The organism is Porphyromonas cangingivalis (genome assembly GCF_900638305.1).
In the GTDB taxonomy this organism is placed as follows: domain Bacteria; phylum Bacteroidota; class Bacteroidia; order Bacteroidales; family Porphyromonadaceae; genus Porphyromonas_A; species Porphyromonas_A cangingivalis.
In genome coordinates this window covers 115,343-173,013 of the sequence record NZ_LR134506.1, presented here as the reverse complement: position 1 = coordinate 173,013, position 57,671 = coordinate 115,343, and the positions used below count along the sequence as shown (strand labels likewise).

General features: G+C 48.3%; 47 protein-coding genes and 1 riboswitch (1 of these 48 cut by a window edge). Of the genes, 20 read left to right on the top strand and 27 right to left on the bottom strand.

The window, feature by feature from the left end; genetic code table 11:
- The 5 genes from EL262_RS00725 to EL262_RS00705 all read left to right on the top strand — a co-directional run.
- On the top strand, positions 1 to 730 hold the 3' portion of the coding sequence (locus EL262_RS00725; RefSeq protein WP_025838938.1) for an NAD(P)-dependent oxidoreductase. It extends 245 nt beyond the left edge of the window; only the last 730 of its 975 coding nucleotides appear in the window; its start codon lies beyond the left edge, outside the window; the stop codon is at positions 728 to 730.
- A gap of 63 nt (positions 731 to 793) precedes the next feature.
- Positions 794 to 1,660: a YitT family protein gene (locus EL262_RS00720; RefSeq protein ID WP_025838939.1), complete on the top strand. Its 867-nt coding sequence runs from the start codon at positions 794 to 796 to the stop codon at positions 1,658 to 1,660.
- Positions 1,661 to 1,887: 227 nt separating this feature from the next.
- Positions 1,888 to 3,162, top strand: coding sequence for an oligosaccharide flippase family protein (locus EL262_RS00715; RefSeq protein ID WP_078735769.1), 1,275 nt, complete (start codon positions 1,888 to 1,890; stop codon positions 3,160 to 3,162).
- On the top strand, positions 3,159 to 3,881 hold the full coding sequence (locus EL262_RS00710) for a LicD family protein (RefSeq protein WP_078735770.1): 723 nt from the start codon (positions 3,159 to 3,161) through the stop codon (positions 3,879 to 3,881). Before EL262_RS00715 ends, EL262_RS00710 begins: the two co-directional genes overlap by 4 nt.
- Positions 3,882 to 3,887: 6 nt before the next feature.
- Positions 3,888 to 4,877 carry a glycosyltransferase family 2 protein gene (locus EL262_RS00705; protein ID WP_078735771.1) on the top strand — a complete coding sequence of 330 codons (990 nt, stop codon included), beginning with the start codon at positions 3,888 to 3,890 and terminating at the stop codon, positions 4,875 to 4,877.
- A 10-nt stretch (positions 4,878 to 4,887) separates the two neighbouring features.
- On the opposite strand, the gene EL262_RS00700 is transcribed toward EL262_RS00705, so the two are convergent.
- From EL262_RS00700 to EL262_RS00690, 3 genes are all read right to left on the bottom strand, one after another.
- A complete protein-coding gene (locus EL262_RS00700) occupies positions 4,888 to 6,546 on the bottom strand; it encodes a diphosphate--fructose-6-phosphate 1-phosphotransferase (RefSeq protein WP_036853877.1) in 1,659 nt (552 codons plus the stop codon).
- Positions 6,547 to 6,580: 34 nt separating this feature from the next.
- Positions 6,581 to 6,784 carry a hypothetical protein gene (locus EL262_RS00695; RefSeq protein WP_126464324.1) on the bottom strand — a complete coding sequence of 68 codons (204 nt, stop codon included), beginning with the start codon at positions 6,782 to 6,784 and terminating at the stop codon, positions 6,581 to 6,583.
- Positions 6,785 to 6,907: 123 nt separating this feature from the next.
- Positions 6,908 to 7,459, bottom strand: coding sequence for a pyruvoyl-dependent arginine decarboxylase (locus EL262_RS00690; protein WP_036848683.1), 552 nt, complete (start codon positions 7,457 to 7,459; stop codon positions 6,908 to 6,910).
- Positions 7,460 to 7,806: 347 nt separating this feature from the next.
- On the opposite strand from EL262_RS00690, the gene EL262_RS00685 reads away from it, so the two are divergent.
- The 7 genes from EL262_RS00685 (at position 7,807) to EL262_RS00655 (ending at position 14,408) form a co-directional block, all read left to right on the top strand.
- Entirely contained in the window at positions 7,807 to 8,457 is a 651-nt protein-coding gene (locus tag EL262_RS00685; protein WP_078735772.1) for a rhomboid family intramembrane serine protease, read from the top strand.
- On the top strand, positions 8,454 to 9,155 hold the full coding sequence (locus EL262_RS00680) for a rhomboid family intramembrane serine protease (RefSeq protein WP_025838955.1): 702 nt from the start codon (positions 8,454 to 8,456) through the stop codon (positions 9,153 to 9,155). Before EL262_RS00685 ends, EL262_RS00680 begins: the two co-directional genes overlap by 4 nt.
- Before the next feature lie 18 nt (positions 9,156 to 9,173).
- Positions 9,174 to 10,292, top strand: coding sequence for an endonuclease/exonuclease/phosphatase family protein (locus tag EL262_RS00675; protein WP_025838958.1), 1,119 nt, complete (start codon positions 9,174 to 9,176; stop codon positions 10,290 to 10,292).
- Positions 10,293 to 10,327: 35 nt separating this feature from the next.
- Positions 10,328 to 11,206 carry a phosphatidate cytidylyltransferase gene (locus EL262_RS00670; RefSeq protein WP_025838960.1) on the top strand — a complete coding sequence of 293 codons (879 nt, stop codon included), beginning with the start codon at positions 10,328 to 10,330 and terminating at the stop codon, positions 11,204 to 11,206.
- Between the two features lie 126 nt (positions 11,207 to 11,332).
- Positions 11,333 to 12,358 carry a tRNA (adenosine(37)-N6)-threonylcarbamoyltransferase complex transferase subunit TsaD gene (tsaD, locus tag EL262_RS00665; RefSeq protein WP_025838962.1) on the top strand — a complete coding sequence of 342 codons (1,026 nt, stop codon included), beginning with the start codon at positions 11,333 to 11,335 and terminating at the stop codon, positions 12,356 to 12,358.
- Positions 12,316 to 12,879 carry a CinA family protein gene (locus EL262_RS00660; protein WP_078735774.1) on the top strand — a complete coding sequence of 188 codons (564 nt, stop codon included), beginning with the start codon at positions 12,316 to 12,318 and terminating at the stop codon, positions 12,877 to 12,879. Before tsaD ends, EL262_RS00660 begins: the two co-directional genes overlap by 43 nt.
- Positions 12,876 to 14,408 (top strand): RecQ family ATP-dependent DNA helicase, encoded by a 1,533-nt coding sequence (locus tag EL262_RS00655; RefSeq protein WP_234983425.1) that lies wholly within the window; start codon positions 12,876 to 12,878, stop codon positions 14,406 to 14,408. Before EL262_RS00660 ends, EL262_RS00655 begins: the two co-directional genes overlap by 4 nt.
- A gap of 140 nt (positions 14,409 to 14,548) precedes the next feature.
- Here EL262_RS00655 and EL262_RS00650 read toward each other — a convergent pair whose 3' ends face one another.
- The 13 genes from EL262_RS00650 to EL262_RS00590 all read right to left on the bottom strand — a co-directional run bounded on the left by EL262_RS00650 (position 14,549) and on the right by EL262_RS00590 (position 34,355).
- Positions 14,549 to 16,675: a TonB-dependent receptor domain-containing protein gene (locus tag EL262_RS00650; RefSeq protein ID WP_078735775.1), complete on the bottom strand. Its 2,127-nt coding sequence runs from the start codon at positions 16,673 to 16,675 to the stop codon at positions 14,549 to 14,551.
- Between the two features lie 40 nt (positions 16,676 to 16,715).
- Positions 16,716 to 17,876 carry an adenosylcobinamide amidohydrolase gene (locus EL262_RS00645; RefSeq protein ID WP_025838688.1) on the bottom strand — a complete coding sequence of 387 codons (1,161 nt, stop codon included), beginning with the start codon at positions 17,874 to 17,876 and terminating at the stop codon, positions 16,716 to 16,718.
- Positions 17,877 to 17,883: 7 nt separating this feature from the next.
- Complete coding sequence (locus EL262_RS00640; RefSeq protein WP_036853785.1) at positions 17,884 to 19,719, bottom strand: VWA domain-containing protein; 1,836 nt, start codon at positions 19,717 to 19,719, stop codon at positions 17,884 to 17,886.
- Between the two features lie 36 nt (positions 19,720 to 19,755).
- Complete coding sequence (locus EL262_RS00635) at positions 19,756 to 20,709, bottom strand: magnesium chelatase ATPase subunit I (RefSeq protein WP_051522771.1); 954 nt, start codon at positions 20,707 to 20,709, stop codon at positions 19,756 to 19,758.
- Positions 20,710 to 20,912: 203 nt separating this feature from the next.
- Positions 20,913 to 24,656, bottom strand: a complete 3,744-nt coding sequence (locus EL262_RS00630; RefSeq protein WP_078735776.1) for a cobaltochelatase subunit CobN — start codon at positions 24,654 to 24,656, stop codon at positions 20,913 to 20,915.
- Positions 24,657 to 24,681: 25 nt separating this feature from the next.
- Positions 24,682 to 25,689, bottom strand: coding sequence for an ABC transporter ATP-binding protein (locus EL262_RS00625; protein ID WP_126464323.1), 1,008 nt, complete (start codon positions 25,687 to 25,689; stop codon positions 24,682 to 24,684).
- A gap of 12 nt (positions 25,690 to 25,701) precedes the next feature.
- Positions 25,702 to 26,733, bottom strand: coding sequence for a FecCD family ABC transporter permease (locus tag EL262_RS00620; protein ID WP_025838682.1), 1,032 nt, complete (start codon positions 26,731 to 26,733; stop codon positions 25,702 to 25,704).
- 46 nt (positions 26,734 to 26,779) lie between these two features.
- Entirely contained in the window at positions 26,780 to 27,958 is a 1,179-nt protein-coding gene (locus EL262_RS00615; RefSeq protein WP_234394751.1) for an ABC transporter substrate-binding protein, read from the bottom strand.
- Positions 27,959 to 28,123: 165 nt separating this feature from the next.
- A riboswitch (cobalamin riboswitch) is annotated at positions 28,124 to 28,313 on the bottom strand.
- 280 nt (positions 28,314 to 28,593) lie between these two features.
- Positions 28,594 to 29,838: a DUF438 domain-containing protein gene (locus tag EL262_RS00610; RefSeq protein ID WP_025838676.1), complete on the bottom strand. Its 1,245-nt coding sequence runs from the start codon at positions 29,836 to 29,838 to the stop codon at positions 28,594 to 28,596.
- 42 nt (positions 29,839 to 29,880) lie between these two features.
- Positions 29,881 to 31,530 (bottom strand): hydroxylamine reductase, encoded by a 1,650-nt coding sequence (gene hcp / locus EL262_RS00605; protein WP_036850040.1) that lies wholly within the window; start codon positions 31,528 to 31,530, stop codon positions 29,881 to 29,883.
- A 309-nt stretch (positions 31,531 to 31,839) separates the two neighbouring features.
- Positions 31,840 to 33,045 (bottom strand): class I SAM-dependent rRNA methyltransferase, encoded by a 1,206-nt coding sequence (locus EL262_RS00600; RefSeq protein WP_078735778.1) that lies wholly within the window; start codon positions 33,043 to 33,045, stop codon positions 31,840 to 31,842.
- A 4-nt stretch (positions 33,046 to 33,049) separates the two neighbouring features.
- Complete coding sequence (locus EL262_RS00595) at positions 33,050 to 33,763, bottom strand: 3'-5' exonuclease (protein WP_025838675.1); 714 nt, start codon at positions 33,761 to 33,763, stop codon at positions 33,050 to 33,052.
- Between the two features lie 10 nt (positions 33,764 to 33,773).
- On the bottom strand, positions 33,774 to 34,355 hold the full coding sequence (locus tag EL262_RS00590) for a DUF5063 domain-containing protein (protein WP_025838674.1): 582 nt from the start codon (positions 34,353 to 34,355) through the stop codon (positions 33,774 to 33,776).
- Positions 34,356 to 34,569: 214 nt separating this feature from the next.
- On the opposite strand from EL262_RS00590, the gene EL262_RS00585 reads away from it, so the two are divergent.
- From EL262_RS00585 to EL262_RS00550, 8 genes are all read left to right on the top strand, one after another.
- Entirely contained in the window at positions 34,570 to 36,039 is a 1,470-nt protein-coding gene (locus tag EL262_RS00585; RefSeq protein ID WP_078735780.1) for a PepSY domain-containing protein, read from the top strand.
- 556 nt (positions 36,040 to 36,595) lie between these two features.
- The gene (locus EL262_RS00580) at positions 36,596 to 36,931 is read left to right on the top strand and encodes a rhodanese-like domain-containing protein (protein WP_025838673.1); all 336 of its coding nucleotides are present in this window, start codon (positions 36,596 to 36,598) and stop codon (positions 36,929 to 36,931) included.
- Positions 36,932 to 37,115: 184 nt separating this feature from the next.
- On the top strand, positions 37,116 to 37,532 hold the full coding sequence (gene mce / locus EL262_RS00575) for a methylmalonyl-CoA epimerase (RefSeq protein ID WP_036848745.1): 417 nt from the start codon (positions 37,116 to 37,118) through the stop codon (positions 37,530 to 37,532).
- Between the two features lie 57 nt (positions 37,533 to 37,589).
- Positions 37,590 to 39,143 (top strand): acyl-CoA carboxylase subunit beta, encoded by a 1,554-nt coding sequence (locus EL262_RS00570; RefSeq protein WP_025838671.1) that lies wholly within the window; start codon positions 37,590 to 37,592, stop codon positions 39,141 to 39,143.
- A 12-nt stretch (positions 39,144 to 39,155) separates the two neighbouring features.
- Positions 39,156 to 40,079, top strand: a complete 924-nt coding sequence (locus tag EL262_RS00565; protein WP_051522765.1) for an OadG family transporter subunit — start codon at positions 39,156 to 39,158, stop codon at positions 40,077 to 40,079.
- 12 nt (positions 40,080 to 40,091) lie between these two features.
- The gene (locus EL262_RS00560; RefSeq protein WP_025838667.1) at positions 40,092 to 40,307 is read left to right on the top strand and encodes a hypothetical protein; all 216 of its coding nucleotides are present in this window, start codon (positions 40,092 to 40,094) and stop codon (positions 40,305 to 40,307) included.
- Between the two features lie 44 nt (positions 40,308 to 40,351).
- Positions 40,352 to 40,804, top strand: a complete 453-nt coding sequence (locus EL262_RS00555) for an acyl-CoA carboxylase biotin carboxyl carrier protein subunit (RefSeq protein WP_025838665.1) — start codon at positions 40,352 to 40,354, stop codon at positions 40,802 to 40,804.
- Between the two features lie 7 nt (positions 40,805 to 40,811).
- Positions 40,812 to 41,972 (top strand): sodium ion-translocating decarboxylase subunit beta, encoded by a 1,161-nt coding sequence (locus EL262_RS00550; protein WP_025838663.1) that lies wholly within the window; start codon positions 40,812 to 40,814, stop codon positions 41,970 to 41,972.
- Positions 41,973 to 42,093: 121 nt separating this feature from the next.
- Here EL262_RS00550 and EL262_RS00545 read toward each other — a convergent pair whose 3' ends face one another.
- From EL262_RS00545 to EL262_RS00495, 11 genes are all read right to left on the bottom strand, one after another.
- Positions 42,094 to 42,687, bottom strand: a complete 594-nt coding sequence (locus EL262_RS00545; RefSeq protein ID WP_025838660.1) for a 5-formyltetrahydrofolate cyclo-ligase — start codon at positions 42,685 to 42,687, stop codon at positions 42,094 to 42,096.
- A 9-nt stretch (positions 42,688 to 42,696) separates the two neighbouring features.
- A complete protein-coding gene (locus EL262_RS00540) occupies positions 42,697 to 44,394 on the bottom strand; it encodes a S41 family peptidase (RefSeq protein WP_078735781.1) in 1,698 nt (565 codons plus the stop codon).
- 48 nt (positions 44,395 to 44,442) lie between these two features.
- Complete coding sequence (locus tag EL262_RS00535; protein ID WP_025838658.1) at positions 44,443 to 44,901, bottom strand: deoxycytidylate deaminase; 459 nt, start codon at positions 44,899 to 44,901, stop codon at positions 44,443 to 44,445.
- 32 nt (positions 44,902 to 44,933) lie between these two features.
- Entirely contained in the window at positions 44,934 to 46,745 is a 1,812-nt protein-coding gene (gene argS, locus EL262_RS00530) for an arginine--tRNA ligase (protein ID WP_036853782.1), read from the bottom strand.
- 10 nt (positions 46,746 to 46,755) lie between these two features.
- Positions 46,756 to 47,106 carry an aspartate 1-decarboxylase gene (gene panD, locus EL262_RS00525; RefSeq protein WP_025838653.1) on the bottom strand — a complete coding sequence of 117 codons (351 nt, stop codon included), beginning with the start codon at positions 47,104 to 47,106 and terminating at the stop codon, positions 46,756 to 46,758.
- A 58-nt stretch (positions 47,107 to 47,164) separates the two neighbouring features.
- Positions 47,165 to 48,661: a cysteine--tRNA ligase gene (cysS, locus tag EL262_RS00520; RefSeq protein ID WP_025838652.1), complete on the bottom strand. Its 1,497-nt coding sequence runs from the start codon at positions 48,659 to 48,661 to the stop codon at positions 47,165 to 47,167.
- Positions 48,662 to 48,804: 143 nt separating this feature from the next.
- Complete coding sequence (locus EL262_RS00515) at positions 48,805 to 50,190, bottom strand: tyrosine phenol-lyase (protein ID WP_036849780.1); 1,386 nt, start codon at positions 50,188 to 50,190, stop codon at positions 48,805 to 48,807.
- A gap of 201 nt (positions 50,191 to 50,391) precedes the next feature.
- Positions 50,392 to 51,981 carry a DUF6850 family outer membrane beta-barrel protein gene (locus EL262_RS00510; protein ID WP_036853779.1) on the bottom strand — a complete coding sequence of 530 codons (1,590 nt, stop codon included), beginning with the start codon at positions 51,979 to 51,981 and terminating at the stop codon, positions 50,392 to 50,394.
- Between the two features lie 87 nt (positions 51,982 to 52,068).
- Positions 52,069 to 53,517: a DUF4876 domain-containing protein gene (locus EL262_RS00505; protein WP_078735782.1), complete on the bottom strand. Its 1,449-nt coding sequence runs from the start codon at positions 53,515 to 53,517 to the stop codon at positions 52,069 to 52,071.
- A gap of 43 nt (positions 53,518 to 53,560) precedes the next feature.
- The gene (locus EL262_RS00500; RefSeq protein WP_025838645.1) at positions 53,561 to 56,308 is read right to left on the bottom strand and encodes a carboxypeptidase-like regulatory domain-containing protein; all 2,748 of its coding nucleotides are present in this window, start codon (positions 56,306 to 56,308) and stop codon (positions 53,561 to 53,563) included.
- Between the two features lie 214 nt (positions 56,309 to 56,522).
- Entirely contained in the window at positions 56,523 to 57,206 is a 684-nt protein-coding gene (locus EL262_RS00495) for a hypothetical protein (RefSeq protein WP_126464322.1), read from the bottom strand.
- Positions 57,207 to 57,671: the final 465 nt, after the last annotated feature.

The window sequence follows — 57,671 nt, the reverse complement described above, 5'->3', positions numbered from 1 at the left end:
CAACAACATAGACATTGCATATGCACACAGCAAAGGTATTGCAGTATCTAATACCCCCAAGAGCGTGGTGATGCCTACAGCCGAACTCACCCTCGCCCTACTCCTCAGTTGTACTCGTAGGGTAGCTGAGTGGGACAGGACGATGCGTCGTCACCGCAGCAGTGCCAAGTCCGGTCTCGATGCAGGCATGGGCGTAGATCTGTGTGGCAAGACCGTCGGAATCATCGGTTATGGCAATATCGGCAAGGCAGCAGGACGTCTCTATCAAGCCTTCGGGATGAAAGTACTCTACTACAAGCGACACAGACTAAGTGCCGAAGAAGAGCAACAACTCGGTGTCACTTACGCTTCGCTCGATGAGATATACAGTGAAAGCGATGTCATCTCACTACACACACCATACAACCCCGACTCCCACCACCTCATCAATGCCGAATCTATAAGTAAGATGAAGCCAAATGCCATCATCATCAATGTGGCCAGAGGTGCAGTGGTCGATGAGGCAGCACTTGTCGAAGCTCTACGTACCAAAAGGATAGCAGGAGCCGGTCTCGATGTATTCGAGCACAACGACAATCCTCTCCCTGAACTATATGACCTCGAAAATGTCTCCATGACTCCACACGTAGGCACTCAGACCTATGATTCGAGAGTGAAGATGGCACGTGAGCTATCGGACAACATCATAGGCTTCCTCGAAGGGGGACGCTCCGTGAGTCTTGTATCCTAAAGCAAGAGGAGCATCAGTGATAAAGAAGATAATCCCATCATTCGTTTTACCACACCACTTTTTATGAAGTCATCCAAACTAACCGTTGATATCACTTATATCGTCATCGGTGCATTCTTGCAGGCCTTTGCGTACTCAGTCTTCATCGCCCCGGCCAACATCGTACCGGGCGGTATTTATGGTACGACGATCGTCCTCAACCACATCACCAAAGGTTTGTTTTCATTCGCCCCCGATGGGTTGCCGATAGGTATCACGGCCTTGTTCTTCAATGTCCCCCTACTCTTTCTGGCTATTCGGAAGTTAGGACTCTCCTCCGGGCCCAAGACTGTCCTCACCTTCGTGCTCATCTCTGTCTTCACCGACCTTATAAGGTTTCTCTTCGGCGAAGCACCACCCGTAGCCGACGACAAGTTTTTGCTCGCTTTCTACGGAGGAGGGATCCTTGGCTTGGGGGTGATGTGTGTCTTCAAAGCCGGCAGCACCAGTGCCGGGACAGACGTATTGGCGAGAGTACTTGCCAAAGGTACGAACATCAAAGTCAGCACCATGATCATGACCATTGACTCCATCGTCGTCCTCTTCGGTCTGTTGGCATTTAAGGACTGGAGTGTCCCCTTGTACTCTTGGTTGACAATCTTCATATACAGTAAGGTGGTAGACATCCTTCAACCCGAAAACCCCAACAAGGCAGTGTTCATCGTCTCCCCTCAAAAAGAAAGTATCAGAGAACTCATCATCAACAAACTCGATATGGGGGGAACCTTCCTGCATGGTCAAGGGATGTACAACGGCGAAAAGCGTGACATCATCTTCACCATCACGGACAGGCGGAAGATCAATATGTTGAAAAAAGGGGTAAGAGAAATTGACCCCAACGCATTCATCTCCTCCATGGATGCCTCCAAAGACGTAACCCCTACACCATAAGCCCATCAAGAAAGAGCGACCTCATCCAAGGTCGCTCTTTCTTTTCATATTACAGAACACTCACAAGGAGTTAGCAAAAACAACAAGAGAAATCGAAACTCTTGGCACTACGAAATATTGTAATTCAGAGGAAAGAGACCGAATATATCCCTCTAAATCTTTTGTATATAGATTATTCCGAGTAATTTTGAGGTGTATTTTGCATCGAAAGATTTGAGAAGGCATAGATGAGTAGCGGTTCAAATAAAACACCTCGTTGGAGACAACTTATTCAGGACAATAAGTTGTTTCTGTCGAACTTGTCTTACATCGGTGTCTTTCAAATCTTGGTGCTTGTCCTGCCACTCATCTCCTACCCTTACCTCATCAGGGTCATCGGAGCAGATCTATACGGACGAGTCGCTTATGCTCAGGCCGCTGTGGCTTTTGCAATCATCCTGATCAATTTTGGTCTCAACATCATGGCCACAAAGGAGGTCTCTGTCCACCGGGATGAGCCTGCACTTCTGGACAAGATTGTAACTAAAGTCTACAGCATCAAGACTGCGTTCTTTGCCTTGTCGATGTTGCTCTATACCCTCAGCATATTTTATTTTGAGACGTTTGCAACGAATAGGCTTCTCTTTCTCCTCTCATTCGGATATTGTCTCCCCGAATGGTTGTTGCCAATATGGTACTTCCAAGGGATCGAGAAGATGAAGTACATGACCCTCATCGACTCAATATCCAAGATATTCTTCACCGTCCTCATCTTCTTTGTCATCACACTACCGGATCACTATCTCCGCATACCTATGATACAGACAGGCGGAACAATGATAGGAGCTTGTGTGGGCTTCTTGCTCTTGTTCAAAAAAGAGGGGCGACGACTCGTTCGGGTCAAGATCTCTGAGGTCATTGCATTTATAAAAGAGGCCATGCCATTCTTCCTCTCCAGAGTGTCCGCAGTCACGATCAGCCAGCTCTCCACCCTCTTTGTGGGTAAATATCTGGGATACGTAGAGGTCGCTTGGCTGGATCTCGCTCGTAAGATCGTCAATCTGCTGATGATCCCCGGGGTCTCGATCAACTCTGCCATCTATCCTCGCATAGCACATTCTCAGAGCAAAAAACTTGCTCGTAGTGGACTATGGGTCCAAGGCGGAATGGGACTACTCATCTATGGGCTATTGTTTGTCTTCAGTCCTTGGGTCGTAAGGATATTGGGGGGGATGGAGATGTTGCCGGCAATTGACACGGTCAGATTTTATGGTCTTCTGATCCTCCTTTACCACATCAACTACTATATAGGGTCGCCGGTGATGATACCGTTCGGACTATCAAAGGCCTTCAATCTCAGCGTCATCTTCTCTCTGATTGTCTTTTTGGCGATGTATATTGGTTTGTATCTGACACAGAGTTTCAGCCTTGACCTGTTCATCGCAGCGACACTTGTCACAGAGATGTTCATCCTCTGCTACCGAGCGTTTTATTGTCACAAGCACAAAGTTTTCAAGTCATGAAAATGCGCAAATATTTACCGTTCTACAACAATGCAAAATCAGGTCCGTTGGCATGGTTGAGGGAGACCTTGTCCGAATACGGACGAAAGAAAAGCATCAAACGGCAAAATCGAGACCTCAAACGTTACCACCACGAGATACTCAAGGCGTTCACCGATGCGCTCAAAGAAATAGAGCTACCCTACTGGCTTGACTACGGCACACTGCTGGGGGTCATCAGAGACAATAGTTATGTCGAAAATGACATGGATCTCGACTTCGGGATGTACCTGCACGACTATACACCGAAGATCACCGAAGCTCTCGAGAGACATGGTTTCAAGAGAGAGTTCGATCGACTTGTCGATGGGGGGCAGGTCGGTAGAGAGACTGTTTACACCTACAAAGGGGTGCATACAGATATATTCTTCTATGATGTTCGAGACGGCAAGATGAGCACTTTGGTCGCCTTCCCCGAAGAGGGGATGGACTACGACATGATGGTTGAGAAGTACGGAGGGATGAGGGTGTACCGGACGACACATCCTTACATGAGCACCAAACCCTATCAGTACAAAGATCTATCTGTACACATCCCTGAGGATGAGCATACCTACCTTGTATCTTGCTATGGCGAAGGATACAAGATCAAAGACCCCGACTACGACTACATCACTTTCAAAGCCCCCAATAGAGAAGTCCTCAGCGATAAATTCTCTGTCATTGTCTACGACAAATAAAACGCCATGCTTGCCGACACTCGCCCTATTCTATCCGTCATTGTACCGGTCTACAACGTGGAGGATACCCTCTCAAAGTGTGTGGACAGCATCCTCGATCAGCCCTTTCGAGATCTGGAGCTCATCCTCGTGGATGATGGTTCGCCCGACAGGAGCGGAACGATGTGTGACGAGATAGCGTTCAGAGACAGCAGGGTCGTTGTGGTACATAAGGCCAATGGCGGTCTCAGCTCTGCACGAAACGCAGGTCTGGATATCGCACGAGGTCAATTTATTTCGTTCGTGGACAGTGACGACTGGGTGTCATCGGATTTTTATGTCGAGAATATCAACATATTGAGCCATGTCAAGAGCCTCGACATGATCCTGACTAATGTCCAAAAGATCTATGCGCACACTGAATCCTCGCCACTGAGGACTCTTCCCGAAGGGCAGTATGTCGGTAAAGAGGCTTGTGCAGAAGTAATTTTCTCTGCCTCTGTGGCGTCCCTATGTATGGCGATCTACCGCAGAAAAGTGTGGGAAGGGCTTCGATTTACGGAGGGTATTCTGTTCGAGGACTCGATCATCGCACCGGCCTTGGCTGATAGAATCAATGCACTTCATGTGTCTCCACATGGCATCTATTACTACCTCCAACGTGAAGGCTCCATAATGAACAGTCAATGGTCAGCAAAGAAAGTAAGAGACTACCTCGATGCGACGATCAAGGTACTCGAATACTTGTCGGAACACAATATATCAAACTACCTTTACCGGTACGCCGGAGCCCTCTTTTACAGTTTCAACAGATCGATCCTGGGTCAACTACAAAAAAAAGAACAGGAAGAGTACTTGATGCGTTTCGAAGCACTCTCCTGTCCATGGTGTTTGATCTTCAGAAGCAAATCTCTACCGCTGAAACATCGTATCTTCCTGTCGGTGACAAAGCTCTTAGGTGTAAGGCACACGAACAAGATACTGTCCCTACTACCGTCAAGGTCTCAGAGGTCTTGATCCTCAAGGCTTACGTTTGCTCCAGCATCAAAGTCTTTGTAGGCTGGTCACACACTTCCGATGGTCCGAAGTATTGTATCGGCCCGGGATAGAGATAACATGTATTCAAAGCCCACTCCTCTCTATGCTCCACAAAGGTACGGAAGGGCTTACCATCCAGCTTGACGAGAGCCTTTCGGATGACCGGCTTCATCTCACCGTGGCGTTTCTCCATGTTCATCATCATGGTTATGGGCACACCGCCGGGGATCCACTCTTCGTGTGGTCTGTGCGTATGTTGGACCGTACTCATATAGCCCGTCTTACCTCCTGCGATAAGCACCGATGCCGTGTACCCCAAAGTGTAGCAGTAATCAGCATCGAAGTTGGACGGCGCAGAAGAGCGACCCTCGTAACCAAAAAAGTGGGTCAACACCTTGTACTTCCCTGTATATTTGCCCATCTTCTTCCAAGTCTTGAGCTTCTTACCCACCATATCGGCAAGGAGTTGTTCGGTCTCTATGAGTGATACCTGGACATTGCCGTGTGGATCTCTGTCCAAGGTCAACTGCTGAGCCACACTCTTCGGAAGGGATGCATAGAACTGCCCATTTTCAGGAGATAGCTTGGAGATGATGTAGTCCCTCTTTGCAGACTTCTTCACCAATTCGAGATCATCCCCGTATCGACTCAGAAAATCATTGAGTTCCGTAATAAGTTTTTTCATCGCCGGCAAAAACTCTATGAGTCCCTCAGGGATCAAGACCGTACCGAAGTTCTCACCCTTATCGGCACGCTTCGCAACCACGTTGGCGATATAGTCCACGATCTCAGCCAAGGTCGTTTGCTTCTCTTTCACCTCCTCCGAGATGATGCAGATATTAGGCTGCACCTGCAACGCACACTCCAAAGCAATGTGTGACGCCGAACGCCCCATGAGCTTGATGAAGTGCCAATACTTACGAGCCGAATTACAGTCGCGCTGAATGTTCCCGATGACCTCGGAATACACCTTACAAGCCGTATCGAAGCCAAAAGAAGTCTCTATCTGATCGTTCTTCAAGTCACCATCGATCGTCTTCGGACAGCCTATGACTTGTACGCCTGCATCGATCGACTTGTAGTACTCTGCGAGCACACAGGCATTTGTATTTGAGTCATCCCCACCGATGATGACAAGAGCTTTGATATTGAGTTCTTTCAAGACCAAAAGCCCTTGGTCAAACTGTTCCTTGGTCTCCAACTTCGTACGCCCCGATCCAATGATGTCGAAGCCCCCTGTATTGCGATACTCATCGATGATATCCGCTGTCAACTCCTTATACCTATGCTGCACAAGCCCATCAGGTCCCATCAAGAAGCCATACAGCTTGCTCTCTGACGATATCTTCTTAATACCATCAAAAAGGCCGGCTATGACATTGTGACCACCCGGAGCTTGTCCTCCTGAGAGGATCACACCGACATTGATCGGGTCAGTGGTATCTGCCATCTCGGCAGCTTCGAACCTGACGATAGGCAAGCCGTAAGTATTCGGGAAGAGAGCCTTGATCTCCTCACAGTCGTCGACAGACACTGTCGTCTCGCCCTCTGCAATATGGATATGCCCATTGAATATCGAAGGCACCTTGGGCTCATAGTCTGCCCTCGCCCTTTGTAGGGGACTGATATTATCTATAATTCTTTCCATTCCTAAAATACCTGATAAATACAAGTGTGTAAAACTAAGAAGGCCTACGACGATCGTTGACCCTTACGAAAATGTAAGCCAATAGGACATTTACCGCCAAGATGGCAGAGCAAGAAGCCAAAAACAACCGCTTCCAGCCCTCTTCGATTACGAAGAAGCATCCCACAGCACCCAGTACAAACAAGACAAACAGCACCACAAGTACGGTCTTGAGTTTTCTCCAAAAGGTAGGTTTCATATCATTGTACGAGTATGTGATAAAAAAGAAAGACCTCCCCTTCATCCCTCATGTCGTTCAATGAGAGGGAGGAAGTAGGAGGTCTCTATGATTTTCTCGAAAAAAGGGAAGTGATACCTCTTTTTACTTTACTTCTCCCTCGACCACTTCAGGGAGGATGAAGTCCATGAAGCATAGTCCTGCGAGAGCAGTACCATATCTCTTTTCGACCGTGATACCTTCGGTGACGAAGTTGAGTTCACCCAAGAAATACTGAGAGTATGTCTTCTCATGCAAGTCGTTGATGACTCTGGTGAGACGAGCTTCCAACTCTTCGATACGATAGCGACCACTTACCTCACAGACGAGACCACCGACCTTCTCATCGAAGTTCTCATCCTTGTACATCCATCCATAGACGATACCAGCAGAGACAAACTCGTCTTGTGTACCGTGTGACACCGCCATGATGGTCTTCATCTCAGAGCCAAAAGGAGGCAAGTCGATATCGTCCATCGTAACCAAACGAGCTGTCGCAGGAAGGACAGACGAATACGTCATGATATTGAAGTCCGAGATCCCTGCATCATAAAGTGCCATGTGATATGACCCTGCATGGAGTTCGAGATCAGACTCTCCACTACCCTTGGTGATAAAAAAAGTATTTGGAATTAAGTTACCTACTATCTTGCTCATGCTCTATAAATTCTTGTTTAGATAAACTGGGGGTGAAACAAATGCTTATATCAATATGCAAAGATAATCATAAAAAATGAATTAAATAAATGTCGAGTTTTTCTGCCCGACGCCAGAACGTATTCTGACAAAGGACAGAAAGGATTCCGGCAGGAGACAGAACATATTCTGTCGCAGCGACAGACTGCTCCAATCTTCATGTACGCCGAAAGCAAATGCCCAAATCAAGCCAAAGGCAAGAGATACACAAAAAATGACTACTTTTGTATGTCTTGTCCCAGCATTTTTGATACCGTAAGGTGTGACAAAGACTTCCTGAACAAAAAATAAAATCACATACAAAATCAATGAACAATCCATTGTCGGCAATGCCGCCGGTAACCAAGAACCTCATTATCATTAATGTCATAGCCTATCTTGCGAGCTTGGCACTCCCAAGGATCGGCATAGACCTGCTCAACCTTGGTGGAATGCACTATTTCCAAGCAGAGACCTTCTCATTCTATCAGATGATCACATATATGTTCCTGCACAGCACACCGGGCTTCGGACATATATTCTTCAATATGTTTGCCCTCTTCATGTTCGGCGGACTACTCGAACAGGTATGGGGGGGCAAGAGATTTTTACTCTACTACCTCATCACAGGCATAGGTGCAGGTATCGTGCAACAAGTCGTATGGATGCTCACCACCGTACCCACACTGCCACCACAATACTACGATCTCCTGCTTACTATAGGAGCGAGTGGTGCGGTGTTTGGTATTCTCTTAGCCTTTGGGATGATGTTTCCCAATATGCCCCTGTACATCATGTTCATTCCCATCCCCGTCAAAGCAAAATACGCAGTGATCGGTTACGGTGTGATCGAACTCCTTGCCGGCATCGCAGGTAGAGCCGGAGACAATGTAGCACACTTCGCTCACCTCGGAGGGATGCTTTTCGGGCTCATCCTCATTTTGGCTTGGCGAAAGACCCACAGTCGTAGACGAATGTGAAGACACCCCTCGGAGCAGAGCGGACACAGGTGATGCTCAAGACTCTCTTGCCGATAGGTCTATTCGTGGCATATATCCTTCTGCAGTTCGGTGCGTGGGACGATGCCACACTGTGTCTTTATGGTGATTGGGAGAGCCTTAGGACTCACCCATGGAGTCTGATCACTTATGCCTTGGTACACTACTCACCGATCCACTTATCCCCCATACTCATACTGCTGTCGGTAATCATCCTACTGACGAAAGGGAAGGTCTCAGCCGGCATGTACTGGTTGATATTCTCATGTGGAGTGCTCTCAGGGGCACTGACATTCGTCATCATAGCCTCCCTGTCTGCATCGCCTACACTGGCAACCCTTAGTGGAGCTTCGGGGGGTACCACGGCACTGATGAGCTTCTGTATCATCCTTTTGTCACGCAGGGGCAGACGAGCCATGGCGATCGCTCTACTGGCTCTTATCATCATGACGGATCATCTGACTTTCTCCCTGCACAACACCCTTGGATTTTACAGTCACCTATCAGGATATACCTTGGGGATAATATTTGCGCTGATCATCATTCGGAGGTCAGATAAAAGTCGTAAATTAGTAGATTGTAAGGAAAGTGTCATCTCGAAAGCCAATAGTTCCGGCTACAACTCCCTTTCGGAGGAGGAGAAAAACATCATTCGGAACGAGGAGAAACACCTTGACTAACGCATAAACCAGCAAGAAATGCCTAAGTACAATATCTTTGCGAAGACCACATGGACCATCGAGTTGATCCTCGAGGTCATCCTCGTGTCCCTATACGGGGGGGCACTCCTGTCTCCGTATGTGTCTCCGCAGATCGTCTCTATACCGGCAGTACTCAACCTGGCGTTTCCGATCATCTTCTTATTCTTCGTGCTGATGACGGTGGTTTACCTGCTGCGAAGACGATGGAAGTACCTGATCATCCATGCCATCTTGCTGATCATCTCGATAAGCTATCTGAAGAGTTATTTCCCGATCACGCTGAAAGAAAACGAAGCTACGCAAGACCTCCGAGTCATGACATACAATGTGTCGGGATTTCTCCCCAATCGAGCCAACTCGCTCAGCGCAGAGAACATCATCCGAAACAGTGAGGCGAACATAGTCTGTCTCCAAGAGGCCATCCTCTCTCGTGATGAGGCAGAAAATGCACTGGCTTTTCGGAAAAAGTTCGGCAAGGTCTATCCTCATAGGGATGCCCACTTCGACTATAAGACACATAGTCAGGGGCTTGTCTTGCTTTCGAAGTATCCCATCGTGAAGAAGCACGTCATAGAGTACCCTTATAAGACAGATGGCAATGCTTCGGTAGCGTATCTGATCCGACTTCCAAACGACAAAAAACTCCTTTTGGTGAATAACCACATGGAATCATACAGACTCACTAAAAAAGAGAAAGATAGCTATACCAATGTGACAAAGGAAAACTTCTTCAAGCGCATACCAAGCCTCGTACGAGAGCTCTATGGACGACTTGGGAAACCTCTGTCCAAACGTGCTCAAGCGTCGAGGGAGGTACAAAAAGAAGTCAAACACCTCAAAGACACTTACAAGCCGGACTACACGATCATCACGGGGGATATGAATGACACCCCGATGTCTTACACTTACAGTAAGATGCGTAGTTCTCTGAGAGATGCTTACGAAGATAAAGGCATGGGCATAGGGATATCGTACAATGAGCCTCTGTTTTACTTCCGCATAGACCACCTCTTCTACGACGAGCGAATGACTGTCTTGAGGGCTAAGTTACCACGCTACAAATGGAGTAGTGATCACAACCCCCTCATAGTGGACTTTGCACTACCTAATCAGTAACCATATCAAACGATTTTTATCATAACGAAGTTTTTATGAACGTTTCGAACCTTTTAGCCCGTACCATTACGGGTATTGTCTACATCGCCGTCATTCTGTCGGGCATACTTCTTGATTCTGTGATGCTCATAGGAGCTGTCTTTGCTGTCTTTGCAGGTCAGGCCAACTTCGAACTCCAAAGCATCGTGGGCATCAACCGCAAACGACTCATGCTCAAGATCGTGCACGCACTCATGACGATGCTTCTCTTCTATGTGATCTTCACCAGCTCGATACAGGGCGTGGCCTATCGGGAGTTTCTCATCCTGCTTCTTCCATATCTGGCATATTATCTGTTTTACCTGACTGCGGAGCTGTATCGAGAGCGAAGCAGACCGATATATGAAGTGGGGTTGGCCTTCTTCAGCCACATATACATCGCCGTACCTCTCGGTATGCTGATGCTCCTTTGTGTCGACAAAGGCACGATAATGGATCTCGAAGGAAATGTCTCAGGGATGCAACGAACCTTCTGGCTGCTCCCGATCTTCGTCTTTGTTTGGCTCAACGACACAGGGGCATTTTTGGTAGGTTCGAAGTTTGGCAAGCACAAACTCTTCGAACGCATTTCGCCCAAGAAGACAATCGAAGGTTTTGTGGGTGGCATCGTCTTCACCCTACTTGGCTCTTTGGCGTTCTACTACATCTTCCCTGCGGTTACTACGATCTACAACTGGCTCATACTCGCAGCTCTTGTAGGGGTCTTTGCGACTTGGGGTGATCTCTTTGAGTCGTTCATCAAGAGGACGTATGGAGTCAAAGACTCAGGCAACATCCTTCCCGGACATGGAGGAGTACTTGACCGTATCGACAGCATCCTCTTTGCAGCCATACCGGCATTTATGTTCATCGAAATCATCGTCTATTTGAAATAAAGTCCGCTCGCTCCGAACCAAAGCCAAGGCCTGTCTCTAAAGTCGCTTAGGCTGTCCGACAGTAGAAGCAATATGCATACACGACTTTCTCCAACGAGAACAAAACATTTACTCAAAATGACATCCATCAATCCTGATACGATAATCCTTGGCATCGAATCCTCTTGCGACGACACCTCAGCTGCCGTACTGAAGGGCGATGTACTCTTGTCCAACGTCATTGCAGGACAGAAGGTACACGAGGCCTATGGTGGTGTGGTACCTGAGCTTGCCAGCCGTGCTCACCTCCAAAACATCGTCCCCGTAGTGAGCGAAGCCCTCAGACAGGCAGGCGTGAAGCCCGAAGATCTCGGAGCCATCGCATTTACCAGAGGGCCGGGACTACTGGGTTCTCTCCTCGTCGGTACCACCTTTGCCAAGGGCCTTGCCTTGGGCTTGGGTATTCCTCTCGTAGATGTCAATCACCTGCAAGCTCATGTCTTGGCGCATTACATCCAAACACCGGCAGAGCGTGTAGATACTCCGGACTTCCCCTTCATCTGTCTCCTCGTATCAGGGGGCAACTCTCAGATCATCCTTGTTCGGTCGGCATTTGACATGGAGATCATCGGCAAGACCATCGATGATGCGGCCGGAGAAGCCTTCGACAAGTGTGCAAAGGTGATGGGTCTGGGTTATCCGGGAGGGCCGATCGTCAACAAGTTGGCACTCCAAGGCAACCCCGAAGCCTTTAAGTTTGCCAAACCCCAAATCCCGGGCTTCGATTACAGTTTCAGTGGACTGAAGACGTCTTTCCTCTATACCCTCAGAGACGAGTTGGCAAAAGATCCTGACTTCATCGTCAAAAATAAAGAAGACCTCTGTGCTTCGCTCCAAAAGACCATCATCGATATACTGATGAATAAGCTTGAGAAGGCGACAAAAGCATACGGTATCACTCAAGTGGCACTTGCCGGTGGGGTCTCTGCAAATTCGGGTCTCAGAGATGCTTTCATTGACTATGGCAAACGTACAGGGCACAAGGTCTTCATCCCCCCATTTGCATACACGACCGACAATGCCGCCATGGTAGCTATGGCAGGGATATTTGCATTTGCTGAGGGACACCGATGCAGCATCGACGCCGCCCCCTACTCTCGTGTACAGATCTAAAGCGTAACTCCATAACGATGTCCGACTACCTCAGAACGACCATACACAACACCGCCCAAGCCATCGGAGAACAGCTGCAGTTCATGCAAGCGACAATATCGACTGCAGAGAGCTGTACGGGAGGGATGCTGGCATCGTCACTGTGTGCAGTAGCCGGAGCATCGGGCTGGTTCGACACAGGCATCATAGCATACACCTACGAGAGCAAACAAAAGCATCTGGGCATAGCTCCGGACATACTGAATCAAGGGCTCGTCACACAGGCGACGGCAGAGGCAATGGCGACAAACATCTGCAAAATCAGCGAGACAAGCTATGCCCTATCGACCACGGGCGTGTGTGGTCCTTCCGAAAGCGAGGGATATCCACCGTGTCATGTATGGATTGCGATCGTCACCCCCTCAGGCATACAAAGCAGACTCATCAAATCTGAGGATCGAGGTCGAGAAGAAAACATCCTCACAGTGACATTAGCGGCACTTGAACTTCTGCTCCAACACCTCACCAACCCTCCGTCATGATGATAGATCTCAAGACAGCGTTGTCGCATTACTTCGGTCACGATGAGTTCCGCCCACTGCAAGAGGAAATCATCCGTACCGCGCTGACCGGAAGAGACCAGCTCGCAGTCCTTCCTACCGGCGCAGGCAAATCTCTATGCTATCAATTGCCGGCTCTCCTGCTGAATGGTTGTACCCTGGTGGTATCTCCCCTCATTGCCTTGATGAAGGATCAGATCATTGCCCTCGAAGAGCGTGGAATCCCCTCTGCCACACTCAACAGCACCCTTACTCCCAAAAGGAGAGACGAGGTCATCTCACATTTGCTCATGGGGCATCTCAAGTTGCTCTATGTCGCACCTGAGACCTTACTATCACCTTTGGGGCAAGACTTGCTCCAACGTGCGACCATCTCCATGGTCGCCGTCGACGAGGCGCATTGTATCTCTCAGTGGGGGCACGACTTCCGACCCGAATATTCTCAGTTGGGGATCATCAAAGAGCTTCATCCTCATATCCCGATGATAGCACTCACAGCGACAGCGGATGAGGCAACCCGTCAGGACATTGTCACAAAACTTAAACTCTCTTCACCCAAGCTCATTATCGGTGACTTCGACCGCCCGAATCTTTATCTCGAAGTTCGCAGAGGATACAAAAAGGTAGACAAACTCATCGCCATCAAGCAATACATCAATGACCACGATAACTCTTGCGGTATCATCTATTGCAACAAGAGGAGCGAGACCGAATCCCTTGCAAAGGAATTAAACAAGATGGGGATCAAGGCACTCCCTTATCATGCCACGATGTCGGTCAAAGACAGAGAGGTCGTGCACCGAGCATTTTCGTCAGGACAGGTCGAGGCGATCTGTGCGACCATTGCTTTCGGTATGGGGATAGACAAGGCTGACATCAGGTGGGTCATCCACTACAATATGCCTAAAAATGTCGAGGGGTATTATCAGGAGATCGGACGAGCCGGCCGTGATGGTGCGCCGGCCGATACCCTCCTATTCTACTCTTACACAGACATCTTCGTGGTCGAGAAGTTGATCAGCGAGAGTGGACAGCATGACCTTGTTCGCCAAAAGATGGAATACATGAAGAGGTACTGTGAGGCGGACATCTGTCGCCGCAAGATCCTGCTCGGCTACTTCGGCTACCCAAGACATGAGAACTGCAACAACTGTGATGTCTGTCTCAATCCTTCGCCCAAGACCTTTGACGGTGTCATCATCGCCCAAAAAGCCATGAGTGCGATCATCCGCACCCACGAGCAGATCAACATCAACATGACCATTGACATCTTACGTGGCTCAAAGAAGTACGATCTCCTTGACCTGAAGTACCACCACCTCCCCACCTATGGTGTAGGACAAGACCTATCCAATCTTCAATGGAGAGAGTACATCTATCAAATGATACAAAACGGGCTCCTAAAGATGGACTATATGAATGGTTATACCCTCAAAGTAACTCCTCTCGGACACGAAGTCCTCAGAGGCAAAGCTCCCTTCCGCCTCATTCCCCTATCGATCAAGAAGTAATCTCAGCTCATATATATACAGTCATCCTTCAAAATTCGCTTGGAGAATAAATGTGACTGCGATAAAAGAATAGTCCCTTCCGAATTGGCACTCTATGATACCTAACGGAAGGGACTATTGTTTAGATTAGACCGTCTGTGTTAGAAACGGTAACTGATACTTGTGAGGAAGTTGCGTCCGGGCATATTGTAACCATCCTTCTCAAAGTAATGCTCATCAAAGAGATTATTGAGATAGATGCTGACACGGAAGCCCTTGAGGAAAGAATAGTGTGCCGAAGCATCGATGGTCATGAAACGAGGGTTCAAGATCTGATTGTTGGCAGCGATCTCCGGATGTTCAGCTTTCAATAGATCGGGAAGTTCGGGACGGATAGGAGTCTTGGTATTCCAATCCATTGTATTCCAGTTTGTGTCTATGGATGGTCCGGCATAACGGCCCTTCAAACCAAGTTCGAATGCTCTGTAGGTAAAGTCTGCTCCGAAGGTGATGTTTTGCTTACGTACGAGTAGCATTTGATCCCACTTGTCTTTCTTCCTTTCGTACATCTTGCTGTCCAACATAAGTGTTGCATTGAGATAGGTACGGAGAGAGAAACTGTAATCAACAAGACTACCGAAGTCATAAGAGAGCAAAAATTCAAGTCCTGATAGTCGAGCTTTGTCTCCGTTGGCGAAAGTCTTTACATTATCTTCTGCGGTAACGTTGTAAATCAAATCACGAATATTGGTATTGAAGTAGCTTGCATCAAAAGAAAGCCCTAAATCCCTGTTGTAGTAACCGACTCCACCGTCAATGGTAAATGAACGCTCGGGCTTTAGTTTCGGATTTCCTCGAGTCTTACCATAAGCATCCTCATACTCACCGGATTTCTTGTATGCATCAGGTGATAGGAAGCCTCCTCCTGCAGAAGCATGGAGTAGTAGTCCTGGAATCACTTCATATTTCACACCAAGATTTGGAGTTACATTCAAATAAGTTTCCTTCTTAGCTTCGTTCTTTAGAAGTGGATCTGCCTCCAAAAGGAAATTTATGTAGTCGAGACGAGCTCCCAATGATACATTAAGACGTTCTTCAAAAAAGCTTAGATTGCTTTGAGCAAAAGCTCCCATGCTTCTTGTTCCATAAGCCGGTTGGCTGGGTTTCTTAGGTTTGCCTGTAATTTTATCAAAACTTGAGTTCTCCTTGTCCAGACGCTGACCATCGAGCCCTACAGTAAACTTATGACCGGCAAAGTTTATATTGTCTTGCAAAAGGAAGCCCAATGTTCGCAAAGAGCTCTTATAAGTCGCAATGGCATCCGAGCTATTGTACTTATTGAAATAGCTGGCATGTTCTACATTATAGTAAGGGGTGAATTGTAATGCGTGTCTCCCTAAAGACCCAAGCACCTCAACAGAAGTGGAGTAGCGGTTGAGATCCTTTCCTGTAAGTTCGGCGGTATTCCAGTTATGACCACCCACGGGGGTGTTATTAGCACTAAAGAAGCTGTTGTAAAGGTTGAGAGACCACTCAGGAGAGAAATCGTAACCCAAACGGAGACGCCCCATCATGGATTTGTAGAGACTTCCCCGCTTCTCTACACCTTTTGTCTTTGGATCGAGGATGGTTTCTTCCAATTTGCTCTTGGATAGTAGAGAGTTATGCCCTGATAGGTAGTCTTTGCCTTGCGCATTGTATGAGAAGCCGGCATCGAAAGACAGACCTCCGACAATACCTCCTCCTAAAACTGCAGAAGCTCGAGCTGTAGAATAGCTGCCATAATTAAAGGAAACTCCTCCGGTCAACTGCTCTTTACTTTTACGAGTGATCAAGTTCACGACACCTCCCATCGCTCCGGTTCCATAAATAGCAGAGAATGGACCTTTGAGGACCTCTACTTGCTCTATGTCGCTGATACCCAAGGTTGAGACATTATCTGTGCCTGTGGGGATACCATTGGTGAGGAGGGTGACATAACCGCCATTAGGTTTGAGACCACGCATACCGATGGTACTCAAGAATCCCGGATACTGAACGATATCGACAGAGCTGTGCGTCTTAAGTAGTTCGCCGAGATTTAAGCTACCGCTACGTTCCAAGATTTTTCCTTGAAAAACCTCTACTTTACTTGGGATTTTTTTTAGAGGCACGATGGTACGAGTAGCATAGACTGTCACTGTACCGAGTTCTGTCGCAGAGAGGGAATCCTTTGGCATAGGTCCCATGGCCATAGCAGTAGCAGTTACTGCAGAGGCAAGTGAGAAAAGAATCGTTTTTTTCATCATAAAAATTACTTTGGTTGAAATACTTTAATGTTCTACATAATTATGTTCGCTTAGTGATAATGCGAGCTATTAAAAGGATAAGATCAGAGAGGATCAGTTTGTACGGAGGGGTGTCGGATGTAGGTGTGTGGATGCGTTCACGATCCAAATCAAGTCTCTCGGGAAGATCATGACGAACACCGATCTCATCCATGAGAGACTGGACAACCGCTTTGAGGCTGTCGAGAGACACCATACCCCAACGGTGTTGGTCGATGAGGTGCAGGATGGCGAATATCTGTGTACAAAGGAGATTATCCCTTTCCAAATCTGCGATGAGCGGTGTGATGGTATCGTCATCCACACCTTGTCGGATGTGCTTGCAATAAGATCGGATCTTCTCCTCGGTGATGCCATAGCGCACCCCTTGCCATAAGAATGAAGCTTGACGAGAAGGATTCATCCCTGTCTGCTTGTCCAATGCATCAGTGACAGCATCTTTCACTGTCTGACCTATCATTTCGCCCAACAGAACGTGCTTCCCGGCGTTGTAGAGGGTAATGTCACTTTCTTCGTTACAGATGACAATCAATGTGTCTGTGCCCGATCCTGTCGCCAAGCCTTCGGAATAGCGACTCGGAGCCATGAGTTCTTGCAAGGCCGCAGTCTTGGCTTCGGTAGCAGTCATGACAGCTCTCGTGAGAGCACCACCGTCGAGCTTGGCATCGATGAAAAGGAAGACGTTGATCGTACCCGGAGGAGGGAGGAGACTCTTACGCTCAAACTCATCGTATGCAGCAGGATCACCCGCTCTACCACCATTGACATCTATGCCTGCGGTGGCTACAGCCATGACTTTGACGCCATGGTACTCGCGCTGAGCAATCGCCATGTTTTCGATCAGTGCAGCCGTCCCCATACCTGTGGTGATGGATGCCGGCAAACCTATCTCTTGGGCCGTGAGGGCATAATGCTCCATGAGATTATTCCCCTTCATGCCGGTACAACGTCGTTGCCGTATCTCAGGACGCTTGCCGACACTTTGATTGAAAGCATAGCGCAAGTCCGTGCGATAGCCTCCATTAAGGTTCGAAGCACTCACGACACCACGCTTACCCGCAAACTCTATGATGAGAGACTCGTTTGCAAAATAAGCAGTATCCCCCATAGGGGTGTGAAAGAGGATTTGGTCACGAGGGAAATCGGATTGAGAAGTCTGCATAGTAATACTAAGTTCTATTTTGCTTGGTGATCAATTCTTTAAGTTGTACAATTTCGTCGAAGCGATAGTATTCGCCATTCATGTACTCCGCTATTTTCTGAGCCTTGCCCAAGCGTAGAAAGCCATGTTCGGTATCTATGACGAGGGTACGGTAGCACCTTTGGGAGAGAGCCTCTGCAACTTTGTGTATGTGCTCGATATTATTTTCGCCACTCATCGACGAAGTCGCTCTTCCATCGGTGAGGAGCACCACGACAGGCAGGAGCTCCGGATCCCTCTTACGCTCCAGATCAAGGTACTGGTTAGCTTTTTCTATCGCAAGCCACAGGGGGGTACGCCCCCCTGTGCGTATATCTTCCATGAGATAAGCAGCTCGCTCTACACTCTTGGTGAATGGCAGACGGAGGGTAGCTTCATCTTGAGCAAAGGTGAGCAGCCCCACATGATCGCGCTTGGTGTATGCTTCCTTCAAAAGCTCTATTATCGTCCCCTTGACCAGCCCCATACGCTTACCAAGCCCCATGGATCCGGAAGTATCCAAAATGAAAAGGATGTGATAGCCCCCACGGCGTTGGCGTTGGTGCACTCGATAATCACTCTTGTGAATGATCAGACGAAGATCGATCAAGTCGTCTGTAAGCCTCACTTTTCGGTGTCGTTCGTACTGATACGGAATAGCGGCTCTTATCGTTGCCGGAAGTGAGATGTCCGATCGATCTTGGCGAGGAAGCATCGCTCTACGGTTACGGCCACGCCTACTTGGGAGCGAACTGTACAATCTGCGACCATAACCGACACGCTCACGGGTCCGGCGTGCAGGTACTGCTATCGGATTGAATAGCAGTTCGGAGTGCTCTGTGAGTGCAGGACGATCCTCTCCGGCCATAGGCGGAGGCTGAGACATGGACTTTAGTACCTCCTGAGGATCGGTCTCCATACCGGTGGGGAGTTCTTTTTCAGAAGAAGTCGGAAGAGTTGTCTCCTCCGTATTCGTTTTCTCTCCGTTTGTCTCTTGCTGTTGCGTCTCATCCGGTTCCGAAGGCTCACTCATCGGAGGCACATCCTCCTGCACCGACAACATACGATGGCTCAATACAAGCTCACGTAGGGCGTCCACATCTTTACGCTCGACGACACGTTTGTTTTGCCATGCAGCCCAAGATAGGGCACTCTCCGAAAGTGCGATCTCCGCCCGATGTCCGAGTGTCATGGGGTGGGCACAGACCTGCGCTATGTATAAAGCAGTTTGTGACGGGAGTGAGACTCCGTCTCTCCTCACCATCGCAGCTGTCAACAGGCTCTTCAAGGTCTCATCCTCTTCGGCCTTGGCCTCACGCATGGCTTCCAAAATGATGCGTTTACGGACATCGACCACCTCACTGGTCTGTAGTTCGACAAAGAGGTCAAACTTGTCCAAAAGGGCGGAAGGGATAGCCCCCTCCCTCGGATTGGTCGTTGCGATGATGGTGTACCTATCCTCTCCGCTCTGTCGCTCCAGATGTGAATAGATCTGAGACATGAGATCTCTGGGCATCAGACTGAGGTGCTCGATAAGGACGATACGTCCCCGCATTCGACTCAACAACCCTTCGTGCTCGATGAGACCTCCCGAGTGCGAAGCCGAAAGCGAGACCCTTGGATACAACATATCCTCGTTCAGCGAAGACGGAAGGCGCACAATCTGCTCGGTGCACATCGACTCTATACACGACAAGAGCATCGACTTGCCGGTGCCACAGTTTCCACTCAAGAGCAGACTCCCCCCACGTGGTCGTAATAGTGTTACGACCACGGCCTTAACCGCATCTTCCATGCCCACGAGTTGAGAGAATCTATATGCCATACCGTCGAACTTGTCTACAAAAAGAGAAAACTACCCTTACGAAATATCCGGTATCAGGCGTTCGCAAAGAAGACGAAGGTCATCAGCAGAAAAGTAAGCCTGCTCGAAGGGCATTCGCCTCAGTCGGTGAGGCAGTACCAGTTCGGCCGCCGAGTATATATGGCTCGATGTCAAGGTCTCACTCCCCTCCAAGGCCGCCGTGGCCAAAGCCGCTTTGAGGAGGGTGATGTCTGCTCTGTGTCCATCCACCTGAAGCTCGATACCGATACGAGCAATGACTTCTACCAGAACATCCGAATAAACGATCCGAGGAAGAAGCTCTCTTGCCACCTGCAAGCTCCGACGAAGACACTCTTCTTCCTCTCCGTAAGACTCTACAAACCCCTTGGGATCTCGTTCGAATGCCAGTCTGCGCTTCAAGACCTCACTGCGAGCCTCCACAGATCGTTCACCTCTGACCTCCACCGAGAGGGCAAAGCGATCCAAGAGCTGAGGACGCAAGTCTCCCTCCTCGGGGTTCATGGTCCCCACGAGTGTAAATCGGGCAGGATGTGCATACGAGATCCCTTCTCTTTCGATATGATTGACTCCCATGGCAGCAACGTCGAGGAGCACGTCTACCAGATAGTCCTCCAAAAGGTTGACCTCATCGACATAAAGGATGTTGCCATGCGAGCGAGCAAGGATTCCGGGTGAGAAGCAGACCTCTCCTGTCGAGATGGCGTGCTCTATGTCGATAGATCCTATCAGCTTGTCCTCTGTCGTGGCTATGGGGAGCTCCACGACTGTCATGCCGGCCTGCAGGGTACTCAGAGCCCTCACGATGGTGGACTTGGCTGTTCCCTTTTCGCCCAAGATCAGCACCCCTCCGAGTAAGGGATCCACGACATTGAGGAGTAAAGCCCGCTTCATCTTCTCCTGACCGACAATGGCAGAGAATGGGAAGTATATGGGTACGGTCGAGGTACTGTGATCGTTAGAGACTGTCATATAAGAGATTTGATTATTATATGGGTTGCAGATAGCATTGTTTATTTTTCTTTAGTGTAAGTTTGGCATAAAATTTTTCGATCAAGTGAGGGATGCCTAAGGATAAAAATCAAGTTATAGGACCTTCATTATCGAGTCTTACGATCTTCGTCATCGAATCTTACGACTTTCGTCATCGAGTCCTACGACTTTTTTCGATGGTTCTACTCCTTGGTCGACCTCCTTCCTCCTTCTTCCAACAGGCCTTCACAATCCAAAAAGACCTCCGTAAGCATCTCGATGGTCTCGGGCTTGGCATTCCACATCCCACGCTGAGCAGCTTCGAGGAGCTTTTCGGCCACCTCTTGAAGTGCCCATGGATTGACCTCTCTCATCCAGTCTCGATTGTCCGGATTACCGACGAAATGCTCGGCAAGTGCCTCATAGTTCCAGTCCAACACAGTGTCTGCCGTGGCATCCCACCCGAATATGTTGTCCATGTTGTACGCGATGTCGTATGCCCCTCGGTATCCATGTCGCTTGAGTCCCTCGATCCAGATGGGATTCAGTAGACGAGAGCGCATGACACGAGCAGACTCCTCCATCACAGTACGCACGATACTGCGTGAGGGATCTGAGGTGTTCCCATAGTAGGACTGTGGTGTCCGTCCGCTACACTTCTTCACCGCAGCAATGATACCTCCATGATAGATGTACTCATCGTCGATGTCATAGAGATCGAACCCGATGATGTTTTGGTTCTTGACGGTTGCTTCGACTTTGGAAAGACGACGCTCAAAGGCTTCTCTACGTAGGGCACCATGCAGACCTTGGGTGTAGGCATGACCACCCCAAGCGATGGCAGCTGTGCCGAGATCATCACTGTTTTGCCACTGTTTGGTCTCGACAAGTACATTTACACCTCCGCCATAAGTACCGGGAGGACATCCGAAGACACGGATCGCGGCCTCTTGACGTGCGGTCTCGGGATCTATGCCATCTTCGAGAAGTTGAGCCAGTTCCTCATCGTAGTGCTTCTTGACATAGTTGTCCTCGTGGCTTTCGTCGAGAGCAACGACGATGCGGACAGCTTCGTCGATAAGGGTGATGATGTTGGGAAAAGTATCTCTCAACAGACCGGAGATACGTGAGACGACATCGATACGTGGGCGTCCGAGTTCGGATAAGGGGATGACCTCCAGGCCGACGACCTTGTCTGAGGTGTCACTCAACCACTGCGGGCGCAAACCCATCAACCACAATATCTCTCCAATATCTTCGCCATAAGTGCGCATCTGATCTCCCGAGTACAAGACTATCGCTATACTATCGGGATATTTGCCGGTATCTTCCAGCTGTCGCTCCAAGAGCTGTGCACCGAGATTCATACCGATGGCATAAGCGGTATGCGAAGGGATCTCATTCGGATCGATGGCATACATATTACGCCCCGTAGGGAGGATGTCGAGAGCTCCCCGACAAGGACTTCCACCCTTGCCGGGTGGGACAAATCCGGCTTGAGTCCCGAGGTAAAGGTTCGCCAGTTCGTCAGTGGCTCTCATCAGTCGAGGATAAACCTCACTGATGGCAAGCTGCAACACTGCGCGTAGAGAGTGAGCCTCTCCCGTACATCTCCCAAGGATATGTGTGAGCTCTGCCTCATCGGGGGCATGAACAAATCCCGATGCAAGCATCGAGGTGATGACTTGTCTCGAAAGTGCAGTCAGACGATCGATCATCATCGAAGCGGTCATCCCTTCGGAGACGATGTGTTCGGGCGTATCTCTCAGCACATCTTCGCTATAGCCATAATAGCGTGCCAAGCCGTCCAAAAGCGAAGGTATCTTGCCATGTGGCAGTCTCAACAGCATACGGATGCTACTCTCCAAGCGTTCGGCTTCGGGCACTTGACCGAATATATGCAGACCATCACGTACCATGGATCCTTTGAGCGTCCCGAGCCAATTGTGCAACCTGACGAACAACTCTTCATCAACCTCTTGGTCTTCGGAGTAACCGATGTCTTTATCAAGGTTGAGCGTGACGACCTGTTGCAAGATCTCGGATCTGAGAGATGCCTTCTGAGCAGGGGTGATATTGCTTGTTAGGTACTTACTCACCAAAGCATCAAAGTCGGTCAAGTCGCCATAAGTGCCACCTTCAGTCATGGCTGGCTCCATGTGATTGAGCAGTACCGCTGCCGAACGCCTTTTCGCTTGGATCCCTTCACCGATGATGGCCGTATGGTATATGTACAGATGGGGCATATCTTCGGCATTCACAAGAGGGAAACAGGATCGGGACAAACCCTTCTCCTTCCCCGGCAACCACTCCAAAGAGCCGTGTGTCCCGACATGGATGAAGACATCTGCCTCAAAGACATGGCGGATCCATCGGTACAAGGCGATATAATAATGCGGACAGACGACTTCTGTGCTGTGGTAAATCTCCTCGGCATGCTCCTCATAACCTCTTGGGGGCTGAAGACCGATGAAGACATTCCCATTGATGATGCCGGGGACGGGCATCTGGTCGTCAATGACCTTAAATGTTCCCGGAGCCTTGTCCCAGCTTTTCGTGAGCCTTGTCTGTACCTCTTGTGTCAAGAGATCGTGCCAGCGCAAGTAAAGCGATGTGGGGATGCTGTCCACGGCACGTGCAAGGACCTCCTTGTCCTCGAGCCACCCCGTGTCATTGGTGACAGCATCGATGATGCGACCGATGATCTCATCACCATCCTTGTAACGATCGGGAAGATAAATGCCTTCTTTCCTGAGGATTTCGACAACATTGTACACACTCTGAGGAGAATCCAGTCCTGCGGCACAACCGATACTGTCGTTGCGCGGAGGCATATTGTGAAAGATGATGGCGATGCGCTTCTCCTCATTGGGTTTGCGCCTGAGCAGTGCCCATCGAAAGGCCAGCTTTGCGACAGTCTCGATGCCTTCTGCAAAAGGAGCATAGTAAGGCAACCCATCATCAGCAAGCTCTCTCGTACCTATGGGATAACCGTCTATCTGACCGTCAAACTCCGGATAACAAACCGATGAGATAAGTGCAATGGCATCCAAGCCCTCTACATTCTTACGATACTCTTCAGCACTGTGATATGTCGTATAGGCTTGTAAGATGGGAAGATTGAGACGTTCGATGATACCGGTCTTGTCATCCTCGCGAGCCCATATCGGCCCCGCCTGCTCAAAGACTCCCATCGAATAAGGCATAAGGTTGATGATGCTGTCGGGGATCGGTACACCGTCATGCAAGAAGTACTTTTCCAGTGCAACCGAAAGGCCTTGTTCGCCGGTGACAGGGTCCTCAGATCCTGTCGTGAATATGGGCAATACTTTGGCTCCAAGGGTTTCGATACAGGAGAGCAGACTGTCTACGTGAAGGAGATTGTGAGAACGACAGAGATAAAACGGCACTATGACACCTATGACACTTACCCCTCGTGTCTTCGCATCCAGTAGTTGGCGGACATAAACCTGTTCGTCCTCTTCTTCTTGGCCATAGATCCCTTGCCAACGCGGATACCGTGCTGGCTCATAGTCGAGGGACAACCCTCCAAAACGCGATGCGACAAAACGATGCAACCGGGTGGCATTGTCGGCATCAAAGCATTTGATATAGCGTTGTATGGTAAGGTAATCCGCTTGATTGACTTTGAGACGTGGCAGGAGCTCTGCGACTTCATCTTCCATGTTGGAGAACACGAAAAGAACTTGTCTACTTGCGAGTTCATCGAAGAGACGGTTGAGCCCCCTAAAGCAAGACACCGAGCCGTGGGTCAAGAGAAATATAAAGTCAGCCTCTTTGACTAACCTCCATCCTACTGTGTCTCCACTGTCAAGGAGAGATACCCCTATCCGATCCACTCGGATAGAAGGGTCATCTTGAGATGGTGCCACAGAGGTATGGCCGTCAAGGATGTAAAGGATGCGGTATGTCAAATCAGAAGCCATAGTATCGTCGAGCGTCAAATGTATCTTAGGTAATGGTATTGATCAGAGTGACCAAGTCTTTGATGCAGGAGGCTGTATGATGCACCGAGCCTTGAGCAAGGTGCCAAACACCATCTTTGACTTGTACAGAAAGAGTGTCAGGCTGTTTGTCTGTCGCAAGATCATAACCTATGCGCCCGAGAGCCCTCTTTGTCCAAATGTATGACAACCCTTCGGCCTCGAGGTGTATGACCTTACTCTTTGCAAGTCGGGTGACGAACTCTCCTGCCTCTGAGTCGTAGCCCAACCATTCGTTGCCGAATGTCTTTTCGACACTTCCGGCAAGCACAAGATCTTCCGGCGCCCCCGTGGTGAGTCGTCCCTCACGATCCAAGAGCCATATCGTATCTGCCCAGGACAAGGCAAGATCGAGCTCATGGGTCGAGACAAGGATGCTACGCTTCATATCGTGTGCCAGCCTACGGAGCATGAGTATGACATCAAGACGAGAGGGAAGATCCAAATGTGCCGTGGGCTCATCCAAGAGGATCAACGGGGTCTGTTGTGCCAAAGCTCTTGCTATCATCGTGCGTTGGCGTTCACCATCGCTAAGTTCGGACAACGTACGTTGCTCCATCCCCCTCAGATTGCACAGTTCAATAGCCTCTGCAACCAATTTGTGATCATACTCCGACAACTTCCCAAGATAGCCGATATGTGGATAACGACCGATACTCACAACATCCTCGACGGTCATCGTCGCACTCGTTATGCGCTCTGTCAAGACAAGACTGAGCATCTTTGCGATCTGACCTATCGACTGCTTCGCCACGCTCTCTCCTCCAATGAGAACCTCGCCTGATATAGGGGGTAGCAGACCGGCAATGGTGTGCATGAGGGTAGACTTACCACTCCCATTGGGACCCATAAACATGACCAACTCTCCCGGAGCTATCGAAACGTTGAGATCCTTGGAGATGATGCGTTCACCCCTTTTCCTATCACGATAGCCTGTAGAAAGGCCTTTGGTTTGTAGTCCGAAACTTGTACTCATCACCAAACAAAACTATAAAACAGAGGACGAACGATGATCTTTTATCACGATGAAGATGACCACAGGTGCACCTATAAGAGAGGTCAATGCATTGATCGGCAGTAGCATCCCTTTGCCCAAAAGTTGGGTCAGGATGTCACAGATGATCAGCAGGAGAGATCCGGACAACATCGTGGCAGGGATGAGTATGCGATGATCACTCGTCCGAAACAACAACCTGACAAAATGAGGGACTGCCATCCCAAGGAACGCAATAGGCCCTGTGAAGGCTGTGATACATCCGGCCAACATACTGGTGATTCCGATAAGGGCAAAGCGGACGAACTTGACATTCGTACCCACGGAGCGTGCATAGTTCTCTCCGAGAGCAAGGGCGTTCATCTGCTTGGGCATGAGCAGGGCGAAGACAAGCCCGGCAGTGATGATCGGGATCATCAGATGAAGTTGTCTCCATGTCGTCCCCGAAACGCTCCCAAATGACCACAAAAGATATGTCTTGAGCGTCTCTTCATCACTGAAAAACTGCAAGATCGAGATAATCGCACTCGAAAGGAAGCCGACCATAACCCCTACGATCAGCACCGAGACTATATTTCTGACCCTACTTGCCACTGCCGAGATCAGTAGCAACACCACCGACGAACCGATACACGCCGAGATGATGATACCCCAGGTAGATACTCCGGAGTTGAATATCGCTACCGAAGGGAACAAGCTGTAAGCCATCGTGTACATGGCCACTCCCACACCGGCACCACTATTGATCCCAAGGATAGAAGTATCCGCCAAAGGGTTGTGAAAGAGGTTTTGCATCTGCAAGCCTGCAATCGCAATACCGGCTCCGGCAAAGAGAGCTGTCAGAGCTTTGGGTAGGCGGAAGTTATGGATGACATAGCTTGATGTTTCGCCGTTGTCTCCGTTCCAAAGCGTACGAAGGACGGCCTCGGGCGAGATAGATACGGCACCTGACATGATGTCGAGCACAAAAGCCACTATGATCAGCAGCAATAGGATGAGTAGGAGGACTCTTGATCTTAGCGTCATCGAGAAAGCCTTTTATGTAAGGTCAGAAAAAGAGAAGACTATCCTATCAATCATTGGTCAGCTTTGTCCAATAGACAGTCTCATACTCCGGAAGCAGGTCGGGATGAGCGATCTTGATGATGTCTTTGAGCAAAAGATCGGGATGGTAAGGCCCACTTTCCCAGAAGTCGTTTCCACCATTTTCATTGACCAGCTTGCGATCCACCCAGATATTTCCCTCTTTGGCCGCATCGAAGTGACGGTAACGCTCATTGAGTGAGAGGAAGTCTTCGAGCGTGGTCAATTCTCCTGTCATGAGGCAGAGCCACAGCTTTTTGTGGCGATGATTTGCAAAAATATACTCAAAACTCGTAGGACGGTTGTCAAGCTCTCCCGGCACATAATCGTAGGCCACCTTGGCATCTGCAAAAAGGTTGGTGATATAAGCATATTCACCGGGGAGATGCCATACCCCTTTGTAGTCTTTACCATACATGATAGGGACGATCTCGGTCACTCCTTCAGCGAGTTTTCGAGCCTCCTCGTAGCGCAAGACCATATCTTGGAAAGCACTATCGGCCAACTCATTACGACCGAAGAGCATCGCCATGACCTTGAACCACTCGGCACGGCCAAGGAGATTGCGTTCCTTCCAGTTGTTGTAATAAACTATATTGATCCCCGAAGCCATGATGTCTTCGTCCTTATCTGTCGCACTATAAACATCCTGAAGATAGATCTCGGGATGTAAGCCGATCAGCGACTCCACATCTCGGCTCATACCTCGCCCTATCCCCTGGACATAACCCTCTTTGATGCGACGTTGGACGATCGTATCATTGACATAGTGAGGGTTGCTGCAAGCGATGAGTTTGTCGTATATCTTGAGGATGGAGAGAGCCCCGATCTCTGTCGAAGAGTTACACGCAAGGGTAAGGGCAGGGACCGGGATCAACTTCGCCTTGGGCGACACCACATGAGGGGCATCGGTCCAACGAGGATAAAGGACATAATAACCGGCAGTATCAAGTGTCCCCGGTGTATAGATGACAAGTTCCTTGTGTGTGTCATGATTTTGGACGGAAAAGCCCTGAGCATATTCGACTCTTACAGGAAAAGCGAAATCCAGAGAGTCACTCACCGCATCCATGCCCTGAGTCGTCTCACCACTCTTGGCAGAAGGAGTACATGAGCCACAGATGAGGATGAGGAGACATATTCCCAATAGTTTGGAGATATTCATCATACGATACCTATTTTATGTTTTACCATCAAATTACTCAATGGGGTATCGTAGACGAAACAAACATTTGGTAGTAGGACATACTGCACTCTCGCCAATTATATGACGAATAAAGGCAGACACTCTCCACATACTAATGTCATCATCAGTCTCTTCAACCCGAGAAACATCGGCTATCCTAAAGAGGCAGGTCTTCCGACTCGATCCGAAGTACTGCGCCTTCCCATCCTCTTTTATCCAAAGACAGTGGCATCGTACAGTACCATGATGATCTTACGGCTACGGGGACAGTGTCGGCTTTGCACCGACTTCCCTTTTAATCCCATTCTCATGAGAGACTGATAGCACTCTCAAAATTGGGGAACCTCAATAGTGTCTGTGGGGAAACTTCGCCCCACATCAATAGCAAGACAAAGATAGATAATTTTTGTATCAATTCGGAAATGCCCTCTTCTCATTGTGTCAGATAGGGAGACATACCACAAAAAAGCCCCTCCGCACAGGTGGCTTGAAGCCTGTGGGAGGGGACGAACAGACCAAAAGTCTTACATTGTCAAAAAAAAGAGTTTTTAGTTATTTGATCTGCACAATAAACATGGAGTCTAGTGTTTTTTTAGTTCTTCTTACCTATGGTTCTTTCATTTCTTTTCGTATGACAAGAGGCGTTGATCGCCTTCGAGCGCACGCAGGTGTGAGATGTCCTGAGTGACCTCGACGACACCGAGGTATTCGCCCTCAGGATTACGGACGGCTGTGTACTCGATGTGGATGAAGCGTCCCATGAAGTTGGACAACCAAAATGCCGCCTTACTCTCTCTACCGGCCTTGAAGTCCTCAAGTATCTGCTCCACAATATGGACACTACCCGGAGGGTGACACATACGCACATCACGACCGATGATGGATCTGTTGCGCTCAAAGACACGCTTGGGACTGTGAGAGAAAAACCTCACCTTGTCATCCTTATCGACAAAGGTGATGTCGATGGGCAGGTGGATGAAGAGGGCTTCGAGCTCTTCGATGTTGAAGTTGCCCGACGAGAGACGAATGGCTCCACTATGTGCATTGACCGCTGCACTTTCCGAAGTACTATCCACGCCTTCGGGCCTCCACTCATCCTCCGGATCGATGAGTGTGTAGCCAAATTCTGGCGTCTCTTGGTAGACCTTGTACCACTCTTCGTCGCTCAAGACATCCATAGACATCGGGAAGAGGATCTCCTCTTCTTTCATGATCATCCCCTCGATCATCTCCACCGCAGGTGCGATGGTAGATGTGAGAGCATCACGAAATGCATCAGCAGTAGAGATGCCGGCCTTGAGAACTTCGACCGAAGCCTTGAGCTGTGCACGAGTCTCGTCGTGCTTGCCCCAGAGGACCTTGGGAGGTCCTGTGATGTGATGCTTCTCAAGGTAGGGGAAGAGAAGATACTCCTTGCGTTTGTAGTGCTTGTCGACGTCCCAAAAGTTGTTGAGGATCGTACGGAGCTGCATGAGATAGCCCGGGACTTGGTTGTCAGAGATGCCTTTCACAGCTTCAACGAGGGCATAGAAGTCCTTGATCTGAAGACGGATGGCGCTGTTCTCCTTCTTGAACGTATCCACAGGATGTCCTGCTGGGACAGGCTTTGCCCCTTCGAGGTCGATACTGCCGTCAAGGACTGCAGTGTGGAGGTCGCAGAAGCTGAGGATCTCCTCCTCGGTGAGGAGCTTGTCGTTGATGAGCTCCTGCTCGACCTCGACCACCTCATTGTATGGGATAGAGCGTAGGCGTTCGATGAGACGGTCTCTCACGGCATCGGCCTGCTCACCATTATGTATCTGGAGAAGGAGTTCTCGTAGTTCTTCCTTTCTCCTTGATGCGTTGTTGATGTACTCACTCATGATTACAGTGTTTTTTGTGGGAAGGTTTAGTATTGCAGCTGATTAAGCCCCAAGAAAGTGGCGCAAGTCTTCGTCCACTTCGGTGATGGGGGCGATGCCAAAGGCATTTACGAGAACGTTGGCAACGTTAGGAGACAAGAACGCAGGGAGTGTAGGCCCCAAGTGGATGTTCTTGACACCCAAGTGAAGGAGTGCAAGGAGGACGATGACGGCCTTCTGCTCGTACCATGCAATGTTGTAAGCGATAGGGAGATCGTTGAGGTCTTCGAGACCGAAGGCTTCCTTGAGCGCAAGGGCGATCTTCACGAGAGAGTAGCTGTCGTTGCACTGACCTGCATCGAGGACACGTGGGATACCGTTGATGTCGCCGAGAGGAAGCTTGTTGTAGCGGTACTTAGCACAACCCGCAGTGAGGATGACTGTGTCGTGTGGAAGCTTTTCGGCAAACTCAGTGTAGTAGTTACGTCCCTTCATACGACCGTCACAACCACCCATGACAAAGAACTTGCGGATAGCTCCACTCTTGACAGCCTCGACGACCTTATCGGCAAGGGCAATGACCTGATTGTGCGCAAACCCACCGATGATCTCGCCTGTCTCTACTTCCTTTGGAGGGAGGCACTTCTTGGCATGCTCGATGAGAGCAGAGAAGTCCTTGGGCTGTCCGTTTTTGCGATCTTCGATGTGCTTGAAACCTTCGAAACCTGATGCACCTGTCGTGTACACACGGTCTGCGTAAGTAGAAGTCTTACGAGGTGGGACGATACAGTTCGTCGTGAAGAGGACGACACCGTTGAAGTTCTCGAAGTCCTCGATCTGATGCCACCAAGAGCTTCCATAGTTACCGACGAAGTGCTCGTATTTCTTGAACTTTGGATAGTAGTTCGCAGGCAACATCTCGCTGTGTGTATAGACATCGACACCTGTACCCTCGGTCTGCTTGAGGAGCTCTTCCATATCCTTGAGGTCATGGCCACTGATGAGGATACCGGGATTGTTACGCACGCCGAGGTTGACCTTGGTGATCTCAGGATGACCATAGCTGGAGGTATTGGCCTTGTCGAGAAGGGCCATGACTTGTACACCGAACTTCCCTGTCTCAAGGACAAGAGCTGTAAGCTCATCAGCCGAAAGACCGTCGTTGGTCGTAGCGACAAGAGCTCTTTGCATGAATGCGTAGATCTCACCGTCTTCGTAACCGAGATTGTAGGCATGTTCGGCATAAGCGGCCATACCCTTGAGCCCATAGATGGTCAACTCTCGCAGCGAACGCACATCTTCATTTTCGGTAGCAAGGATGCCTACCTCCACAGCCTTGGTAGCCATTTCCATCTCGGTCTCCCCACTCCAAGAGATACCATCGAAAGTGACATCATCGAGGTTACCGCCGATCGAAAGGAGGTGAGCCTTCGCAGAATCACGAAGCTCCTGAGCTATACGGATACGAGTGATGAAGCGAGACTTGTCAAAGTTGGCATTCGTGATCGTCATGAACATACTGTCGACCACAAACTTGTTGATCTCGGGAAGTTCTACACCCTTTTCTCTGAGCCTTACAGTGATGTGAGATATTCCCTTGCAGAGATAGAGAAGCAAGTCTTGGAGGTTAGCCACATCTGCGGTCTTACCGCAAACGCCCACAACCGTACAACCTTGATTTTTAGAAGTCTCTTGACATTGATAGCAAAACATCTGTCCCATAGCTTTATCGTTTTTTTTGTGATGAGTATTATCTTGATTCTGTACCGCAAAGGTAGGGGGAGATATTCGCTAAAAACGTAACCGAAGTTACATCTTAAAACTTTCACAAAAAATAACGTTTCTCACTTTCATAACGTATCAAAAGAAACACAAAGTCAACACCGACAAACCTAAAGAAGTGTGCTCTCACGAGTACAGATTCTCTCGGATGACAGAATGATTTCTGTCGGGGAAACAGAGTGTTTTCTGGACGGGGACAGAATGAAATCTGTCCCCTGACGGAAAGTATGTCTTACAAAATCAGAGTTTGCCCCCGATATGAAGTACGAGACCCTTCAAGTATTCGCCCTCGGGATGATAGATACTGACGGGATGATCGGCAGGCTGACTGAGGACTTGGAGTACCCTCACGTGACGACCGGCAGACAGTGCGGCAGTGAAGACGGCTTGTCTGAACTGTAGGGGTGACACAGCTTGCGAACAACTGAAAGTAAATAAGATACCACCATCGGGCATCTTTGAGATCGCTTCGGCATTGATGCGTCGATAACCCTGCAAAGCATTGTGTAGTACACCTCTGTGCTTGGCAAAAGCCGGAGGATCGAGGACGACAAGGTCATACGCACCATACTCCATATCTTCCAAAAACTTGAACGCATCCGCAGCATGGGCTTCATGTCGGGCGACGACAGAAGCATCGAAGTTGTTGGCGACATTGCGATTGGTGAGGTCTATGGCTTTGGCCGAACTATCCACCGACACCACACTCTCTGCGCCACCCCTGAGCGCATATAGAGAGAAGCCACCCGTGTAGCAAAACATATTCAAGACCTTTCGTCCCTTGCTATATCTTTCGAGAAGGCTTCTATTCTCCCTCTGATCGATGAAGAATCCTGTCTTCTGCCCTTTTAGTATATCCGGTACGATACGAATGCCGTTTTCGTCACAAATAGGCTCCTGCCACTCACCGGCGAGGATACCGCTTCGCTCGTGATCCTCTTGCTTATTGGGCAGAGTGGTCTCGGACTTGTAGTAGACACATTTGAGTGCACCATCGTAGACCTTCATCAGTTGCCCTGCGATCATCTTGCGACGTCGGTGTATGCCTATCGTATGAGCTTGTAGCACCGCTACATCCCCATAAATATCGATGATAAGTCCGGGGATATAATCTCCCTCACCGTGCACAAGGCGATAGATCGACTCGTCGCGAACAAGCCCCAAAGAGTGACGAAGATGATGTGCTTCCTTCAGAAGGGTGTACCAGAAGTCGCCACTCTCGATGTCTGCACCTTCGTCAAACGAAAGAATCCGGACAGCGATCGAGCCCTCTTCGTAATAGCCATGCCCCAAGCACTCGCCATCCCTCGTGAAGACGGACACGGAGTCACCGGCCTTAAGGTCGGCATCACTGTCCATACGTATCCCCATGGAGAATATCCATGGATGCCTGCGTTCTACTGCTTTGAGTCTTGAGTCCTTTATGGTTATGCGTTTGCGTTTCATATCTTTATTCTTCTTGCTTATCGCTGATTCGTTTGCGTGTGGAGTGAGGCTTCTTTCTGAACGAACGAGCCTTCGGGACGGTCTTCTTCATCGGCTCAAAGACATTCTCCACCATCGCCGGCCTGAAGACATCTTTGAGCGCATCGAATATCCGCAGTCCTGCCCATGCGTCCAATCCGGCATAGTTGATCTGTGCTTCGGTGAGTGTCTCCTTCTCCCAATCAGAGAGACGCTGCCCCTTGGTAAGGCGTTTACCATAGAGGAGTGCATATATCTTGGAGAGGGAGCCTACCTGCATCTGATTTTCGACCGTAAGCCGTCGGATCTCCAGCATTCCCGCCGGTGTCCACTCATAATCGCTCCGAAGGATCCTTGCATCGTCGTGTATGCCCACGCCCACTTTTATGAGTTTTTTATCCTCTATGATCGCTCTCAAAGGAGCTTTGGCTTCGTCCGAAAGTCTAATAAGTCGGAAGATATAGGATCGCTCGGCATTGGCCAACTGCAGGAGTGCCACCTTGTGTGTCACCCCCTTCGTGAAACTCGGCTTCGTCTCAGTGTCAAACCCGACAATCTCAGAAGATCTGAGCAAGTCGCACACCTCCCCCACCCGATCGATGGGAGTCGTCTCATCTATCACCTCGACGGGGATAGGGATGACCTCTATGGGCAGTTCGTTCAGTTCGTCTTTGCTGATTTCTCTTGTCAGATCTGTCATCTAAGTGCTTTTATGCTTCGTCATACAATTCGGACAAATCCTCATCACCCCATTCATCGCTGTCATATCCGGTATTACCCTCTGATGTATTGGCATCTATACGATGGAGTTGGCGAAGGACGGTCAGCAACTTGGTGCCCCACTCATACCTGAATGTATAAGCGATCTCGGCAATGGCCTGCTCCTTGAGGCTCTCGACACCCTCACGATACACCCACATGGCATCCATGAGGTACTGATAGAGATCTGCCATGAGCTCGGACAAACTCATACCTATCGGGGTCTCGGAGTACACCATGTCGTAGACTTCGGTATCCAGAAACATATCCTCTTCGGCAAAGACGGCTTCGAGCAATCGTTTTACTCTCTCGTAGTCCTGCTCCGTCACCACACGCTCAAGGCTGGCAAAAGGATCTGTCGCCATCGCAGGTAGCGACAAAGCAGTCGCATACAGCGTAGCGAGTATCTTTCGGCAGTTGGTGATCGTCTCTGTATCCCACTTTTGTGAGGCATCGGGTGCCAATAGGGCACAGTACCTGACAGCCTGAGTCACGAAAGCGATGATCTCATCCCGGTATATGTTTTTATTCATTCGATGATGGTCTAAGTATTGTAATACAAAGTTAATGAAATACCTTCTAATTGCACGAGAGTTTTGTGACAAGAAACATATCTGCTCGCCAACCTCTTTTGTATTACGGACATAGGTCATACAATGACAGAAAACTTTATCTTTGTCGAAGATAAACATCCAACGAAAGACATAACACTATATTATTTCACCAAGATAAAGCCATTGTAAGATTATGAGACTTTTTATTCGTTTGATGCGAGAGATACACAAGATACTGGGGACACTTTTGTCCGTCCTCTTCCTCATGTGGTTTATCTCGGGCATGGTGATGATCTATAAGCGATTTCCGAACGTCAATAGGATCATACACAAGTACCAGACCTCTCTCCCCGACAGTCTTCCCGACATTCAGCTCCTTTCGGGCGTCCTTCCGGACAGTGCCTCTATCCGCTCGCTGTCGATCGAGATGGAGAGAGAGCAAGCCCTCTTCAACATCTCCACGGACAAGGGCAAGTTCAAACTATCTGCGGACACTCTGTTGCAAGAGGTCAAGTTTGGAGAAGTGACATTTGCCGAAATAGAGAGCTACGCAAAACGCTTTGCGAATGGCAACATCGCACGAGTGGACACACTGAGGCAGCTGGAGCAGTGGATCCCGATGTCTTCGTTCCGCTCACATTTCCCCATATACAAGTTCATTTACGATGATCCTGACAAGTCTTACCTCTATGTTTCATCGACGACGGGCAAAGCCCTTCAGTTCGTGACGAAGTCTGACAGATTTTGGGCATGGCTGGGACCTATCCCCCACTTCTTGTACTTCTGGCAACTGAGACAAGATGCCAAGTTGTGGAATTCGGTCGTATCCTGGCTGTCGGGACTTGGTGCGATCATGTGTCTTGCCGGGGGTGTCATGGGTATATACTCGTATGTCGTTGTATGGAAGAGACGAAAGAAGTTCCGCAGTCCGTACAAAAAATGGGACTTTAAGTGGCATCACATCACAGGATTTTTCTTCGGATTCTTTGTCTTCATGTTCATCTTGAGTGGATTCATGTCTCTCAACTCGTTGCCCAAATGGTTTATGAAGAATGAAGACACGACCCTCTCAGAGCGACTCTTCGACGAAGAGCCCCTTGTCCTCAATGAGCTCCAAGGCGATTACCGTGCCATCTTGGCTGCTTATCCCGGAGAGGTGAAGGAGATCGGTCTCAAAAGGTATGAGGACCGTCAGTTCTACACCGTACAGACGACCGAGGAGTCACTGACCCTCGAAGTCGTCGGCAACGAGGTCAGACCGTTCCGACTCACACAGCAGGAGGTCGAGGGCAAACTGAACAAGGTCCTCGGACGTCCGTACACCATCACTCTGATGACAGAGCCCGACAACTACTACGGAGGCAATCCCCGTCGGACACCACTTCCGGCCTATCGGGTAGAAGTCCAAGACAACGACCGCACCACACTCTATGTCAGCGCAGAGAATGGCCGCACACGACACTATACGGCACGTAGCAGGATCGAGAGATGGATATATCCGGCATTCCACACGTTCAAGGTCAAGCCATTTGTAGGTAACCCTCTTGCACGAGACATCTTCTTGTGGATCCTGCTCATCGGTGGCACCGTGGTATCATTCACAGGCGTTGTACTGGGCATCAAGTATATCAAGAGGTTATTCACCCGAAAGAGACGAAAATAACTCTTAAAGTCAAACGATAACCGCAAGGTGGCAGGCGATCGGAAAGCACAAATTCCATCCGATCGCCTGCCACCTTGTTTTTATCCGATCACACCACCCTCTCATTCCCCAAGCACTCTCTCGCAAGTCATCCTGAAAAAAGTCTTAGGAGACGACAAAAAAGGTCGTAAGATTCGATGACGAAAGTCTTACGAATCGATGAAACAAGTCTAACGACTTTTTTATGGGCATGATGATATCGAGTGTAACAAACGATTTGGGCAAGTTCAAAGAAAGAAATGACAATAAAAAAGTCCCCCAAAAAGCAACACAAAAAGACACAGAAACGGAGAGTCAATTCCGATCTCCAGACCTTTTACCGTGGAGCGACCTATAGAGCTAAGTCCAAATGCGAAATACTCCCTCAAAATGGGGATGGTTAAACTTTTGATACGCAATGAAATTTCTTTATATTTGCTTGGGTGGTTGTATCACCCAATTTTTATGACCGATACTCTCGTCTGCTGTATGAGCAGAGAATGCGGTCGGAACACATTTACAACAAAAACAAAACGACATGAATTCTATATTTGGTAAACTATTCGGTGCTTCTTCATCCCTATCAATGCAAGATATATATGACCTCGTACATCGAGACGGCGCAGTACTCTTGGACGTACGCACAGCCGATGAGTACCGCAAGGGCAAAGTCCACAACAGCATCAACATCCCGATCGACGAACTCGCAGAGAGGACTTCCGAACTGCCCAAGGATCGTCCGATCATCGTCTACTGTGCAAGCGGTGGACGTAGCTCCATGGCTCACCGCCTCCTCAAAGAGAAAGGGTTTGAGAAGGTGCACAATGCCAAGGTCTGGGAAGAGGTTTCTGCGGCATTGGACCGTCGTAAGTGATGTTTTTATTATTCTTCACCTCCGAAGGATCATAAAAAACTGCACAAAACAAACATCCTTGTGCAAAAAAGTAAGTATATTTGCAATTGGTAAAGAATGAACAGCTACTGTTTAGTAGTAGTCAATAACACTTGAAGCAGGTATGGTAATGTTATTACCTGCTCGACCCTAAAATGAAGTTATTATGAACATTTCTCACATCGAACACCTCGGGATTGCGGTCAGAAGCATCGAAGAATCCCTACCCTACTATGAGGGCGTACTCGGTCTAAAGTGCTACAACATCGAAGTAGTTGAAGACCAAAAGGTGAAAACGGCATTTTTCAAAGTCGGAGGAACCAAGATCGAACTCCTCGAACCCACATCCGAGGACAGCACCATCGCTAAGTTCATCGAAAAGAAGGGAGAAGGCGTGCATCACATCGCATTTGCAGTACCTGATGTGGAATCATCTTTGAGAGAGTGCGAAGAAAAAGGAGTATCCCTCATAGATGCCCATCCTCGTAAGGGTGCTGAAGGGCTCAATATCGCCTTCCTTCATCCTAAATCAACGAGAAGTGTGCTTACCGAACTTTGTTGTCATCCAACAGAAGCGAAGTAATCAGACTCGGCTCACAGGGCACGAACAAGACATCAAAATTTATCTAAAATATACAGTATGAGTACACAAGTAGAAAAGATCAAAGAACTCATAGATCTTAGAGCACAAGCTCGCATGGGTGGTGGCGAAAAACGTATCGCCAGCCAGCACGCAAAGGGCAAGCACACTGCCCGCGAACGTATCCAGATGCTCCTTGACGAAGGGAGCTTCGAGGAGACAGACATGTTTGTACAGCACCGTTCGTCCAATTTCGGTCTGGACAAGACAAAGTTCCTCGGTGATGGTGTCGTCACAGGTAGTGGTACCATCGACGGCCGTCTCGTGTATGTCTTCGCTCAGGACTTCACCGTCTTCGGTGGTGCTCTTGGTGAAATGCACGCAATGAAGATCTGTAAGGTGATGGATCAGGCCATGAAGATGGGAGCACCTCTCATCGGTATCAATGACTCGGGTGGTGCTCGTATCCAAGAGGGTGTCAATGCCCTTGCGGGTTACGCAGAGATCTTCCAGCGCAACATCCTTGCTTCGGGACTCATTCCTCAGATCTCAGCGATCTTTGGTCCTTGTGCAGGAGGATCTGTATATTCGCCTGCTCTCACGGACTTCAACATCATGTGCAGAGGGACAAGCTATATGTTCCTCACAGGCCCTAAGGTCGTGAAGACTGTGACTTATGAAGATGTGACTCAAGAAGAACTCGGTGGTGCTGATGTACACACGACAAAGTCAGGTGTGGCTCACTTTGCCGTGGATGACGAACAACAAGGTCTCGACCTCATCCGTCATCTCATCAGCTTCATCCCACAAAACAACCTCGAAGAGGCTCCTTACTACGAGTGCACAGACCCTGTGGATCGTCTCGATGATGCACTCAACGAAATCATCCCTGAGAGCCCCAACAAGGCTTACGATATGTACGAAGTCATCGGATCTATCATCGACAACGGGGAGTTCCTCGAAGTACACAAGGACTACGCTCAAAACATCATCGTCGGCTTCGCAAGATTTGGAGGTCAGTCAGTAGGTATCGTAGCCAACCAACCTCGTGTGATGGCAGGTAGCTTGGACTGTAACGCATCTCGAAAGGGTGCTCGCTTCATCCGCTTCTGTGATGCCTTCAATATCCCCATCGTTTCTCTCGTCGATGTACCGGGCTTCCTTCCGGGCACAGGTCAGGAGTACAACGGTGTGATCACCCACGGTGCAAAGCTACTCTATGCTTATGGCGAAGCAACAGTGCCTAAGGTAACCGTCATCCTACGTAAGGCTTATGGTGGTGCTTACATCGTGATGAGCTCTAAGCACCTCCGTGGTGATGTCAACTACGCTTGGCCTTCGGCTGAGATCGCAGTCATGGGCCCTGCCGGTGCTGTGGAAGTGGTCTTTGCTAAGGAGGTAGCCAATGCAGAAGATCCTGCCAAGGCAGCTCTCGAAAAAGAAGCTGAATACCGTGAAGCATTCGCAAATCCTTACAACGCGGCTTCTTATGGTTACATCGATGATGTCATCGAACCTCGCAACACACGTTTCCGCATTGTCAGAGCACTCAACCAGCTACAGACAAAGAAGGTGACCAACCCTGCGAAGAAGCACGACAACATCCCTCTATAATCTCAAACGAAGATGATAAGAAATACCATCAACTGGGGTATCATCTTAGTGCTGTCGATGCTTTCGCTATCGACATGGGCTCAGTCGGTGCGTTCGCTACGCATCAACGAAGTGCTCCTTGTCAACGAAAGCAGTATCATGGATGGATATGGCAACAGAGGTGCGTGGGTGGAGATATACAACACCTCCGCCGCGACCCTCAACCTTGGAGGATGCTTTCTCACCGATGACATCACCAAGCCCACCAAGTATCCCATCCCTCGTGGAGACAGAGAGACGCTCATCCCCCCTCGCCAACACAAGATCGTCTGGCTGGATGGAGCAGAAGAGCGTGGCACCTTCCATGCAAGCGTTGTCCTTGATCCTGAGCAAGAGAGCACCCTTGCCCTTTTTGACTCTGACGGGAAGACCTTGATCGACAAAGTCACCATCCCATCGGGATTGAGAGCTGACGAAAGCTACGCAAGGACAGAAGACGGTAAAGGGAGCTTTACAGTATCTGAAAGTCCTACCCCAAAAGCCAACAACAAGCTCATCATAGCACAAGGAAACACAGAGTTCTTCAAGACCCACGACAGAAGTGGTATCGTAGCGACACTTATATCGATGCTCGTCGTTTTCAGTTCACTCATAGTCGCCTACATCATCTTCAAGATGATCGGAAGGACAGCGGTGAAGTTGGTGAAGAAGAAGTCTGTAAGTGCGGGAGCATCACACGAGGAGGCAGAGGCTTCCCTCGACATCCCTGGGGACGTCTACGCTGCAATAGCAATGGCTCTTCACCAGCATGCCAACTCGTTCCATGACGAGGAGAGCACGGTGATCACCATCGACAGAGTGCGTAGAAGATACTCTCCTTGGAGTTCGAAGATACACACCCTCACTGAACGTCCTCAGAGACATAGACAGTCACATAATCCCTCACCTAAGAAATAAATGACATCAAATATGAAAAAAGAAAACACTAAAAAGACGCCGGCAAAGAAGAAAAGTGCCGCAAATGTGTCAGATGATGTCTACACAGCGATAGCAATGGCTCTTTATGAAGCGACCTCTATGCCTCATGATGAGGAGCACAGGGTGCTCACCTTTAAACGTGCTTATCGCACGACTTCGCCATGGGCAATGAAGACGCTTACCCTTAGGGAGCTACCAAGGAGATAGGATTAAATTTATTAGCGAACAAGTTAAGAACACACTTAATCATAATGAAAAAGTTTAACTACACCATCAACGGTATCAAATACCGTGTGGAGATCAATAGTATCGAAGGCAATGTGGCAGAAGTCACAGTCAACGGGAGCACTTACAAGGTGGAGCTCGACAAAGAACAAGAGGTAAAGCAAATGCCTAAGCCTACTCCTGTATCCCGTCCTACCACAACAGCCACTCCCAAGCCGGCAGCTGCTCCTGCACCTGCAGCGGCAGCACCTGCAGCAGGGGGTAGCGGTGCTCCGGTGGTATCACCACTCCCCGGAGTCATCATCGGAGTACACTGCAAGGTGGGTGACGAAGTCAAGAGAGGCCAGCGCATCCTTGTCCTCGAGGCAATGAAGATGGAAAATGACATCAAGGCAGACAGGGATGGTACCATAACCTCGATCGCGGTTTCTCAAGGAGACAACGTCCAAGAAGGTGCTACCCTCGTAACTATTGGCTAAGTAAGAGATGGATGCTGGTATCTTTCAATTTTTTGGAGAGAGCTTAGAGATCTTTCTTTCGTACACCGGCTTTGCAAACGCCACACCAGGACATATTGTGATGCTCTTGGTGGGGCTTTTGTTCATCTTTCTTGGGATAAAGTATGAGTTCGAACCCCTACTCCTCATCCCGATCGGCTTCGGTATGCTTATCGGTAACATCCCATTCAAAGATGCCGGCCTGCAAGTCGGTATATATGAAGAGGGCTCCGTGCTCAACATACTCTACCAAGGTGTCAAACAAGGCTGGTACCCCCCTCTTATCTTCCTGGGTATAGGGGCTATGACAGACTTCTCTGCTCTCATCTCGAACCCAAAGTTGATCCTCATCGGGGCAGCAGCTCAGTTTGGGATCTTCGCTGCCTATATCGTAGCTCTGTATCTCGGCTTTGAGCCGAACCAAGCCGGTGCGATCGGGATCATCGGTGGAGCTGATGGTCCGACAGCGATCTTCTTGTCGTCCAAGCTCGCACCCAACCTTATGGGTGCCATAGCAGTATCCGCATATTCGTATATGGCTCTTGTACCTATCATACAACCGCCATTTATGAAGCTCTTGACAACCAAGAAGGAGCGCACCATCAAAATGAAGCCTCCACGTTTGGTGTCTCAGAAGGAGAAGATACTATTCCCTATTGTAGGTCTACTTTTGACGACATTCATCGTGCCATCGGGTTTGCCACTCCTCGGGATGCTCTTCTTCGGTAATCTCCTCAAGGAGAGTGGCGTGACACGTCGTCTGGCAGAGACTGCTCGCGGTCCGCTCATCGACGTCATCACGATATTGCTGGGGCTCACAGTAGGGGCTTCGACACAAGCGACAGAGTTCTTGACAGCATCGTCCATCAAGATCTTCATATTAGGAGCATTCTCGTTCGTGATCGCAACGTGCTCGGGCGTTCTTTTTGTTAAGTTCTTGAACCTATTCTTGCGCAAAGACAAAAAGATCAACCCTCTTATCGGTAACGCAGGTGTGTCTGCCGTCCCCGACTCTGCACGTATCTCACAAGTTGTGGGTCTTGAATATGATCCGTCCAACTACCTCCTCATGCACGCGATGGGTCCAAATGTTGCAGGAGTCATCGGATCGGCTGTCGCAGCAGGTATCCTTCTCGGCTTCTTCGGCTAAAAACTATACATACACATAGCAAAAAGGTCAGGGTAAGCGCATTTGCTTACCCTGACCTTTTTGCTATGTTGTACCCTGACAGTTCTCTATGATGCACCTTCAGCCATCAGACAGCGGCCTCTCATGTATGCAGTGTGACCTCTCTGATGAGATAATGTCCCTTGTCTGTGATGATCTCATCCATGGAGATGTCGTGCGTATCCATAGGAACTTGTCTGAAGATCTGAAAATCTGCGACAAAGGCAATCTTCAGAGCAGTCTCAGTCTTGTAGCGGGAGAAGTACTTGTCATAAAAGCCTTTGCCTCTTCCCACTCGTCCCCCCTGAGGATCAAAGGCAATCCCGGGAACTATCATTACTTCGGGCACATCGGCATCTTTCACAGGATTATTGGGCTCGATGATGCCATACTCAGAGATGATGGTCGTCCTTTCGGGATCGTATGGATAGAACTGCATCTCAGCTCCTTCGACTCTGGGAACAAGCACAGTCAGGCGACCCTCACTCATCAGAGCCTCGATGAGATAAGTCGTATCCAACTCATCCCACATGGATAGGAAGATCCCCACTTTGGTTCTTTCTGGAAGGGCTGTAAGACGACTGAGCAGTCGCAGTGCAGCCTCCCGAGAGATCTGAGCCCTATTTTCGGGCGACAGTTCACGGTATATCTGTTTGACAGTCCGTCTGAGATCTTTCTTTATTTCGGGAGATGTCATGATTTTTAGTTACTCCTCTTCTTGTGAATTATCCTCTGTGTTCTCGTCTTCCGCCGGAGAGACATTCACGACTTGTTGGGCAGGTCGGATATACTTATCAAGATCCATGGGGGAATAGATCTGTTGGCCGAAGAGATCGACAGCCTTAATGATCATAGGATCTTTGTATGCATTCACCTTGGCGGCATCATCTTGGCCATATATATAGGAGATGATGAGACTATAGAGGATGTCTGATATGAGGTTTTGAGACAGGTAGATCTGATAATTACGGACACGTACCCCTTGAGTATTGGCATAATTTGCAAACTGCCAGATGAGCCCCTGATTTTTGAGGAAGCTATAGCAGGCAATAGCATCTCCAAAGCCGTTAAGGAGGTCTCTATGTTTATCTGCGTAAAGGAAAGCAAATTTGGGAATAAGCCCTTGGGATGCAACTTCTGAGAAGTATGCGGTATAGCCGGTCGTATCCCTCGGCACAAAGACATCTGGGATGATCCCCCCACCGCCATAGACGTTACGACCTCCTACGGTCTGATACACCAACCCCTTGTGCTGAATACTATCCTCATGAAAGAATTCACCTCTCGCCAGACGCTCGTACCAGTCATACTGGTAGCTGCGTCCCTTACCAAGGCTGTACTCTCTTTGGATGCTACGGCCTGATGGGGTGTAATATCTGGAGATGGTGAGGTGAAGGGAAGACCCATCGTTGTAATCGAAAGTACGCTGTACAAGTCCCTTACCGAACGAACGTCGACCAATGATGATGGCTCTGTCGTTGTCTTGGAGTGCACCGCTGACAATCTCGGATGAAGAGGCACTTTCTTCATTGATAAGGACATATAAAGGCAACTTCTTCATCACTCCTGTGCCATCACTGTACACATCATTGCGAGACTCGGACTTACCCTCCGTATAGATGATGAGATCACCTTTGTCCAAAAAGCTGTTGCTCAACATAAGTGCGGCGTGCATAACCCCTCCCGGATTATCTCGCAAGTCCAAGACGAGCCCTTTCATTCCTTTCAGTTTGAGTTCGGCATAGGCTTTGATGAACTCGTTGTATGTATTCATGGTAAAACGAGAGAAAGCAATGCAGCCAAGAGTGTCGTTGATCATATATGCTGCATCCATCTGACGGATAGGCACAGACCCTCTCCGTACTTGGATGGTATTGGTCGTATTGTCTTTGGGTCTGAAGACACTGAGCGACACAATACTCTCATCAGGGCCTCTGAGGATACTGCGGATAGAATCGTCCTTGATGTTCTGTCCGGCAATGTTAATCGAGTCGACCCCGATGATCCGGTCGCCGGCCTTGATACCTGCGATATCAGAAGGACCATTCGGGATGGTATTGATGACAATGACGGTATCCTTGATATTGTTGAAAGTGATCCCTATACCAAAAAAGTGTCCTTCGAGAGACTCTTTTTCTTGAGAGCGTTGCTCTGCTGTCAAATAGAATGAGTGTGGATCAAGTTGTTCAAAGACTGCAGGAACAAGCTTGTTTACAATCGAGTCGATGGACACGCTGTCTACATAATATTTGTCTATGAGATCAAGCGTAGCTTCGAGCTTCCGAAACGAAAAGTCCTTCCTCTTCCCAAAGGATGAACCATATCTTCCCAATAAGTAACCTCCCATGCTGAACACAACCAGCAAGATAATTGATAAGGCGTAGCGAACTTTTTTTGATTTCATTTGGAGGAGTTCATGTTTTATTTGGTACGATCGGATGTTTGCGATAATTTACTTGATGTCGGCATCATCAAGGGGGATGTGCTCTACAGTAATACCTGCCCTTCGGAGCAAATCACAACCATCGGTAAGTCTATATTCCTTACTGTAGACGACTCTCTTGATGCCTGCTTGGATAATCAACTTGGAGCACTCGATACAAGGTGCGTTGGTGACATAGATCGTTGCCCCGGTGCTGTTGTTGGAAGATGCGGCCACCTTAGTGATGGCATTGGCTTCTGCGTGCAGTACATACGGTTTCGTCACGTTGTTCTCATCCTCACAGATGTTCTCGAACCCCGAAGGTGTCCCGTTATAACCATCGGAGATGATCATATTGTCTTTGATGACGAGCGCTCCGACCTTGAGGCGTTCGCAGTAAGAGTTCTCCGCCCATATCATCGCCATACGGAGATACCTTTTGTCTAGCTCAAACTGCTTCTTTTCGGAGGATTTGCGTGCTGAGTCCATAGTACAATAACTTATTTTTCGTCCTTATTCTTTTACATTCTCTCGGGCACCTCGATACCCAATAGTTCCATAGCACTCTTGATGATCTTTGCAGTCGCCGATGAGAGTGTCAAACGGAGAGCTTTCTTGACATCGTCAGGCTCATTTAGGATTGAGTGGTCGTGGTAGAACTGATTATACTCCTTCACCAGCTCATAAGTGTAATTCGCAATAAGTGCAGGGCTGAGCTCAGATCCTGCAGCCTCAACTATGGAGGGGAACTCATTGATACGTCTGATGAGCATCAACTCTTTGTCCGACAATGTAGGCAGAGCCACCTCAATACTAAGATCGAGAAGCCCCTTTGTGCCGTCCGCCGCTGCTCGGCGTTCGATGCTACGGATACGAGCATAAGTATATTGGATGAAAGGGCCTGTATTACCGTTGAAGTCAATAGACTCCTCGGGGTTAAACAGCAAGCTGCGCTTGGGATCGACCTTCAATAGGAAGTACTTGAGCGCACCAAGGCTGACGATCCTTGCGACTTCTCGGCTCTCAGCCTCACTCATGTCAGTACCTTTACCGGCATTCTTGGAGATGAGGTAAGCCTGCTCGGCCATATCGTCCATGAGGTTATCAGCATCGACAACCTTACCTTCTCTACTCTTTAGCTTACCCTCGGGCAATTCAACCATGCCGTAGGAAAAGTGTTTGAGGGTCTTTCCGAACTCAAAGCCGAGCTTATCCAAGAGCTTTGAAAGAACCTCGAAGTGGTAGTTCTGCTCGTTACCAACGACATATATCATCTGATCGATGGTGTAGTCCTGATAACGCATCTTGGCAGTACCGATGTCCTGTGTCATGTAGACAGAAGTCCCATCCGAACGAAGTAATATCTTCCTATCATAGCCTTCACCGGTAAGATCGGCCCATACCGAGCCATCGGGATCTTGAACAAACAAACCCTCACGGAGACCTCTCAAGACCTCATCCTTACCGACAAGGTAAGTATCACTTTCGTAGTAGATCTTATCGAAGTCAACCCCCATTCGTTTGTATGTCTGTCCAAAGCCTTCATAAACCCATTCGTTCATCATCTTCCACATTTCGATGACTTCGGGCTTACCCTCTTCCCAATCCTTGAGCATCTGACGAGTTTCGGCCATGATTGAAGACTGAGTCTCAGCCTCTTCTTTGGTCATTCCACCATCGATGAGTGGTTTTGTCTCCTCTGCAAACTTTGTATTCCACAAGACATAGAAGTTGCCCACAAGGTGATCTCCTTTGATGCCTGTTGACTGAGGAGTGGCGTTGTCTCCCCACTTCTTCCAAGCCAGCATGGACTTACATATATGGATACCTCTATCATTGACGATATTGGTCTTAACCACCCTCTTGCCATTTGCCTTCAAAATCTGCGCCACACTGTAGCCCAAGAAGTTGTTACGGACATGGCCAAGATGCAACGGTTTGTTGGTGTTTGGCGAAGAGTATTCCACCATACACAAAGGAGCATCCTCACTGACGGGTGTGATACCATAACTTTCATCCGTCGCAGCCGATCTCAACAGGTCGATAAAAACGTGCTGAGCCAACACAAGATTAAGAAAGCCCTTGACAACATTAAATCGATCTACAAGATCTGTCTGAGCCAAGAGAGCCTCACCCACCTCCGTTGCTGTCATCTCAGGACTCTTCTTTGAGGCCTTTAGATAAGGAAAAACAACGAGTGTATAATGCCCCTCAAACTCTTTTTTTGTCGTTTGGATCGTAACTGTTTCCGGTTTGACCTCTATTCCATAGAGGTCATTCAGCACCTTTGTTATCGCAGATTGTAGTCTTGCTTCTATATTGTATTGACTCATCGTATGTAGCTTACTTTAAGAGGTTTGTTTTTGTGTCCGGGAAGACAACCTTAGGCTCAAAAGTCTTGGCCTCTTCTCTGTCCATGATGGCGTATGAGATGATGATCACGACATCACCTTTCAGGAACTTACGAGCTGCCGCTCCATTAAGACAGACAGTCCCCGACCCCCTTGTTCCCGGTATCGTATAGGTTTCGATGCGTTCACCATTGTTGTTATTTACGATCTGGACCTTTTCGCCCGGTAGTATATCCGCAGCATCCATGAGGTCCTGATCTATTGTGATGCTACCGATGTAGTCGAGGTTGGCATCAGTGACATGGACCCTGTGGATCTTAGATTTTAAAACTTGAATAAGCATATTATAGTTTGTAGTTGGGTATTCTGTAAAAGTTTTTTGTGGTGCTGGTACTTCTCAATCAAGAGAGTTTCCACTCTGCACCATTCTTTGTGTCTTTGATCTCAAAGCCAAGTTTTGCCAACTCGTCTCTGATCTTATCTGATGTCGCCCAATCTTTTTTCGACTTGGCATCTTGCCTGATCTCAAGCAAAAGCTGCATGGCTCCGGCGAAAGCCTTCTCATGTCCGGTGTTTACGGCAGTGCCGGCTTGTTGCATCCCAAGAATATCAAAGAGGAATGTGTCAAACAACCCTTTGAGGGTCTCTATTTGTTCGCTCGAAAGCGCATACTCACCGGCTTTGGCCGCATTGATACGACGAGTGGCATCGAAGAGCTGAGCAATGACCATCGGACTGTTGAGGTCATCGTTAAGAGCGGCATAGCACTCAGTCTCATAGTCTGGGAGTTGCTCATTGGTTTCTCCCCCTGTGAGGGTCTGAAGAGCAGCATAAGCATCCAAAAGTCTCTCAAGACCCTTTGCCGAAGCCTGCAATGCCTCATTACTGAAGTCCACGGTCGAACGATAATGCGCTTGAAGCATGAAGAAACGTATCGTCATCGGAGCATAAGCCTGCTCGAGAAGCGGATGTGTACCGTTGAAGAACTCCTCAAGAGTGATGAAGTTACCGAGACTTTTACCCATCTTTTGACCATTGACTGTGACCATGTTATTGTGCATCCAGTAGTCCACAATCTCCTTACCGTGTGAGGCCACAGCTTGAGCGATCTCACACTCATGGTGTGGAAAGATGAGATCCATCCCGCCACCATGTATATCGAAGCTGTCACCAAGATACTTATATCCCATGGCCGTACACTCACAGTGCCAACCGGGAAAGCCGGTACCCCAAGGAGAAGGCCATCTCATAATGTGTTCGGGCTTCGCATTCTTCCAAAGAGCAAAGTCGGCAAAGTTGCGTTTCTCGGACTGACCATCAAGTTCTCGTGTTGTAGCAAGCATCTCATCCACATTCCGTCCCGAGAGGATACCATACTTATGATCCTTGTTGTACCTCTCAACATCGAAGTACACCGACCCCTCACTCTCGTACGCATAGCCCTTGTCGAGGATCTGCTTGACCAGCTCGATCTGCTCGATGATGTGTCCGCTCGCCATAGGCTCGATAGAAGGAGGAAGGACATTGAGACGATCCATATCCCTATGGTAACGAGTCAAGTAATACTGCACTACTTCCATCGGCTCGATCTGTTCGAGACGAGCCTTCTTCGCGATCTTATCCTCACCTTCATCAGCATCATGTTCAAGATGCCCGACATCAGTGATATTCCTGACGTAGCGTACCTTGTAGCCCAAATGCTGAAGGTATCTGAACAACAAGTCAAATGTCACCGCAGGACGAGCGTGTCCCAAGTGCGCATCCCCATAGACGGTAGGTCCACAGACATACATCCCCACATGAGGAGAGTGTTTGGGTGTGAATAATTCTTTAGAACGTTTACGAGTGTTATAGATATTGAATTGTGCTCTAAGGAGCTCTTTTTTCTGATCCTTCATAACTTTTTGTGAATTCTGCGCCACAAAGATACGGTTTTCTCTCAATATATCACCGAATTATAGGCTTCCGATTTAAGCAAAAAGAGACCCTCCACGCTATTGTGAAGGGTCTCTTTTGTATCATATTTTCTATGCAAATCGCATTACTTGTTAATTTCTTCGAAACGAGCAGTGAAGAAGCGGAGTTGCTTTGGCTCATACACGAAGCGTAACCCCTTGATGGTCTCTTTGTGCTTGAAGAGCTTGATGACAGCATCTGCCACCACATCCATGTGCTTATAAGTATACACACGACGTGGGATGGTGAGACGTACGGTCTCGAGCTGTGGACGGTGATTTTCACCTGTCACCTTGTCACGTCCTGCAGATACGATACCACGCTCCATAGAACGCACACCGGACTCAAGGTAAAGGTTCGCAGCAAGAGACTGAGCAGGGAACTCGTCCTGTGTCAAGTGTGGGCAGAAGCGACGAGCATCCAAGAAGACTGCGTGACCACCGATAGGCTGTACCACAGGCACACCTGCTTCGATGAGTTTCTGACCAAGGTAACGCACCTGAAGCACACGGTGACGGATGTATTCGTACTGGAGAGACTCCTTGAGACCGATAGCCATAGCCTCCATGTCACGACCTGCAAGACCACCGTAAGATGGCATACCCTCGAAGACCACGACAAGTTCTTTTGCCGACTGGAACATATCTTCGTCATTCAAACAGAGGAAACCACCGATATTGACAAGGCAGTCCTTCTTACCACTCATGGTACAACCATCAGCATAGCTGAACATCTCACGAACAATCTCCTTAATGGTCTTGTCTGCATATCCTGCCTCTTGCTCCTTGATGAAGTAAGCATTTTCGACACAGCGGGTGGCATCATAGAAGACCTTGATGCCGTACTTGTTGGTCAATTCACGCACCTGACGCATATTTTCCATCGACACAGGCTGCCCACCTGCGAGGTTCACGGTCACTGCAAGGCACACATAAGCGATGTTGTCTGCACCGTATTCATCAATAGCCTTTTGAAGCTTATTGAGACAAATATTACCCTTGAATGGCACTTCGAGCGTAGCATCGTGAGCCTCATCACGGATGATGTCACCGAAGATGGCACCATTAGCCTCTTGGTGATACCGAGTTGTGGTGAAGTACATGTTTCCGAGTACATGTTGACCGGGCTTGATAGCGATACGGCTGAGGAGGTTTTCAGCACCACGACCTTGGTGTGTAGGCACAATGTACTTAAATCCGAAGATTTCCTCCACTGTCTCACGTAGGTGGTGGAAGTTCTTACTACCTGCATAAGCCTCATCACCGACCATCATACCACTCCACTGCTTATCACTCATCGCATTTGTACCGGAGTCTGTGAGAAGGTCGATATACACATCTTCAGAGTTGATCAAGAATGTATTGTATCCCGCTTCTTTCACGACACGTTCGCGCTCTTCACGAGTGTTCATTTTTACGGTCTCGACTGACTTGATGCGGTAGGGTTCCGCCGGAAACATGTTTAGATCCATAGCTGTAATTTTTTAGGTGTATTAAAATAGTGTAGTATTAGTTTTTCAGCGCAATAACGATTGCTCCAATTACAAATATAACTTTTTTTCAGAAACAATCTAATCAGACCGACATTTATACGAGATTTCAATAGCACCTATCATGACAAATGATAATGTGGTAAGCTTGAAGGCAAAAAAAGATCTAAAATCTTGAAACTGTCAGAATGAATATGCGATGTGACACACACCCTCAAGAGTCTGTCCCAACCCTCGCCAATGAAGCATCTGTATTGATCCTCCCAGGAGGACGGCATTTTGCTTCTTCACGCCTATCGGTAGCCTGAACTCTTGTAGGAGAGAGTATGTATCATCCGCTCCGCATCGGAGGAGCAAACGATCTTGCTCTATTATGTATGTGGGTTGGTCTCTATTGAGTTTCTGTTCGTGATGTCCGGAAATAAGATGTCTGCTTCTGAATATCGTATGGCTGTACAGTGTTTTGCCCGGGCTCTTCCAACGTAAGCTCAAGCTCGGAGAGATACTATTTTTGGCAAAGGAGGAGAGCAAAGGCTCACTAAGATGACGCGCATTGAAGTACTGCTTCTCGTAGCTCAGCGACAGAGAAAAGATGCTGTTGGAAAAATGTGCCAACCATCGTCCCCCGACAGTGACATCGTACTGAGACTCGGTATAGTTCTGCTGGGAGGCGACCAATACCGGCTTGGTCAAAGAACTGTGTTCGTCGATCTGCACTCTCTTGTATATCCTCTCTTCTCCCTCTTTGGTTTGAGTAGTGTATGTACCGAGTAAGGACAGACGAGATCTATTCCAACGCCAAACATCTGCTTGAAGATCAACACTGATGCTTCGTCCTCTAAGTTCACTGAGATAAACACCTGCATCCTTCGTCTCCAAAAGGGAAGTTGTTCGGATATAAGAGAGACCGAGTAGTACATTTCGGGCAGGCAGTACCCATGCTCCTTGTCCGGACAAAGCCGTGTATTTGTGACGGTAAGCCCCATTATCATTCTTTCCCGAATGCCTGAAGTTGTATTCGCCAAGAGGCCTCATTATATATATGGGCTGAGAAGAGTGTGGTACCAAAACACTATAACTGAGCTGCTGTATCTCCTTTTGTATTGCAGCACCTGTCGTCAGGATACCGAAACGATCAAGATCGACACTCACAGAAGATGTAGCATCAACGATCGAAGATAGATTTTGTACTCGCGGATCTTTTCTGCTATAACGGAGCTCCCCCTCATATCCGGCAGATAACCCGATAGAAAAAAGACGATTCAATCTATATCCCACATCGAAAGAGAGAGTATAGATCTCCGACTTTGTCTCCTGCCTTACGGTATCCGCAACAATGAATGGATAGAAGCGATCTGAATGATTGCTCAGATTATGTGACAGATCTTGCTCTCGTTTTTTTCTGAATTGCGCGACTCCTCTCAAGGCAAATCGCCTGCCATCTTTTGCACCTTGAGCAAAAAGCAGATAAGACTCTTCTCTTTTTGGGATAGAGGACAAAGACCTCGGATAGAAGCTTTTTGAGGCATAAGAAACACCCACATCAGAAGGTTTTCCCTCAGGAGCAAAAACAACAAGCGAAGGCAGGCGGAACTGCTCACCCACGAGATAATGCAGAGAGTCACTTCTCCAGATCCAATCAAGAGCCAAAGAGAGAGAGTCTCCCCTCTTCTGCTGAGCAGAAGCATGGAAGCCTGATAAAAATCCCGGCAAGATACACAGCAACAGAAATATTATGCTTCTGCTTGGAAGAATCACTCTCAGCAACACCATACTTTTTTATTTAAGCCAAGTCCACCTCTTCCATTTATTCAGGAAGAGGTGACGGCTTGGCAATTTAGTCAAATTGATTGTTTCGGCTTACAGAAGAGAAGATGGTTTATCTCTCTCAAAGTCATTTTTAGAATCATTGGTATCTACACATACAACTCTATTGTCCTTATTGGTTGTCTTGCGTTGTATGGTGAAACCCTTACCTGTCGCCGAACAAAAAGTGTGAGTCTTATCCACAGACGAAGGCAATGCTTTTGTTATACCATTTTCAGTCTTGAAAAGCTCTACACCGTCCAATATCCAAGAGGTCGGTATGACAGGCCTCTTGATGGGAGGGAATTTAGGATTATTGTATGGGAACATCTTCGCATGCTTCTCAAACAACTCTTCCTTGCTCATGTTCAACTTAAAGATGAAGTAGGAAGTAAGTCCCGACACATGTAAAGAAGTAATAGATGCGCTCGTCTTGAAAATAATCTCCATATTAGGGACATCAGGATTATCTGTCAACTGGTACTTATCATTAGGCTCATACCACTCGAAGTCTGCTTTCTTCGACAAGTCGGGAGCATTGCTCGCAATCTCATTGTGGTTCTTAGCCTCCATACAGATCACAATCTGCTTACCCGGCTCCACGGGATATTTCGTACCATCTCCCGGTATCATGAATGCAAAGTCCGCGACAACTTCATTAGGCAGATATTCACGATACTTATCACTCGGAATTGCGGTATTTGAGGCAGTTCCTACAAATACCAACTTATCTGCATATAGTGTCTCATCCGAATTGTTGTGAAGGACAAGATAGTGTGCAAAGTTGTAACTCTTCTTTGTCTTGTTGTTTGTAGCACCACTGTAAAATATCTCACGTATCACAAACGTACTCCCCATATGACTGAGCAACATATCCATTACGATATTCTTAGTCTCGGAAGTAACAGCCACATCCGAAAGTAAAGCGGTGTATGTGTATGTTGTCTTGAGGCTACCCTCAGCTGTAATGTCATACACACCGTAAGGGATCAGCTCTTCGGTTGATTTGTCACTATTGATCCCTGTCACTTGGATCTCCTTACCCGTATCCTTGTTGAGGAGCTTGAGTGAGATATTGTCCAAGACATTTTTATCCCCCTCAGGCATTTTGAAAGAGAAGTTTACCACAGCTGTATTTCCTGGAATCTCTCTTTTGAGATCAAGGGAAAGTAGCACCAGCCCTTCTGTGACAGCGAAGTCTTTGAGGGTTGCACTGTATTTATGCTTTTCATCCTTGCTTCCCTCTGCACTGATGTCATAGTTGCCCAACTGTAGCTTTACGATATGTTTCTCATTACTTTTGAGATTGTTCAGAACGATCTCATTATTTGTATTCTTGTTTACAAACTTGAGCGTTACATTGTCAAGACTTCCTTCAACACCCTCAGGGAGAGTGAAAGAAACGGCAAGATTCTTGTAAATCACCTCCTCGAGGTCTTTCTTACATCCCACAGTTGCCAATGCCATTAGCATCGCAACCAAAAGAAATTTAATCTGCTTCATGAATTTTACTTTTACTGTTTATGATTAAAAATTAGCAACTTACTTATAAACGCAAACGGATCTCGCTCCCAAAGAACGGCGTACGCCATGCCTGGTGCGTTGTTTTTAGGTTCGACTCATATATCGGGTCGTAGGTGATCAGATTATTTATGTAGAAGGAGACTTTCAATCTCTTTCCTATCTCCTTCGTCATCTTCAGATTGAGAGAGACAGAGAGAGGTTCGGCCCAGCGTTCGAATAGATGGTCCGGCACAGGTATGAAGAGCTGTTTCTGCAACGTATCATTCTTGTCAAGAGTACTTCCGTGGTGCCTTTTCCCATACTCATCGACCCAATACTCCGGTATTCCACCGTATGGTATATCTTGGCGGGCTGTAAACCAAATCGTCTGAAGGTTGCAAGAGAATATCATCTTGAGGTAAGGGATGTGCGTATCTGTACGCACAAGAGTATGAAGTCTTTCTGTATCCGTATCATTTTGTCCTCGATAAAATCCTACATAAGGAAAGCTTTTTCCATCGAATACCGTCGAAGGTCTATAAGCCGTAGGCAGACTGTTGCCGTAAAGAGTCTTATACCATGCCCCTTGTACCGTGATATTGGTTTTAAGGCTTTCTATTCTTGGAAAACGAAACACATATTCGACTCCTCTTTTAAGGACTTTGACACTGTTGTCCGGTGTGGAGTAAGCAGATGTGATGTGTATCCTCTCCTTATTGAAGAGATCAAGTGTAGGCTTGTCCTCTCCCACCACACCATCATAGGTATATCTATTGTATGGTGTATAGAGCAGCTGTGAACGATTTTCAAACCCTGCGGTGGTGAGATGTCTGAAGAGATTGATACTCAATTCGGCCCCTTTCCAATTCATATTCACACCGAGCTCGAACTTATCCTCCCTATTGGGGCGGAGAGATGGATTGAGACGATCCACCACATAAGTACGCACCCATAAGAGCCTGTTTTCCGGCTTGTCGTGGTAATAGTTGGCCTCTACCAAGTCGATGTAAGCCCTTTCAGGATAGAGATAACCCGAAGTAGGCATCTTCAGATGACTTCCATATCCCCCAAAGATGCTACTCTTAAAGCTTGAGCCAGCAATCTCAACCTCAGGAGCGGTGATAGAGAGCTGTGCCCTGGGTTCTACCAAGAAACGTTTCGAGAGATAGCTATCGGCTTTACGGAGAGCTAAATCCTGAGTAGCCCTCAGTCCTGCACGAGCCTCTGCTTTCCAACCATTTTTGAGATAAAATCTAAGCGTCTGCTCAGCAAAGAATGCGAGGGGGATCCTTGCCGGAATATCTTTATACGCAATGGGGCGAGAGGATAAAGGACTACCGGGGTTGGGAGGCAAAAGAGGATCATAAACAGTACCCAAGCCGAAGTTTTTCTCGACACGTAGCTCGGCTCCAAGCATCAACGTACCACTCCATCTCTCTCGCATGAAACGATGAGTGGATCTCACCTGCGAAAAAAGTTCAAACGGCCTGCCGTCCGTCTTGAATACAGAGAAATATGTCGGTGGGAGATAAGCCCCCTCTCCCTCTCCGGTATCTTTCAGCATAGGCTGGACAAGTGTGCTTTGAGGGGATATATACCTCTCTTGATGTACCAAGTCGTGGGTGTAGGAAAGAGCTAAAGTACCTTCTATCTGCTCCCAAAAAACCATCTGAGGACGAAGAGAGAATCGACCATTGAGTGTAAAGCGGTCATAAGTATTGCGATACACCTCACGAGAAGTCATGATCTCCGGATCGAACTTCTTCTGATCCAAAGTCCCAGTATAAGCCAAAGACAGAGATGTGCCGGGTCTCCATTCCCCTTGTCCGGAGTACGAATGTTTCAAAAGTGCCGTTATACGACGGTAACCCGCTATGGGATTGACGATATTACCCAAGGAGTGTGCATAATCCACCCCTCCATAGAGATTGTGTTGCTTGTTCAGGTTGTATCCTTTGCCCAAGGAGAAGAGTTTGGTATAGGGATCGGCTTGGGCTCGTACCTCCCAAGGGGTTCGCCCCATCTTGGTGTTCAGTACCACCACTCCACTGGTGAGATTTCCATACCTCACGGAGGGGATGCCTTGTATCACCTCTATACTCTCTATGTGGTCTATGGATATCTCTCGGAGATCTATCCCTCTGTTCATAGTGCTTTTCTCAGATAAAGCTTGATTGTGATTCCCCATCCCTTGCAGGTTGGAGTCATTGGATATGGGGGCATCATCCAATACAATGGTGGTACCCAAAGCACTATTCGCGGAAGTCCTCGTCTCTCTCATCTGGATCTGTTGGACACCTCTGAGCCCCGGATTACGCACGAGTCCACCCGGCGTGAGGAGGAGGGCATCCTGCAATCCCGTAGGCTGAAGATAGTCAAGAGCCGTTTTACTGATTTTCGTATGCCCGGTCTGTTTGGCGGACCTTGTCCCCTGCACCTGAATACCCTCCAAAGCGTAAGAAGAGGGGTGAAGCATAAAGGTCGCTTCCTTATCTCCACCGAGGGCGACCTCAGTGTCGAAAGGCTTGTATCCCAAGTAGGAGATCCGAAGGGTATATTTCTTATCCGGTTGGAGCAGACGTATCTGAAACCTTCCGTCCGATCCGGTTCTTAAACGCAACTCCAGTTCCTCAACCTCGACTACAGCCATAGGTAAAGCACCCTTCGTCTCCGCATCCAAGACAATCCCTTTGAAAAGACGAGGGGGCTTTGTCACCTCCTTTTGCACAGAAGCAATGCTCACACCACAGCGTAAAACGGAAGCGAGAACAAAAGCCCATAGTAGACACATATTTTTCATCACAGCGAATTTAGAAAGACTTCGGATGGCTGCAAATCACAACATATAGGTAAAATCAGGCTTAAAATACCTACATATAACGACCACTTCGCACACCACAAAAAGAATAGAGAGAAGGTATTCTTGATGACCTTCCCTCTATTCGACAACACATTATACTATATTGATAGAGAAACTCTCGATCTTCTGAAGGACTACTACACACTCACATCGTGAATGAACCCAAGAGACGTAAAGGTTCTTTCTTGAATCTCTCCTTTCGGGTCCTCATACCTGTATTTTCGATCATGTTCCCTGTAGTGACATTCCGTTGTCCGGTCAGATAATTGATACTGGTTCTCTCACCTTCTCCGCTCATCCGATTGAACCAAGAGCACTCCTCACCGATGAGATAGAAGTCTCCCGACTGAAATCTATATCTGTATGTTGTGCCTCCGGTACCGGCTGTCCCCATACTTGCCCAAAAAGAAATACGGATGTCCATCACCCCCTTGGGTGTTATTAATATATCAGCATTGGATTCCATATATTCATCTTCACGTCTGGGGATAGCCTTATCCCACACCTTGAAGCACTTATACACACCGGAGGGCGATCCGAAATACACAGCAAGATACTTGGGATTAAAGTTGAATTGAAAGCCGTCTTCTCTTGTCTTGATATGTGCAGGGTCATTGGGCAAGACTACCAATACAATATCTTCAATTCCATCCTTGTTGAGGTCACCTTTTACGTGCTGCTCCTCCCAACCTTCGGGGACAATCTCTTCGATCGTACGGCCTTCTTTTGTGAGTTGAGGGTTCTTGTTTGTTTGGGCCATCATCAGGTTTGTACCGGCTGTCGCAATCATTCCTACAACAAGGGGGCGCAACAATGTTTTTCTTTTCATAGTTCCTTTGAGCATTTAATCAGGTAAAATCATTGTGTCATTACAAAGTCTATGCACAACCGGCTCTGAGATGGACGAGAACGATCTACCGAGACTATCAATAGCCGAATACGAAATATTGAACAGCCGCAACACTGCAAGAGTCTCTCCAAATCCCCCGAAGATATCCCTCCCCTTGATGTATTCATAGTACACAGAAGGCTTGACTACCAAGTCAAGTCATGGCAAAGTTAAACAGAAACAATTTACATTCACCTTTTTTCACGAAATAATTCAGCCCAAAGGAGAGTGAGTCAGGGAAAAAATCGTGATCAAGAATGACAAAAACCAAAGTCTATGGACACGACAAAACAAGTCGTAAGATTCGATAAATCGAGTCTTACGACTTTCCTCATCGAATCTTACGACTTTTTTTGATCGGATCAGAATCCTCATTTTTTTATTTTATCTCTCGAAAAAGAGTCA

What these genes read in the sequence shown, in the direction of transcription:
- EL262_RS00710 (WP_078735770.1), top strand. Translation starts at nt 3,159, where the DNA reads ATGAAAATGCGCAAATATTTACCGTTCTACAACAATGCAAAATCAGGT.
- EL262_RS00540 (WP_078735781.1), bottom strand. Translation starts at nt 44,394, where the DNA reads ATGAAATCAAAAAAAGTTCGCTACGCCTTATCAATTATCTTGCTGGTT.
- panD (WP_025838653.1), bottom strand. Translation starts at nt 47,106, where the DNA reads ATGCTTATTCAAGTTTTAAAATCTAAGATCCACAGGGTCCATGTCACT.
- EL262_RS00610 (WP_025838676.1), bottom strand. Translation starts at nt 29,838, where the DNA reads ATGAGTGAGTACATCAACAACGCATCAAGGAGAAAGGAAGAACTACGA.
- EL262_RS00555 (WP_025838665.1), top strand. Translation starts at nt 40,352, where the DNA reads ATGAAAAAGTTTAACTACACCATCAACGGTATCAAATACCGTGTGGAG.
- EL262_RS00500 (WP_025838645.1), bottom strand. Translation starts at nt 56,308, where the DNA reads ATGTGTCTACTATGGGCTTTTGTTCTCGCTTCCGTTTTACGCTGTGGT.
- EL262_RS00560 (WP_025838667.1), top strand. Translation starts at nt 40,092, where the DNA reads ATGAAAAAAGAAAACACTAAAAAGACGCCGGCAAAGAAGAAAAGTGCC.
- argS (WP_036853782.1), bottom strand. Translation starts at nt 46,745, where the DNA reads ATGAGTCAATACAATATAGAAGCAAGACTACAATCTGCGATAACAAAG.
- EL262_RS00580 (WP_025838673.1), top strand. Translation starts at nt 36,596, where the DNA reads ATGAATTCTATATTTGGTAAACTATTCGGTGCTTCTTCATCCCTATCA.
- EL262_RS00660 (WP_078735774.1), top strand. Translation starts at nt 12,316, where the DNA reads ATGCAGCATCGACGCCGCCCCCTACTCTCGTGTACAGATCTAAAGCGT.
- EL262_RS00670 (WP_025838960.1), top strand. Translation starts at nt 10,328, where the DNA reads ATGAACGTTTCGAACCTTTTAGCCCGTACCATTACGGGTATTGTCTAC.
- EL262_RS00645 (WP_025838688.1), bottom strand. Translation starts at nt 17,876, where the DNA reads ATGCAGACTTCTCAATCCGATTTCCCTCGTGACCAAATCCTCTTTCAC.
- EL262_RS00495 (WP_126464322.1), bottom strand. Translation starts at nt 57,206, where the DNA reads ATGAAAAGAAAAACATTGTTGCGCCCCCTTGTTGTAGGAATGATTGCG.
- EL262_RS00675 (WP_025838958.1), top strand. Translation starts at nt 9,174, where the DNA reads ATGCCTAAGTACAATATCTTTGCGAAGACCACATGGACCATCGAGTTG.
- cysS (WP_025838652.1), bottom strand. Translation starts at nt 48,661, where the DNA reads ATGAAGGATCAGAAAAAAGAGCTCCTTAGAGCACAATTCAATATCTAT.
- EL262_RS00590 (WP_025838674.1), bottom strand. Translation starts at nt 34,355, where the DNA reads ATGAATAAAAACATATACCGGGATGAGATCATCGCTTTCGTGACTCAG.
- EL262_RS00695 (WP_126464324.1), bottom strand. Translation starts at nt 6,784, where the DNA reads ATGAAACCTACCTTTTGGAGAAAACTCAAGACCGTACTTGTGGTGCTG.
- EL262_RS00635 (WP_051522771.1), bottom strand. Translation starts at nt 20,709, where the DNA reads ATGACAGTCTCTAACGATCACAGTACCTCGACCGTACCCATATACTTC.
- EL262_RS00685 (WP_078735772.1), top strand. Translation starts at nt 7,807, where the DNA reads ATGAACAATCCATTGTCGGCAATGCCGCCGGTAACCAAGAACCTCATT.
- EL262_RS00570 (WP_025838671.1), top strand. Translation starts at nt 37,590, where the DNA reads ATGAGTACACAAGTAGAAAAGATCAAAGAACTCATAGATCTTAGAGCA.
- EL262_RS00510 (WP_036853779.1), bottom strand. Translation starts at nt 51,981, where the DNA reads ATGGTGTTGCTGAGAGTGATTCTTCCAAGCAGAAGCATAATATTTCTG.
- EL262_RS00655 (WP_234983425.1), top strand. Translation starts at nt 12,876, where the DNA reads ATGATGATAGATCTCAAGACAGCGTTGTCGCATTACTTCGGTCACGAT.
- EL262_RS00715 (WP_078735769.1), top strand. Translation starts at nt 1,888, where the DNA reads ATGAGTAGCGGTTCAAATAAAACACCTCGTTGGAGACAACTTATTCAG.
- hcp (WP_036850040.1), bottom strand. Translation starts at nt 31,530, where the DNA reads ATGTTTTGCTATCAATGTCAAGAGACTTCTAAAAATCAAGGTTGTACG.
- EL262_RS00625 (WP_126464323.1), bottom strand. Translation starts at nt 25,689, where the DNA reads ATGAGTACAAGTTTCGGACTACAAACCAAAGGCCTTTCTACAGGCTAT.
- EL262_RS00535 (WP_025838658.1), bottom strand. Translation starts at nt 44,901, where the DNA reads ATGGACTCAGCACGCAAATCCTCCGAAAAGAAGCAGTTTGAGCTAGAC.
- EL262_RS00595 (WP_025838675.1), bottom strand. Translation starts at nt 33,763, where the DNA reads ATGACAGATCTGACAAGAGAAATCAGCAAAGACGAACTGAACGAACTG.
- EL262_RS00505 (WP_078735782.1), bottom strand. Translation starts at nt 53,517, where the DNA reads ATGAAGCAGATTAAATTTCTTTTGGTTGCGATGCTAATGGCATTGGCA.
- EL262_RS00690 (WP_036848683.1), bottom strand. Translation starts at nt 7,459, where the DNA reads ATGAGCAAGATAGTAGGTAACTTAATTCCAAATACTTTTTTTATCACC.
- EL262_RS00650 (WP_078735775.1), bottom strand. Translation starts at nt 16,675, where the DNA reads ATGATGAAAAAAACGATTCTTTTCTCACTTGCCTCTGCAGTAACTGCT.
- EL262_RS00515 (WP_036849780.1), bottom strand. Translation starts at nt 50,190, where the DNA reads ATGGATCTAAACATGTTTCCGGCGGAACCCTACCGCATCAAGTCAGTC.
- EL262_RS00565 (WP_051522765.1), top strand. Translation starts at nt 39,156, where the DNA reads ATGATAAGAAATACCATCAACTGGGGTATCATCTTAGTGCTGTCGATG.
- EL262_RS00630 (WP_078735776.1), bottom strand. Translation starts at nt 24,656, where the DNA reads ATGGCTTCTGATTTGACATACCGCATCCTTTACATCCTTGACGGCCAT.
- EL262_RS00545 (WP_025838660.1), bottom strand. Translation starts at nt 42,687, where the DNA reads ATGACATCTCCCGAAATAAAGAAAGATCTCAGACGGACTGTCAAACAG.
- EL262_RS00640 (WP_036853785.1), bottom strand. Translation starts at nt 19,719, where the DNA reads ATGGCATATAGATTCTCTCAACTCGTGGGCATGGAAGATGCGGTTAAG.
- EL262_RS00600 (WP_078735778.1), bottom strand. Translation starts at nt 33,045, where the DNA reads ATGAAACGCAAACGCATAACCATAAAGGACTCAAGACTCAAAGCAGTA.
- EL262_RS00700 (WP_036853877.1), bottom strand. Translation starts at nt 6,546, where the DNA reads ATGGAAAGAATTATAGATAATATCAGTCCCCTACAAAGGGCGAGGGCA.
- mce (WP_036848745.1), top strand. Translation starts at nt 37,116, where the DNA reads ATGAACATTTCTCACATCGAACACCTCGGGATTGCGGTCAGAAGCATC.
- EL262_RS00705 (WP_078735771.1), top strand. Translation starts at nt 3,888, where the DNA reads ATGCTTGCCGACACTCGCCCTATTCTATCCGTCATTGTACCGGTCTAC.
- EL262_RS00585 (WP_078735780.1), top strand. Translation starts at nt 34,570, where the DNA reads ATGAGACTTTTTATTCGTTTGATGCGAGAGATACACAAGATACTGGGG.
- EL262_RS00615 (WP_234394751.1), bottom strand. Translation starts at nt 27,958, where the DNA reads ATGATGAATATCTCCAAACTATTGGGAATATGTCTCCTCATCCTCATC.
- EL262_RS00620 (WP_025838682.1), bottom strand. Translation starts at nt 26,733, where the DNA reads ATGACGCTAAGATCAAGAGTCCTCCTACTCATCCTATTGCTGCTGATC.
- EL262_RS00720 (WP_025838939.1), top strand. Translation starts at nt 794, where the DNA reads ATGAAGTCATCCAAACTAACCGTTGATATCACTTATATCGTCATCGGT.
- EL262_RS00550 (WP_025838663.1), top strand. Translation starts at nt 40,812, where the DNA reads ATGGATGCTGGTATCTTTCAATTTTTTGGAGAGAGCTTAGAGATCTTT.